General features: G+C 66.1%; 47 protein-coding genes and 2 pseudogenes (1 of these 49 running past the window's edge). 19 read left to right on the plus strand and 30 right to left on the minus strand.

Features of this window, described 5'->3' with window-relative positions:
* Positions 1-208: 208 nt before the first annotated feature.
* The 8 genes from Mspo_RS05655 to putA all read right to left on the minus strand — a co-directional run bounded on the left by Mspo_RS05655 (position 209) and on the right by putA (position 12,133).
* Positions 209-1,405 carry an acetyl-CoA C-acyltransferase gene (locus Mspo_RS05655; RefSeq protein WP_159727711.1) on the minus strand — a complete coding sequence of 399 codons (1,197 nt, stop codon included), beginning with the start codon at positions 1,403-1,405 and terminating at the stop codon, positions 209-211.
* A gap of 9 nt (positions 1,406-1,414) precedes the next feature.
* Positions 1,415-2,452: an enoyl-CoA hydratase/isomerase family protein gene (locus tag Mspo_RS05660; RefSeq protein ID WP_159727713.1), complete on the minus strand. Its 1,038-nt coding sequence runs from the start codon at positions 2,450-2,452 to the stop codon at positions 1,415-1,417.
* Complete coding sequence (locus tag Mspo_RS05665) at positions 2,449-3,369, minus strand: hydroxymethylglutaryl-CoA lyase (protein ID WP_159727715.1); 921 nt, start codon at positions 3,367-3,369, stop codon at positions 2,449-2,451. Before Mspo_RS05665 ends, Mspo_RS05660 begins: the two co-directional genes overlap by 4 nt.
* A 12-nt stretch (positions 3,370-3,381) precedes the next feature.
* Positions 3,382-5,355, minus strand: coding sequence for a biotin carboxylase N-terminal domain-containing protein (locus tag Mspo_RS05670; protein WP_159727717.1), 1,974 nt, complete (start codon positions 5,353-5,355; stop codon positions 3,382-3,384).
* The gene (locus tag Mspo_RS05675; protein ID WP_159727719.1) at positions 5,345-6,151 is read right to left on the minus strand and encodes an enoyl-CoA hydratase-related protein; all 807 of its coding nucleotides are present in this window, start codon (positions 6,149-6,151) and stop codon (positions 5,345-5,347) included. The genes Mspo_RS05670 and Mspo_RS05675 overlap by 11 nt, the downstream gene beginning before the upstream one ends.
* A gap of 7 nt (positions 6,152-6,158) precedes the next feature.
* Positions 6,159-7,766: a carboxyl transferase domain-containing protein gene (locus Mspo_RS05680; protein WP_159727721.1), complete on the minus strand. Its 1,608-nt coding sequence runs from the start codon at positions 7,764-7,766 to the stop codon at positions 6,159-6,161.
* 42 nt (positions 7,767-7,808) lie between these two features.
* The gene (locus tag Mspo_RS05685) at positions 7,809-8,978 is read right to left on the minus strand and encodes an isovaleryl-CoA dehydrogenase (RefSeq protein ID WP_159727723.1); all 1,170 of its coding nucleotides are present in this window, start codon (positions 8,976-8,978) and stop codon (positions 7,809-7,811) included.
* Between the two features lie 80 nt (positions 8,979-9,058).
* Positions 9,059-12,133 carry a bifunctional proline dehydrogenase/L-glutamate gamma-semialdehyde dehydrogenase PutA gene (gene putA, locus Mspo_RS05690; RefSeq protein WP_159727725.1) on the minus strand — a complete coding sequence of 1,025 codons (3,075 nt, stop codon included), beginning with the start codon at positions 12,131-12,133 and terminating at the stop codon, positions 9,059-9,061.
* A gap of 236 nt (positions 12,134-12,369) precedes the next feature.
* Here putA and otsB point away from each other — a divergent pair, with 236 nt between their 5' ends.
* Genes otsB through otsA form a run of 3 tightly spaced genes read left to right on the plus strand, consistent with a single transcriptional unit; the run spans position 12,370 to position 16,315 of the window.
* A complete protein-coding gene (gene otsB, locus Mspo_RS05695) occupies positions 12,370-13,119 on the plus strand; it encodes a trehalose-phosphatase (RefSeq protein ID WP_159727727.1) in 750 nt (249 codons plus the stop codon).
* Positions 13,116-14,930 carry a glycoside hydrolase family 15 protein gene (locus Mspo_RS05700; RefSeq protein ID WP_159727729.1) on the plus strand — a complete coding sequence of 605 codons (1,815 nt, stop codon included), beginning with the start codon at positions 13,116-13,118 and terminating at the stop codon, positions 14,928-14,930. Before otsB ends, Mspo_RS05700 begins: the two co-directional genes overlap by 4 nt.
* Positions 14,927-16,315, plus strand: coding sequence for an alpha,alpha-trehalose-phosphate synthase (UDP-forming) (otsA, locus tag Mspo_RS05705; RefSeq protein WP_159727731.1), 1,389 nt, complete (start codon positions 14,927-14,929; stop codon positions 16,313-16,315). The genes Mspo_RS05700 and otsA overlap by 4 nt, the downstream gene beginning before the upstream one ends.
* A gap of 84 nt (positions 16,316-16,399) precedes the next feature.
* Here the strand turns inward: otsA and lpdA are convergent, their stop codons facing one another.
* Positions 16,400-17,812: a dihydrolipoyl dehydrogenase gene (gene lpdA, locus Mspo_RS05710; protein WP_159727733.1), complete on the minus strand. Its 1,413-nt coding sequence runs from the start codon at positions 17,810-17,812 to the stop codon at positions 16,400-16,402.
* Positions 17,813-17,918: 106 nt separating this feature from the next.
* The gene (locus Mspo_RS05715; RefSeq protein ID WP_159727735.1) at positions 17,919-19,127 is read right to left on the minus strand and encodes a glycosyltransferase family 4 protein; all 1,209 of its coding nucleotides are present in this window, start codon (positions 19,125-19,127) and stop codon (positions 17,919-17,921) included.
* A 180-nt stretch (positions 19,128-19,307) separates the two neighbouring features.
* Between Mspo_RS05715 and Mspo_RS05720 the strand changes: the two genes are divergently transcribed.
* From Mspo_RS05720 to ppa, 5 genes are all read left to right on the plus strand, one after another.
* A complete protein-coding gene (locus tag Mspo_RS05720; RefSeq protein WP_159727737.1) occupies positions 19,308-20,105 on the plus strand; it encodes a carboxylesterase in 798 nt (265 codons plus the stop codon).
* A 397-nt stretch (positions 20,106-20,502) separates the two neighbouring features.
* A complete protein-coding gene (locus tag Mspo_RS05725; RefSeq protein WP_159727739.1) occupies positions 20,503-22,488 on the plus strand; it encodes a protein meaA in 1,986 nt (661 codons plus the stop codon).
* A gap of 315 nt (positions 22,489-22,803) precedes the next feature.
* The gene (locus Mspo_RS05730) at positions 22,804-23,676 is read left to right on the plus strand and encodes an undecaprenyl-diphosphate phosphatase (protein ID WP_159727741.1); all 873 of its coding nucleotides are present in this window, start codon (positions 22,804-22,806) and stop codon (positions 23,674-23,676) included.
* Between the two features lie 117 nt (positions 23,677-23,793).
* Complete coding sequence (locus tag Mspo_RS05735) at positions 23,794-24,315, plus strand: GNAT family N-acetyltransferase (RefSeq protein ID WP_159727743.1); 522 nt, start codon at positions 23,794-23,796, stop codon at positions 24,313-24,315.
* A gap of 26 nt (positions 24,316-24,341) precedes the next feature.
* Positions 24,342-24,875, plus strand: coding sequence for an inorganic diphosphatase (ppa, locus tag Mspo_RS05740; RefSeq protein ID WP_159727745.1), 534 nt, complete (start codon positions 24,342-24,344; stop codon positions 24,873-24,875).
* A 58-nt stretch (positions 24,876-24,933) separates the two neighbouring features.
* On the opposite strand, the gene Mspo_RS05745 is transcribed toward ppa, so the two are convergent.
* The 13 genes and pseudogenes from Mspo_RS05745 to Mspo_RS19825 all read right to left on the minus strand — a co-directional run.
* Positions 24,934-25,347 (minus strand): DUF1636 domain-containing protein, encoded by a 414-nt coding sequence (locus Mspo_RS05745; protein ID WP_159727747.1) that lies wholly within the window; start codon positions 25,345-25,347, stop codon positions 24,934-24,936.
* Entirely contained in the window at positions 25,323-25,808 is a 486-nt protein-coding gene (locus Mspo_RS05750) for a hypothetical protein (protein WP_244613169.1), read from the minus strand. Before Mspo_RS05750 ends, Mspo_RS05745 begins: the two co-directional genes overlap by 25 nt.
* 83 nt (positions 25,809-25,891) lie before the next feature.
* Positions 25,892-26,686, minus strand: coding sequence for a Crp/Fnr family transcriptional regulator (locus Mspo_RS05755; RefSeq protein WP_244613172.1), 795 nt, complete (start codon positions 26,684-26,686; stop codon positions 25,892-25,894).
* A gap of 207 nt (positions 26,687-26,893) precedes the next feature.
* The gene (metW, locus tag Mspo_RS05760; RefSeq protein ID WP_159727749.1) at positions 26,894-27,574 is read right to left on the minus strand and encodes a methionine biosynthesis protein MetW; all 681 of its coding nucleotides are present in this window, start codon (positions 27,572-27,574) and stop codon (positions 26,894-26,896) included.
* Positions 27,571-28,704: a homoserine O-acetyltransferase gene (locus tag Mspo_RS05765; protein WP_244613197.1), complete on the minus strand. Its 1,134-nt coding sequence runs from the start codon at positions 28,702-28,704 to the stop codon at positions 27,571-27,573. The genes metW and Mspo_RS05765 overlap by 4 nt, the downstream gene beginning before the upstream one ends.
* A 153-nt stretch (positions 28,705-28,857) precedes the next feature.
* Entirely contained in the window at positions 28,858-29,832 is a 975-nt protein-coding gene (bcsN, locus tag Mspo_RS05770) for a cellulose biosynthesis protein BcsN (RefSeq protein WP_159727753.1), read from the minus strand.
* A gap of 19 nt (positions 29,833-29,851) precedes the next feature.
* Positions 29,852-31,942: a hypothetical protein gene (locus Mspo_RS05775; RefSeq protein ID WP_159727755.1), complete on the minus strand. Its 2,091-nt coding sequence runs from the start codon at positions 31,940-31,942 to the stop codon at positions 29,852-29,854.
* A complete protein-coding gene (locus tag Mspo_RS05780) occupies positions 31,927-33,069 on the minus strand; it encodes a glycosyl hydrolase family 8 (protein WP_244613174.1) in 1,143 nt (380 codons plus the stop codon). Before Mspo_RS05780 ends, Mspo_RS05775 begins: the two co-directional genes overlap by 16 nt.
* Positions 33,066-35,687, minus strand: a complete 2,622-nt coding sequence (locus Mspo_RS05785; RefSeq protein WP_159727759.1) for a cellulose biosynthesis cyclic di-GMP-binding regulatory protein BcsB — start codon at positions 35,685-35,687, stop codon at positions 33,066-33,068. Before Mspo_RS05785 ends, Mspo_RS05780 begins: the two co-directional genes overlap by 4 nt.
* A gap of 42 nt (positions 35,688-35,729) precedes the next feature.
* The gene (bcsA, locus tag Mspo_RS05790; RefSeq protein WP_159727761.1) at positions 35,730-38,018 is read right to left on the minus strand and encodes a UDP-forming cellulose synthase catalytic subunit; all 2,289 of its coding nucleotides are present in this window, start codon (positions 38,016-38,018) and stop codon (positions 35,730-35,732) included.
* Positions 38,019-38,086: 68 nt separating this feature from the next.
* Complete coding sequence (bcsS, locus tag Mspo_RS05795; RefSeq protein WP_159727763.1) at positions 38,087-38,896, minus strand: cellulose biosynthesis protein BcsS; 810 nt, start codon at positions 38,894-38,896, stop codon at positions 38,087-38,089.
* Positions 38,897-39,161: 265 nt separating this feature from the next.
* Positions 39,162-39,266, minus strand: a pseudogene (locus tag Mspo_RS19820) (integrase); the annotation flags it as partial.
* A 22-nt stretch (positions 39,267-39,288) separates the two neighbouring features.
* A pseudogene (locus tag Mspo_RS19825) lies at positions 39,289-39,450 on the minus strand (type II toxin-antitoxin system Phd/YefM family antitoxin); the annotation flags it as partial.
* Between the two features lie 176 nt (positions 39,451-39,626).
* On the opposite strand from Mspo_RS19825, the gene ccrA reads away from it, so the two are divergent.
* The 3 genes from ccrA to cobU all read left to right on the plus strand — a co-directional run bounded on the left by ccrA (position 39,627) and on the right by cobU (position 42,983).
* The gene (ccrA, locus tag Mspo_RS05805; RefSeq protein ID WP_201281639.1) at positions 39,627-40,883 is read left to right on the plus strand and encodes a crotonyl-CoA carboxylase/reductase; all 1,257 of its coding nucleotides are present in this window, start codon (positions 39,627-39,629) and stop codon (positions 40,881-40,883) included.
* Between the two features lie 83 nt (positions 40,884-40,966).
* Positions 40,967-42,457 carry an ATP-binding protein gene (locus Mspo_RS05810; protein WP_368854805.1) on the plus strand — a complete coding sequence of 497 codons (1,491 nt, stop codon included), beginning with the start codon at positions 40,967-40,969 and terminating at the stop codon, positions 42,455-42,457.
* 10 nt (positions 42,458-42,467) lie between these two features.
* Positions 42,468-42,983: a bifunctional adenosylcobinamide kinase/adenosylcobinamide-phosphate guanylyltransferase gene (gene cobU / locus Mspo_RS05815; RefSeq protein WP_159727771.1), complete on the plus strand. Its 516-nt coding sequence runs from the start codon at positions 42,468-42,470 to the stop codon at positions 42,981-42,983.
* On the opposite strand, the gene Mspo_RS05820 is transcribed toward cobU, so the two are convergent.
* A complete protein-coding gene (locus tag Mspo_RS05820; protein WP_159727773.1) occupies positions 42,962-43,513 on the minus strand; it encodes a TetR/AcrR family transcriptional regulator in 552 nt (183 codons plus the stop codon). The two genes, cobU and Mspo_RS05820, sit on opposite strands and share 22 nt — an antisense overlap.
* 110 nt (positions 43,514-43,623) lie before the next feature.
* Here Mspo_RS05820 and Mspo_RS05825 point away from each other — a divergent pair, with 110 nt between their 5' ends.
* On the plus strand, positions 43,624-43,932 hold the full coding sequence (locus tag Mspo_RS05825) for a carboxymuconolactone decarboxylase family protein (protein ID WP_159727775.1): 309 nt from the start codon (positions 43,624-43,626) through the stop codon (positions 43,930-43,932).
* 6 nt (positions 43,933-43,938) lie between these two features.
* Here the strand turns inward: Mspo_RS05825 and Mspo_RS05830 are convergent, their stop codons facing one another.
* The 5 genes from Mspo_RS05830 to Mspo_RS05850 all read right to left on the minus strand — a co-directional run bounded on the left by Mspo_RS05830 (position 43,939) and on the right by Mspo_RS05850 (position 49,179).
* Positions 43,939-44,637, minus strand: a complete 699-nt coding sequence (locus Mspo_RS05830; protein ID WP_159727777.1) for a spore coat biosynthesis protein F — start codon at positions 44,635-44,637, stop codon at positions 43,939-43,941.
* 162 nt (positions 44,638-44,799) lie between these two features.
* Entirely contained in the window at positions 44,800-45,513 is a 714-nt protein-coding gene (locus Mspo_RS05835; RefSeq protein ID WP_159727779.1) for a hypothetical protein, read from the minus strand.
* 346 nt (positions 45,514-45,859) lie between these two features.
* Positions 45,860-46,267 carry a DUF5615 family PIN-like protein gene (locus tag Mspo_RS20260; protein ID WP_159727781.1) on the minus strand — a complete coding sequence of 136 codons (408 nt, stop codon included), beginning with the start codon at positions 46,265-46,267 and terminating at the stop codon, positions 45,860-45,862.
* Entirely contained in the window at positions 46,264-46,908 is a 645-nt protein-coding gene (locus Mspo_RS05845) for a DUF433 domain-containing protein (protein ID WP_159727783.1), read from the minus strand. Before Mspo_RS05845 ends, Mspo_RS20260 begins: the two co-directional genes overlap by 4 nt.
* A gap of 147 nt (positions 46,909-47,055) precedes the next feature.
* The gene (locus Mspo_RS05850) at positions 47,056-49,179 is read right to left on the minus strand and encodes a S9 family peptidase (protein ID WP_159727785.1); all 2,124 of its coding nucleotides are present in this window, start codon (positions 49,177-49,179) and stop codon (positions 47,056-47,058) included.
* Positions 49,180-49,440: 261 nt separating this feature from the next.
* On the opposite strand from Mspo_RS05850, the gene Mspo_RS19830 reads away from it, so the two are divergent.
* From Mspo_RS19830 to Mspo_RS05880, 7 genes are all read left to right on the plus strand, one after another.
* Positions 49,441-50,538, plus strand: a complete 1,098-nt coding sequence (locus Mspo_RS19830) for a formylmethanofuran dehydrogenase (RefSeq protein WP_244613176.1) — start codon at positions 49,441-49,443, stop codon at positions 50,536-50,538.
* Positions 50,532-52,166 carry a formylmethanofuran dehydrogenase subunit A gene (locus Mspo_RS05855; RefSeq protein ID WP_244613178.1) on the plus strand — a complete coding sequence of 545 codons (1,635 nt, stop codon included), beginning with the start codon at positions 50,532-50,534 and terminating at the stop codon, positions 52,164-52,166. Before Mspo_RS19830 ends, Mspo_RS05855 begins: the two co-directional genes overlap by 7 nt.
* Positions 52,167-52,188: 22 nt before the next feature.
* Positions 52,189-53,823: a formylmethanofuran dehydrogenase subunit A gene (locus Mspo_RS05860; RefSeq protein WP_159727789.1), complete on the plus strand. Its 1,635-nt coding sequence runs from the start codon at positions 52,189-52,191 to the stop codon at positions 53,821-53,823.
* Positions 53,811-54,716 carry a formylmethanofuran--tetrahydromethanopterin N-formyltransferase gene (fhcD, locus tag Mspo_RS05865; RefSeq protein ID WP_159727791.1) on the plus strand — a complete coding sequence of 302 codons (906 nt, stop codon included), beginning with the start codon at positions 53,811-53,813 and terminating at the stop codon, positions 54,714-54,716. The genes Mspo_RS05860 and fhcD overlap by 13 nt, the downstream gene beginning before the upstream one ends.
* Positions 54,717-55,529: a formylmethanofuran dehydrogenase subunit C gene (locus Mspo_RS05870; protein ID WP_159727793.1), complete on the plus strand. Its 813-nt coding sequence runs from the start codon at positions 54,717-54,719 to the stop codon at positions 55,527-55,529.
* Between the two features lie 354 nt (positions 55,530-55,883).
* The gene (pqqA, locus tag Mspo_RS19835; protein WP_244613179.1) at positions 55,884-56,012 is read left to right on the plus strand and encodes a pyrroloquinoline quinone precursor peptide PqqA; all 129 of its coding nucleotides are present in this window, start codon (positions 55,884-55,886) and stop codon (positions 56,010-56,012) included.
* Positions 56,013-56,356: 344 nt separating this feature from the next.
* Positions 56,357-57,394 (plus strand): cytochrome-c peroxidase, encoded by a 1,038-nt coding sequence (locus tag Mspo_RS05880; RefSeq protein WP_159727795.1) that lies wholly within the window; start codon positions 56,357-56,359, stop codon positions 57,392-57,394.
* A 60-nt stretch (positions 57,395-57,454) separates the two neighbouring features.
* Here the strand turns inward: Mspo_RS05880 and Mspo_RS05885 are convergent, their stop codons facing one another.
* Positions 57,455-57,671: the 3' portion of a TIGR02300 family protein gene (locus Mspo_RS05885; protein WP_159727797.1), read on the minus strand. Its footprint extends 146 nt past the window's final position; 217 of the gene's 363 nt are visible here — the last part of the coding sequence; its start codon lies beyond the right edge, outside the window — the gene reads right to left on this strand; the stop codon is at positions 57,455-57,457.

A 57,671-nucleotide genomic window follows, 5' to 3' on the forward strand; every position in this document is an offset into this window, starting at 1 on the left:
CAGAAAGTACCCCGAAACTCTCGGGAAAGCCGGGCATGCGCCCGCGACCTATCGACTCATTCCCCGGACAGCCGTGCGCTACGCGGGAGAGGGGCGGCAAACGCTACGCGAAGCTTCGATGAAGCGCCGAATCTGCTCCTTCTCCTGCATAGCGGGGGGAGGGCTGGGGAGGGGGCTCGCGCGCCTTCACTTTCGTTGACGCAGACTACTAATCCAGCCGCTCGATCGCCAGCGCGGTCGCCTCGCCGCCGCCGATGCAGAGCGCGGCGACGCCGCGGCGCAGCCCATATTTGCGCAAGGCCGAAAGCAGCGTGACGACGATGCGCGCGCCGGACGCGCCGATCGGATGGCCGAGCGCGCAGGCGCCGCCATGCACATTCACCTTGTCGCGCGGCAGATCGAGCTCGCGCATCGCCGCCATGACGACGACGGCGAAGGCCTCGTTGATCTCGAAGAGATCGACGCTCGAGAGCGGCCAGCCGAGGCGCTCCGAGAGCTTGCGAATGGCGCCGATGGGCGCGATCGGAAAAAGATTGGGCGGGCCGGCGTGCGTCGCATGGGCGTGAATGATCGCGAGCGGCGCTCTGCCTGCGCGCTCGGCGCGGCCGCGCCGCATCAGCGCCAGCGCCGCCGCGCCGTCGGAAATGGCGCTTGAATTGGCCGCCGTCACCGTGCCGCCTTCGCGAAACGCCGGCTTCAGCTTCGCGATTTGCTCCGCCATCGCTTTTGCCGGAAGCTCGTCGCGAGCGACGATCGTCTTCGCCTTGCGGTTCTGCGTCTCGACGGGCGCGATCTCCCAATCGAAAGCGCCCTCCTGCGCCGCGAGCTGCGCGCGAGAGAGCGAAGCGATCGCATAATCGTCCTGCATCTCGCGCGTGAATTGATGCGTCGTCGCGCAATCCTCCGCGAAGTCGCCCATCAGCCGGCCCTTGTCATAGGCGTCCTCGAGCCCGTCGAGAAACATATGATCGACGAGCTTCTCATGGCCCATGCGATAACCCTCGCGCGCGCGCGCGAGCAGATAGGGAGCCTTGCTCATGCTCTCCATGCCGCCGGCGACGACGGCGTGCGCGCTGCCGGCGAGCAGTTGATCATGCGCGAGCATGATCGCCTTCATGCCCGAACCGCACATTTTATTGATCGTCACGCAGCCGGCGGCCTCCGGCAGGCCCGCCGCGAGCGAGGCCTGACGCGCCGGCGCCTGGCCGAGGCCCGCGGAGAGCACGCAGCCCATGAGGACATCGTCGATCTGATCGGTCGGCGCATCGGCGCGCGCGACCGCGGCGCGTATCGCCGCCGCGCCGAGCTCTGGCGCCGAGACGTCCTTCAATTCGCCGAGCAGGCCGCCGATCGGCGTGCGCGCCGCGCCGACGATGACGACCGGATCTGAGCTTTCCGCATTCATGTCCAAGCTCTAAAAATCGAGCTTCGGCGCCGCGCCGCCATCGAGCAGCGCATTCACCAAAGCCTCGTCGACTTCCGCGAGCGTCGCCGGCGACCAGCGCGGAGCGCGGTCCTTGTCGATGACGGCGGCGCGTATTCCCTCGTAGAGATCATGCGTCGAAAGGAGATTGCAAGCCGTGCGAAGCTCCTGCAGCAGGCAGGCCTCGAGCGACGCCGCCCGGGCGGCGCGGCGCAGGAGCTGCAGCGTGACCTTCAGGCTCGTCGGCGAGCGCGAGGCGATCGTCGCCGCCGCCTCGCGCGCGAAATCCGAGCCCTCGGCCTCGAGCGCGGCGATGATGCGCTCGACGCTTCCATGCGCCATGACTCTGCGCAGCAAGGACTCGTGTCGCGACAAAGGGCCGAGGCCGGAGGATTTCGCGAAGCGCGCCAAGAGCGGCCTCGCCTCCGCCGCATCGCCGATGTCGCGCAGCAGGGAAAGCAGCTCCGGGAGCGCGGCCGAATCGACGAGAACGTCCGCAAGACCGGCGAAGATCGCGTCATGCGGCCCGACCGTCTCGCCGGAGAGCGCCATATAGCGCCCGACGCCGCCATTGCGCGTCAGCAACCAGGAGCCGCCGACATCGGGGATGAAGCCTATGCCCGTCTCCGGCATTGCGAGGCGCGTGCGCTCCGTGACGATGCGAAAATTGCCATGCGCGGAAAGTCCGACGCCGCCGCCCATGACGATTCCGTCCATCGCGACGACATAGGGCTTCGGAAAAGCGGCGATGCGCGCGTTCAGCCGATATTCCTCGCGCCAAAATGTCTCGTAGGGCTCTTTGTCGCCGTCGCGCAGCTCGTAGAGCGCGCGTATGTCGCCGCCCGCGCAAAAGCCGCGCGCGCCCTCTCCCGTCACGACGACTGCGGCGATCGCAGAGTCGGCGCCGAAGCAATCGAGCGCGCGCGCGAAATCGCGGATCATGTCCAGCGTAAGGCTGTTCAGCGCCTTGGGGCGGTTCAGCGAGATCGAGCCGACCGCGCGCGCGCGCGAAACGACGATTTCGCTCATGCGGGCCGCTCCCTCCGGCGTCTCGCGAGCAGCGCGCGCGCGGCGCGGCTCTGCGTTTCGCGTCCGAGCCGCTCGCAGATGAAAACGCCCGCGTCGATCAGCGCGGCGAGATCGACGCCAGTCTCGATTCCGGATCGCTCGAACATATAGACGACATCCTCCGTCGCGACATTGCCGCTCGCGCCCGGCGCGAAGGGACAGCCGCCGAGGCCCGCGACGGAACTGTCGACGCTCGCGACGCCCATCTCCACGCAGGCGAAAATATTGGCGAGCGCCTGGCCGAAAGTATCGTGGAAATGCACGGCGATCTGCGACAGCGGAATGTCGCGCCCGACCTGCTCGACGAGCCGGCGCGCCTCGAGCGGCGCGCCGACGCCGATCGTGTCGCCGAGCGAAATCTCGCGGCAGCCGAGCGCGGCGAGATCACGCGCGAGCGTCGCCACCGCGCGCGGCGCGACCTCGCCTTCATAAGGACAGCCGAGCGCGCAGGAAATATAGCCGCGCACATCGAGCCCCGCGGCGACCGCCGCCTCGACGACCGGAGCGTAGCGCGCGAGGCTCCCGGCGATCGAGCAGCCGATATTTTCTTTCGAGAATCGTTCCGTCGCCGCGGCGAAGACGGCGACGCCACGCAAACCGCAGGCGAGCGCCTCCTCGAGCCCGCGCATATTGGGGACGAGCGCCGAAAGGCGAACATGCTCCGGCGTTCGCAGGCGCGCGAGCACCGCTTTCGTATCGGCCATTTGCGGGACGCGCTTCGCCGAGACGAAGCTTCCCGCCTCTATGTCGCGGAGCCCCGCGGCGACGAGCCTTTCGATCAGCGCGACCTTGGTCTCCACACGAACCGTCGCGCTTTCGTTCTGCAATCCGTCACGCGGGCCGACCTCGACGATGCGGATGCGCTGCGGAATGCTCATGTAGATTCTCCGTTAAGCGAAGACGATCAGCCGCTCGCCCTGCTCGACCATATCGCCGACCGCCGCGCGTATCTCCGATATGAGTCCGTCGTGCGGCGCCGACAATGCGATCTCCATCTTCATCGCCTCGAGCATGAGCAGCGGCGCGCCTTTTTTCACGCTCTCGCCGACGCTGGCGAAGAGCTTGGTGACGCGCGCCGGCAGCGGCGCCGCGAGCGCCGAATCTCCTTCGCTTCGCGCGCGCGGCGGCGCGAGCGGATCGACGAAGGAGAGCTCATGATTGCGTCCGTCCAGGACGACGACGAAGCCTCCGGCGTGCGGGACCACAGTGAGCTTGCGTTCGACGCCGTCCATGCGCAGGCTCATGCGTCGCGAGACCATCTCGAACTCGACGAGAGCGGAGGCGGTCGGCGTTCGAAGACGAAATGAGCGCTCCGAGAGAGGCGCGATTTCCAGCGGAACATCTCGATCGCCGAGGCGCGAGCCGAGCTTTTGCCGCGCATCGCCATTGAGACGCCAGCCGTCGCCGGCGTCCCAAGGCGTCTCGTCGCTCGGCGCGGCGCGCAGCCTCGCGAGCCAGGCCGCGGCGCCCGCCGAAAGGACGATCGTCTCTTTCTCCTCGTCCAGAGCCTCATCGCCGCCGAGAATCAGCTCCAGATGGCGGGACAGAAATCGCGTGTCGATACGCGCCTCGCCATAGGCCTCGCTCGCGATAATGGCGCGCAGCAAGGCGAGATTGGTCTCGACGCCGACGATCTCGCACTCGCGCAGCGCCGCAGAAAGGCGCGCGCGGGCCACGTCTCGATCGTCGCCGCGCGCGACGATCTTGGCGAGCAGAGGGTCGTAATAGGGCGTGACGGCGTCGCCCTCGCGCACGCCCGTCTCGACACGAATGGCGAGGCTCTCACGCGGCGCGCGCCAATGGTCCAGCCGCCCGACAGAGGGAAGAAAATCCCGCGCCGGCGCCTCCGCATAGAGCCGCGCCTCGATCGCATGTCCATGCGGCGCGATCTCCTCCTGCGTCGCAGGCAGGGCTTCGCCGGCGGCGACGCGCAACTGCCATTCGACGAGATCGACTCCGGCGATCATTTCGGTGATCGGATGCTCGACCTGCAGCCGCGTGTTCATTTCGAGAAAATAAAAGGCTTCGCCCGCGACGAGAAATTCGATCGTTCCCGCGCCCATGTAAGAGACCGCGCGGCCGGCGGCGAGCGCCGCGTCGCGAAGCGCGCGCCGCATGTCGTCCGAGAGCCCCGGCGCCGGCGTCTCTTCCATGATCTTCTGATGGCGACGCTGGATAGAGCAATCGCGCTCGGGAAAAGCGACGAGGCCCCCATGCGCGTCGCCGAAGATCTGAACCTCGATATGACGCGGATCGTCGAGCGCCTTTTCGATCAGCAGCGAGTCGTCGCCGAAGGCGGAAGCGGCCTCGCGCCGCGCGCTCTCGATCGCGCCGCGCAATTCGCTCGCCGTCGCGACGAGCCGCATGCCCTTGCCGCCGCCGCCCGCCGACGCCTTGACGAGAACTGGAAAGCCGATGCGCATCGCCGCCGCGACGAGACTGTCCGTATCCTGCGCGGCGTGAAAGCCCGGAACGACCGGCACGCCGATTTGCTCGACAAAAGCGCGCGCCTGCGTTTTCGCGCCCATGAGACGCATGGCCTGCGGCGACGGCCCGATGAAAACGAGGTCCGCCTCGGCGCAGCGATCGGCAAAGAACGCATTCTCGGACAGAAAGCCATAGCCGGGATGCACGGCCTCGGCGCCGGCGCGGCGCGCGGCAGCGATGATTTTATCGATCGAGAGATAACTCTCGCGCGCCGGCGCCGCGCCGAGCGGATACGCTTCGTCGGCGAGCGCCACGTGACGCGCATGCGAATCGACGTCGGAATAAACGGCGACCGTGGCGACGCCCATGCGCTTGGCCGTCGCGATCACGCGGCAGGCGATCTCGCCGCGATTGGCGATGAGAAGCTTACGAAACATCGTCGACGTTCCGTTCTCGCCTCCAAGAGGGCGGGCGCTTCTCGAGGAAAGCGGCGAGACCTTCCTTTCCTTCCGCCGAGGCGCGGCGCGCCGCGATTCGCTTCGCCGTCTCGCGCATCAGCCCCTCGTCGATCGGACGATCGGCGAAGAGCGCGGCGGAGGCTTTGGCCTCCGCTTGCGCGCCGGGCGCGCCGGCGAGCAGCGCATCCACCAGACGCGCGACGCACGCGTCGAGCTCCTCTGCCGGCGCGATCTCGTGAACGAGGCCGAGCTCGCGCGCATGAGCCGCGGAAATGACCTCGGCGGTGAGGAAATAGCGCCGCGCCTGGCGCGCGCCGATCGCGCGCAGGACATAAGGACCGATGATCGAGGGCGTGAGGCCGATCTTCACCTCGCTCAGGCAAAAGCTCGCGCTATCCGCGGCGATGGCGATGTCGCAACAGGCGACGAGCCCGACGCCGCCGCCGAAGGCCGCGCCATGGATGCGCGCGATCGTCGGCTTGGGCAGAGCGTCGAGCGTCTGCATCAATTCGGCGAGCAGAGACGCGTCGCGCTCATTGGCGTCTAGCGTATCGGCAGCGACGCGCCTCATCCATTCTATGTCGCCGCCCGCGCAAAAGGCCGCCCCCGCTCCGGCGAGCGCGACGACGCGCGCGCGCGCGTCGCGCGCGACGCGACGCAGAGCCTGCGTCAGCTCCGTCACCATGCTCTGATCGAGCGCATTGCGGCGCTCCGGGCGCATGAGGGTGAGAGTGGCGACGCCGCTCGGGTCGAGCGAATAGGCGATGAGCGACATGAGAGCCTCACATGCGAAACAGGCCGAAGCGCGTCGCTTCGACAGGCGCATAGGACGCCGCCGCGAGAGAGAGCGCAAGCACGCGGCGCGTGTCGGCGGGATCGATGACGCCGTCGTCCCACAGACGCGCGCTCGCATAATAGGGATGGCCCTGGAACTCATATTGCTCGCGGATTTTAGCGTGATAGGCGTCATGCTCCGCCTGCGGCCAGCTCCGCCCTCTGGCGGCGTAGCTCTCGCCGCGCACGCGCGTCAGCACCTCGGCCGCCTGCTCGCCGCCCATCACCGAGATGCGCGCATTGGGCCAGCTCCACAGGAAACGCGGACCATAGGCGCGCCCGCACATCGCATAATTGCCGGCGCCGAAACTACCGCCGACGATGATTGTGAATTTCGGCACGGCGGCCGTCGCCACCGCCGTCACCATTTTGGCGCCGTCCTTGGCGACGCCGCGCGCCTCATAATCGCGGCCGACCATGAAGCCGGTGACATTCTGCAGGAACAGAAGCGGAATCTCGCGTTGCGCGCAGAGCTCGATGAAATGCGCGCCCTTGAGCGCGCTCTCGCCGAACAATACGCCATTATTGGCCAGCACGCCGACGCGATAGCCGCAGATATGGGCGAAACCCGTCACCAATGTCTCGCCGTAGAGCTTCTTGAACTCGTCGAATTCGCTCGCGTCGACGAGCCGCGCGAGGATCTCGCGCGCGTCATATTGTCGACGGCGATCGGCGGGAACGATTCCGTATATTTCCATCGGATCATAGAGCGGCTCGCGCGGCTCGCGTCGCGGGAGCGAGGGACGCGGCGGCGCTCCGAGATCGGCGACGATCGCACGCGCTATGCCGAGCGCATGAGCGTCATTCTCCGCATAATGATCGGCGACGCCGGAACGGCGCGTGTGCACCTCCGCGCCGCCGAGCTCTTGCGCCGTCACCACTTCGCCGGTCGCGGCGCGCACCAGCGGCGGACCGGCGAGGAAGATGGTCCCCGTGTCCCGCACGATGATCGCTTCGTCCGACATGGCCGGCACATAGGCGCCGCCCGCCGTGCAGGAGCCCATGACGACGGCGATCTGCGCGATTCCCTCGGCGGACATGCGCGCCTGATTGTAGAAGATGCGGCCGAAATGATCGCGATCGGGAAACACCTCGTCCTGGCGCGGCAGATTGGCGCCGCCAGAATCGACGAGATAGAGGCAGGGCAAGCGATTCTGCGCGGCGATCTCTTGCGCGCGCAAATGCTTCTTCACCGTCAGCGGAAAATAGGCGCCGCCCTTCACCGTCGCGTCATTGGCGACGATCATGCAGGCGCGGCCGTGGATACGGCCGACGCCGGCGACGACGCCGGCGCATGGCGCCTCGCCGTCATACATGTCGAAGGCCGCGAATTGGCCGATCTCCAGGAAGGGCGACAAAAGATCGACGAGCGCGTCTATGCGCTCGCGCGCCGTCATCTTGCCGCGCGCGAGATGTTTTTCGCGCGCGGCGGCGCCGCCGCCTTCGGCGATCCGCGCCGCCTTTTCGCGCAGATCGGCGACGAGACCGCGCATCGCCCCGGCATTGGCCGCGAATTCGGCGGAGCTCATGTCCGCGCTCGTCTCCAGAACAGGCATCGTCAAATCTCTCGTCGCGGCGCAGACCGCCGCGAAACATTTTCAAGCGGTCTCGCTATAGAGCTCGCGGCCGATCAACATGCGACGGATTTCGCTCGTGCCGGCGCCGATCTCATAGAGCTTGGCGTCGCGTAGCAGCCGGCCGGTCGGATAATCATTGATATAGCCATTGCCGCCAAGGCACTGGATGGCCTCCAGCGCCATGCGCGTCGCGCTTTCCGCGGCGAAGAGAATGGCGCCGGCGGCGTCCTTGCGCGTCGTGCGGCCGCGATCGCAGGCGCGCGCGACGGCGTAGACATAGGCGCGCGCGGCGTTGAGCGCCGTATACATGTCGGCGAGCTTGGCCTGCATGATCTGGAATTCGCCGATCGGCTGGCCGAACTGCTTGCGGTCATGCACATAAGGCACGACGATATCCAAGCAGGCGCGCATGATGCCGATGGGGCCGCCGGCGAGCACGGCGCGCTCGTAGTCGAGCCCGCTCATCAGCACATTCACGCCGCGCTCGGGCAGGCCCAGCACATTTTCTTCCGGCACTTCGCAATCGGCGAACAGCAATTCGCAGGTGTTGGAGCCGCGCATTCCGAGCTTGTCGAGCTTTTGCGCGCGCTCGAAGCCTTTGAAGGCCTTTTCGACGATGAAGGCCGTGATGCCATGCGAGCCGGCCGAAGGATCGGTCTTGGCGTAGACGATGACGACATCGGCGTTGGGGCCGTTCGTCACCCACATTTTGTCGCCGTTCAACAGATAACAGTCGCCGCGCTTCTCGGCGCGCATCGACATATTCACCACATCGGAGCCGGCGCCAGGCTCGGACATGGCCAGCGCGCCGATATGCGCGCCGGAGACGAGCTTCGGCAGATAGCGCCGCTTCTGCTCTGCGGTTCCGTTGCGGCGCAGCTGATTCACGCAGAGATTGGAATGGGCGCCATAGGAGAGGCCGACGGAAGCGGAGGCGCGACTGAGCTCCTCCATGATGACGACATGCTCGAGATAACCGAGCCCGACGCCGCCATAGTCTTCCTCCACCGTCACGCCGAGCAGGCCGAGGGCGCCGAGCTTGAGCCAGAGGTCTGAGGGAAAGTCGTTCTCGCGATCGATCGCCGCGGCGCGCGGCGCGATCTCACGCGCCGCGAAAGATTCGACCTGGTCGCGCAGCATGTCCGCGGTTTCGCCGAGCGCGAAATCGAGCGAGGGAATCCAGTGACGCATCGGCCCGAGCCTCCGGCCACGATAAGAGCCTATATTTGGCCGGCGCCGCTCTTTTCAAGACCGAGAGCGTGGGCGAAGCCTCACTCCTTCATCGCCAGAAGACGCGCGTCGCCGCCGAAGGAAGCGGTGTTGATCGTCACCGTCTCCTCGCGCAGGAAACGGCGCAGATAGTCCGGCCCGCCGGCCTTGGGCCCGGTGCCGCTCATGCGCAATCCGCCGAAAGGCTGCCCGCCCGCCACGGCGCCGATCATATTGCGATTGACATAGAGATTGCCGGCCGGCGTCGTCTCGGCGAGCGCGCGGACGCGCGCCTCTATCCGCGTATGCAGCCCCATTGTGAGGCCGAATCCATTCGCCGCTATTTCTTCGATGAGCCTTACCAAATCCTTTTCGTCCTGCGCGCGCCACGTCGCGACATGGAGCACGGGGCCGAAAATCTCCTCGCGCAGATCTCCGGCTCGATCGAGGCGCACAATATGCGGCGCGACGAAATTGCCGCGCTGCGGCGCCTCGCCGGCGTAGAGCACGCGCCCTTCCGCGCGGCGGCGCGCGAGATAGTCGTCCAGCCGCGCCTTCGCCTTCGCGTCGATAACGGGGCCGACATGAGTCGAAACCTCGCGCGGATCGCCGACGCGGAGCTCTTTCGCCGCGCCGATCAGCATGGCGAGCGTCGCCTGCGCTATGTCCTCCTGCAGGCAGAGGAGACGCAGCGCCGAGCAACGCTGGCCGGCGGAGCGGAAGGCGGAGACGATGACGTCGTCGACGACCTGCTCGAGCAGAGCCGTCGAATCGACGATCATCGCATTGACGCCTCCGGTCTCGGCGATGAGCGGGACGATGGGCCCGTTCGACGCCGCGAGCGCGCGGTGAATGGACCGCGCGGCCTCGGTCGAGCCGGTGAAGACGACGCCGGCGACTTCAGGCTGCGCGACGAGCTCCGCGCCGATCATGCCGTCGCCGGGGACATATTGCAGCGCATCGCGCGGCGCGCCGGCTTCATGCAGAAGCGCGACCGCCTCTCGCGCGACGAGCGGCGTCTGCTCGGCCGGCTTGGCGACGGCCGCATTGCCGGAAACGAGCGCCGCCGCGACCTGGCCGAGGAAAATCGCCAGCGGAAAATTCCAAGGCGAAATGCAGAGGAAGACGCCGCGGCCGCGCCGGCGAAAGCGGTTCTCCTCTCCCGTCGGTCCGGGCAGCGTCTCTTCTCCGCAGAGAAGCCGCGCCTGCCCCGCGTAATAGCGGCAGAGGTCGGCCGCCTCGCGCACTTCGGCGAGCGCGTCGTCGAGCGTCTTGCCTCCCTCCTCCTGCAACAGCGCGATGAGCCGCCCGCGTCGCGCCTCGAGGAGATCGGCCGCGCGCTCGATGATCGCAGCGCGCGCTTCGACCGGCGTCGCCTGCCATGCGGGAAAGGCGCGCGCGGCCGCCGCTATTGCGGCCCGCGTCGTTTCACTGTCGGCCTCGATGACGGAGCCGATGATCGAATCGTCGATCGGCGAGCGTATGTCGCGCGGCGCGACGCCGCTGCGCCCCGTGGAAGGCGCCGCGGTCACGGCGCAAGCGCGCGCGGCGTCTCTCTCGGCGAGCAGCGCCGCGAGCGCTTCGCGATCGCCGAACTCGACGCCTTTCGAATTGGCGCGCAAAGGACGGTAGAGATCGGCCGGCGGCGGCAGACGGGAATGCCGCGCGCGCGCGGCTGCGCCGATGATCGCGCGCGGCGGCGCCAGCAATTCGCTCTCGGGAGTCGAGACGTCGGCGGCGCGCGCGACGAAGGAGGAATTGGCGCCGTTCTCGATGAGCCGCCGCACGAGATAGGCGAGCAGATCGCGATGCGGGCCGACCGGCGCATAGACGCGACAGCTCGCGCCTTTCTCCTCGTCGAGCAGCGCCTCGAAGAGCTCCTCCCCCATTCCATGCAGACGTTGGAACTCATAGAGCGCTGGATCGCCCGCGCGCGCGACGATCGTCGCGATGGTCGCGGCGTTATGCGTCGCGAATTGCGGGAAGATGCGCGGCGCGCCGAGCAGGCGATCGGCGCAAGCCGCGTAATTCAGATCCGTCATCGCCTTGCGCGTGAACACGGGATAGTCGGCAAGGCCGCGCTCCTGCGCGCGCTTCACCTCCGTGTCCCAATAGGCGCCTTTGACGAGGCGCAGCATGAAGCGACGGCCATGCGCCTCGGCGAGCGCTTCGACATGATCGATCACCGCCGCGGCGCGCTTCTGATAGGCCTGAACGGCGAGGCCGAATCCCTCCCATCCGGCGAGCGACGGATCGGCGACGACGGCGCCGATGACGTCGAGGGAAAGCTCGAGGCGATCGGCCTCCTCGGCGTCGACGGTGAAGACGAGATCATATTGTCTGGCGAGACGGGCGAGCTCGAGCAGTCGCGGCGCGAGCTCGCGCAGCACGCGCTCGCGCGATAGAGGCTCGAAGCGCGGATGCAGGGCCGAGAGCTTGACAGAGACGCCGGGCCGCTCGGGAAGCGCGCGCGTTCCGGCCTTCGCGCCGATGGCCGCGATGGCCTCCGCGTAAGCGTGAAAATAGCGATCGGCGTCGGCCGCGCTGCGCGCGCCTTCGCCGAGCATATCGAAAGAATAGCGCCAGCGCCGCCCGTCCTCTGCGAAAGCGCGCGCGAGCGCTTCGTCGATCGTTTCGCCGAGCACGAAATGGCCGCCCATCAGCCTCATCGCCTGTCGCGCGGCGGCGCGCAACGCCGGCGCGCCGAGCCGCCGCGCCGCTTGCGCGACGAGCCCGCGCGGCGTCTCGCCGGCGGCGAATATCTTCGTCGACGCTCCGAGCGCGAAGGCCGCCGCCTGCACCAGCAGCGCGTCGGAGGCCGGCGCATGACGATCGAAGGCGCCGGCCGCCAGCTTGTCGGCGATGAGCCGATCGAGCGTGGCGTCGTCGGGGACGCGCAACAGCGATTCGGCGAGCGCCATCAGCGCGATGCCCTCGCGCGTCGACAGCGAATATTCCTGCAGCAGCCGCTCGACGTTTGCCAACCCCTTCGGCGAGCGCACGGCGGCGAGCAGGCGCCGCGCGAGCGGCTCGGCGCGCGCTTCGCATTCTTCGTCGAAAGGCGCGGAAAGGAGACGCGCGGCGATCTCCTCGTCGGCGGGAGAATAGGGCGCGTGAAACGGGCGCGGTCCCGGCATCGGAGCTCTTCCTCGCAGCGTCGGCCGAGCTCGAGAAAAAATCGACGCGAGCGTCGCCGTAACGCATGCGACATCGTCATTGAAAACACGCCGGCCGTCCATAGTTGTTCCACAAGCGAAGGCGGGAACACGGGATCGCGGCGCGCGCGAACCGGCGCGAACGTCGCCGTTCCTTCCAACAGATGAGCATGGACAGCCGCCGTGGCAAGACGCGGCCGAGGGGAGACGCTCCAAAAATGTTGCCAAATGTCGACGACATCGGCCGCTTCGCGCTGTTCCTCGACCTCGACGGCACTGTCGCGGAAATCGCGGAGCGGCCCGAGGCGGTGCGGGTCGATGCGGCGACGATCGAGCTCTTGGGCGCCCTGCGGCGCGCCGCGGGCGAGGCTCTCGCCGTCGTTTCGGGTCGCGACATCGCCGTCATCGATTCGCTGTTGAGCCCGCTCCGGCTGCCGGTCGCCGGCGTCCATGGATTGCAGCGCCGCGACGCCGCCGGCTGCATGCATCGCACGGCCGAGGCCTGCGCGGAGCTCGGTTCCGTCATTCGCGCGATCGAGGCGGATGTCGGCGGCGAAGCCGGCGTCATCGTCGAGCGCAAGACCGGCGCCGTCGCGCTTCACTATCGCCTTCGCCCGGAGCTGGAGGCCCGTTGCCGCGCCGTCGCCGAACGCGCGACGCGCGAGCGCCGCGACCTCGAGATTCTGCCAGGAAAGATGGTCTTCGAGATTCGCCTGCAAGGCGGCGACAAGGGCGACGTCATCGAGGCCTTTCTGAAGGAAGAGCCGTTTCGCGGCCGCACGCCGATCTTCGCCGGCGACGATGTGACGGACGAGGTCGCCTTCGCGGCCGTCAATGCGCTGGGCGGCTTTTCCATAAAAGTGGGCAGGAACGCCACTCTGGCGCGCTACAGAGCCGCGGATCTGCGCGAATTGCATCGATGGCTGGCCGAGCTCGCGCGCGCCTCTCGAGCGGAGCGGGCGCGATGACGGAGGCGCAGCGGCACGAACGCAAGACGAGCGACCTCGATCTCGGCGTCGTCGGCAATTGCTCCTTCGCCGCGCTGATCGATCGCGACGCGAGCGTCGTCTGGTGCTGCCTGCCGCGCTTCGACGGCGATCCCGTGTTTCACAGCCTGCTCGGCTCGCCGCCGGATATGGAGGACGGCGGCTTCTTCGCCATCGACCTCGAGGACCGCGTGCATAGCGAGCAGGATTATTGCGGCAACACCGCGGTCCTCGAGACGGTCCTGCACGGCAAGCAGGGATCGGTTCGCGTCACCGATTTCGCGCCGCGCTTCTTCTGGCGCGACCGGCTCTATCATCCGAACATGCTGATCAGGCGGTTGACGCCGGTCTCCGGCACGCCGCGCATCCGCATCCGTCTGCGGCCGCGCTACGACTATGGCGCCGCCGTTCCGAACCTCACCTTCGGCTCGCATCATATCCGCTATCTCGGGCCGCACACGATTCTGCGCCTCACGACCAATGCGCCGCTCGACTATGTGCGCGAGGAGACGCTGTTCAATCTGAGCAGCCCGGTCGATCTCGTTCTGGGTCCGGACGAGACGCTGCACGAGGGAATCTCGCATACGGCGCGCAATTTCGAGGAGCGCACGCGCGACTATTGGCGCCGCTGGGTGCACAGGCTCGCTATTCCTTTCGAATGGCAGAGCGCGGTGATCCGCGCGGCGATCACGCTGAAGCTCTGCACCTATGAGGGGACCGGCGCCATCGTCGCCGCGCTGACGACGAGCATTCCCGAGGCGCCGGACACACAGCGCAATTGGGACTATCGCTACTGCTGGGTGCGCGACGCCTATTTCGTCGTGCGCGCGCTCAATCGCATGGCGGCCATGCGCAAGATGGAGAATTATTTCGACTGGCTGATGAATGTCGTGGCCTCGGCCGCCGGCTCGCATATTCAGCCGGTCTATGGTCTCGGCCTCGAATCCGAGCTCACCGAGCGCGTCATTCTCAGCCTGCCGGGCTATCGCGGCATGGGGCCGGTGCGCGTCGGAAATCAGGCCTATCAGCACTTCCAGCACGATTCTTACGGCAATGTCATTCTGGGAGTCGCGCAGGCTTTTCTCGATCGCCGCCTGTTGTCGCCGCCGACGCGCATGGATTTCCTGCGGCTAGAGGACATGGGTCGGCAGGCGCTCGCCTGCTACGACAAGCCGGACGCCGGCATGTGGGAATTGCGCTCGCGCGCGCGCATTCATACGACGTCGAGCCTCATGTGCTGGGCGGCCGCCGATCGGCTGGCGCGCATCGCCGAATACATCGGCGAGCCCGAGCGCGCCCGCGACTGGCGCGCGGAGGCCGAGCGCATCAAGCAGGTGATTCTCGAAAGGGCCTGGTCGCAGAAGCGCCAGGCCTTCGTCGAATCGTTCGACGGGGAGCATCTCGACGCCGGCGTGCTGCTGATGATCGAGGTCGGCTTCATCGATCCCAATGATCCGCGCATGGTCGCGACGCTGGAGCGCATCGAATCCACGCTCGGCCGCGGCGCGCATATGATGCGCTACGAGGCGGCCGACGATTTCGGCGAGCCGACCACCGCCTTCACCACCTGCTCCTTCTGGCGCATCGACGCGCTCGCGCGCATGGGCCGACGGGAGGAGGCGCGCGAATATCTCGAGGCGCTGCTGTCCCAGCGCAACCGACTCGGCATGATGTCGGAGGACATAGACGTCAAGACCGGCGAAGCCTGGGGAAACTATCCGCAGACCTATTCCATGGTCGGCATCATCAACGGCGCCATGCGCCTGTCGCGCTCTTGGGAGAAAGCCATATGAAACGCCTCGTCGTCGTCTCCAATCGCGTCGCCGAGCCGGGTTGCAGCCAGGCCGCCGGCGGCCTCGCCGTTTGCATTCTCGACGCGCTGCGCAAGCGAGGGGGCGTCTGGTTCGGCTGGAACGGCGAGATCGTCGCCGATGACGCGGAGATCGGCGTGTCGCGCGTCAAATTCGATCAGCTGACGCTCGCGACGATGCCGCTCGCCGAGCGCGACTATCGCGACTATTATCTCGGCTTCGCCAACGCCGCTCTATGGCCCGTTCATCACTATCGGCTCGATCTCGCGCGCTTCACGCAAGAGGCGACCGACGGCTATCGCCGCGTCAACGATCGGTTCGCCGAAAAGCTCGCGCCCTTGCTGACGGCGGATGATCTCGTCTGGGTGCACGATTATCACTTCATTCCGCTCGGCGCGGCGCTGCGCGAGCGCGGCGTCGCCAATCGCATCGGCTTCTTCCTGCACATTCCCTTCCCGCCGCCGGATTTGCTCTGCGCCATGCCGGAGCATGAATGGCTGATGAAGGCGCTCGTCGAATATGACCTCGTCGGCTTCCAGACCAGGACCGATCAAGCGAATTTCCTCCGCTTCATGTGCGATTTCATGCAGGGCGAGATGCTGACGCCCGATCTCGTGCGCGTCGGCGGCAAGACGGTGACGGCCTCCGTCTTCCCGGTCGGCATAGACGTCGACGCCTTCGCCGCCATGGCCGAGAGCCCGAGCGCCGCCGAGCGCATCCAGCGCCTGCATCGGGCCGGCGAGCCGCGCATAAATGTCATCGGCGTCGATCGTCTCGACTACACCAAGGGCCTGCCGGATCGCTTGCGCTCCTTCAAGCGGCTGCTCGAAATCTATCCGCAGAACTGCAAGGCGGTGACGCTGATGCAGATCGCGCCGCCGACGCGCGAGGATGTGCAGGCCTATGCCGACATTCGTCATGAGTTGGAGGCGCTCTCGGGCGAGATCAACGGCCAGTTCGGCGATTTCGACTGGACGCCGGTGCGCTATCTGCATCGCCGCGTCGATCGCGACACGCTCGCCGCGCTCTATCGCGGCAGCCAGGTGGGGCTGGTGACGCCGCTGCGCGACGGGATGAATCTCGTCGCCAAGGAATATGTCGTCGCGCAGGACGCGGAGAATCCCGGCGTGCTGGTGCTGTCGCGCTTCGCCGGCGCGGCCGAGGAGCTGCAGGAGGCGCTGATCGTCAATCCTTACGACGCCGACGAGGTCGCCAATGCGATGCAGAAGGCGATCGTGATGCGGCTTCCCGAGCGCAAAGAGCGCCACAAGGCGCTGCTCGCCCGCGTGCGCAAGCACGATTCCTATAATTGGATGGACGGATTCCTGCGCGCGCTCAGCGCCTGCCGAATGCCGCTCGCGGCATAGGGCGCGCGCTTACTTCTCCCACAGGCGGGAGAAGGGACGCGAACCTCTTTGTTTCCGCGATCGCAACCGAAGCGGCCCGGTCGCTCACAAATGGATCGAGCGCTTGGCGACGCCGAGCGCCGCTTCCTTGATCGCCTCCGACAAGGTCGGATGCGCATGGCAGGTGCGGGCGAGGTCTTCGGCGGAGCCGGAGAATTCCATCAGCGCGCAGGCTTCGGCGATCAATTCGCCGGCGTCCGAGCCGAGAATATGCACGCCGAGCACCCGGTCGGTGGCCGCGTCCGCCAGCACTTTCACGAAGCCCTCCGTCTGCCGGTTGGCGCGCGCGCGGCCATTGGCCGAGAAGGGGAATTTCCCGACATTGTAGGAAAGGCCCGCCGATTTCGCCTCTTCCTCGTTGAGGCCGACCCAGGCGACCTCGGGCATCGTATAGACAACGGAAGGGATCACGCCGTAATTCACATGTCCCGCCTGGCCGGCGAGGATTTCCGCCACGGCGACGCCCTCCTCCTCGGCCTTATGCGCCAGCATCGCGCCGCGCACGACATCGCCGATCGCGTAAATTCCCGGCACATTGGAGCCGAAATGCTCGTCGATGACGACGCGCCCGCGTTCGGTGGCGACGCCGATCTCCTCGAGGCCGAGGCCCGTCGTATAGGGAACGCGCCCCGTCGCGATGAGCACGGCGTCGGCGGCGATGGGCGTTCCGCCGCCGCCCTTGGTCGAGGCGTAGGCGACGAGGACGCCCTCGGGGGTCTTGTCGATCTTGGTGACCTTGGCGGCGAGATGGAAGGCGAAGCCCTGCTTCTCCAAAATCTTCTGGAAGCGCGTCGCGATCTCCGCATCGGCGCCGGGCAATATGCGGTCGAGATATTCGATGACCGTGACCTGCGCGCCGAGCCGGCGCCAGACCGAGCCGAGCTCGAGGCCGATGACGCCGGCGCCGACGACGACGAGATGCTTGGGCGTCGCGTCGAGCTCCAGCGCGCCGGTCGAGGAGAGGATCGTCTTCTCGTCGAAGGCGATCTCCTTGCCGTCGACGTCGCGCAGCGGCGCGACGGCGGAGCCGGTCGCAATGACGATGTTCCGCGTCTCGACAATTTGCGCCGCGCCATTCTCGTCCGTCACCTCGACGCGCCCCGCGCCGAGAATGCGGCCGACGCCGTGATAGGAATCGATCTTGTTCTTCTTGAACAGAAAGGCGACGCCGCCGACATTGGCGGCGACCGTGTCGGCCTTGTGCTTCATCATTTTCGAAAGATCGAGGCGCGGCGGCTCGACGATCACGCCGAGATCGGCGAGGCCGTGGCCCGCCTCCTCGAACATATGCGAAGCGTGCAGCAGCGCCTTGGAGGGGATGCAGCCGACATTGCCGCAAGTGCCGCCATGAGTCGCGCGCTTCTCGACGACGGCGGTCTTGAGGCCGAGCTGCGCCGCGCGGATGGCGCAGACATAGCCGCCCGGCCCCGTGCCGATGACGATGAGATCATATGCCATCCGCCAACTCCTTTTGTCGCGCTGCCAAGGATCGCTAGATATCTTTTATCGAAAGAGAATATCCGTTTCGCGAGGCGAAGGTCGAACCATTTCTTCCGCATGCGCGTCACGCGCCCGCAAAAAGCAGGCGCTCATAGGCGTCGAGCGTCGCGCCGCACATTCGCTCGACGGAAAAATGCGTCTGCACATGGAGCCGCGCGCGCGCCGTCAGCCCTTCGCGGGCGGAGGGGCGCAGCTCCAGCGCCTCGCGAATCGCCCGCGCCAGCGCCGCCGCGTCTCCCGCCGGCGCGCGCCAGCCGGTCGCTTCCGCCGCGTCGACCTGCGGCGGCGCGAGCACGGTTTCGACCGCCGCGCCGAGATCGGAGACGACGACCGGCGCTCCCATCGCCTGCGCCTCTATGGCGACGCGGCCGAAGGCCTCCGGCGTCGTCGAGGGCGCGACAGTGACGGCGGCGGCGAGATAGGCGGCCGGCATGTCCGCGCAATAGCCGGGCGCGCGCACGATTCCTTCGAGCCCGGCGCGCGCGATATGGGCTTCCACATTGGCGCGAAAAGCGGCGTTGGGCGCGTCGCCCGCGAAGACGAAGCGCACGTCGCAGAGGCCCTCGGCGACGAGCAGCTTCGCCGCGTCGATGAGCACGAGATGGCCCTTTCGCGCCGAGAGCCGCGCCGGCAGCAGCACGACGCGCTCGTGCCGCGCCACGCCCCAGGCGGCGCGCATCCGCTCGACGCGGGCGGGCTCGACGGCGGAGGGCGAGAAGGCGCGCAGATCGAGCCCGCGCGCGACGACGACGATGCGCTGCGTCGCCTGCGGATAGAGCTCGGCGATATGGCAGGCGGTGAAGCGCGAATTGGCGATGACGAGATCGCCCGCCGCCATCACCGAATTATAGCGCTGCTTGATCGGCGAGGCGCCGCCATAGATGCTGTGGAAAGTGGTGACGAAGCGCGCGCCCGCGCGCCGCGCCGCATAATAGGCGACCCAGGCGCAGGCGCGCGAGCGCGCATGGACGATGTCCACCGCCTCCTCGCGCAAGATGCGGGCGAGGCGGAAAGAGTTGAGCGCCATGGCGAGCGGATTTTTCGTCGCGGCGGGAAAGGGCAGCCACACCCCGCCCTTGGCCTGCAGCTCGCTGACCATGCGGCCGCCCTCGGATGCGACGAGCGCCCGCGCGCCGGCCATATGCAGCGCCTCGGCGATGTCGATCGTCGCGCGTTCGGCGCCGCCCGATTGGAGATCGGGCACGATCTGCAAGATCGTCCGGCCGGCGAGGAGCCGGCTCGTCGAAGGGAAGGCGTGGAAATTCTCTAGCATGGAACGTTTCTGCCCAGTAAACGAGAACGCCGCCGCGGTCGAGAGAGACGGGAGCCTTCTTCGCCGCAGAAATGAGCCGGCAGTATGGCCGGTTCGCCGCGGCCGCCGAACCATGGCTTTGAAGAAAACGGAGTTTTTCGCTAATAGTGAGAACCGGCGCGCCGGCGCCGAGGGGAGACGATGGCTGTGGACGGCGTCGAGGAGGGGCTGAGCTTCATCGATCTTTCCCTCGACGGGCGCGAGCCCTGGCGCATTGCGCGCCGATGTCGCGCCACGCGCGGGACGGGGACTGAGCGCGCCGGCGTCATGCTGCTCGGCGGCTTCAAATCCGACATGCGGGGCGCCAAGGCCGCCCATCTCGACGCCTGGGCGGAGCGAACGGGACACGCCTTCGTCCGCTTCGATTATTCCGGCCATGGCGAATCGAGCGGGCGTTTCGAAGACGGGACGATCGGCGATTGGCTCGCGCAGAGCCTCGCCGTCTTCGACGCTTCGACGCGCGGCCCGCAAATTCTGGTCGGCAGCTCCATGGGCGGCTGGCTCGCTCTGCTGCTGGCGCGCCGCCTCGCGGAACAGGGCCGCCGATTGCGAGGCCTCGTGCTGATCGCGCCCGCGGTCGATTTCACCGAAGAGCTCATCTGGAAGAACGCCGATGACGACATTCGGCGCGCGATTCTCGAAGATGGCGCATGGCTGCGCCCCTCGCCCTATTCGCCGGAGCCGACGCCGATCACGCGCAAGCTCATCGAGGACGGACGCGCGCATCTCCTGCTCGGCGACGTCATCCGCACCTATGCGCCCGTGCATATTTTGCAGGGAATGTGCGACGAGGACGTGCCCTACGCCCATGCGCTCCGGCTCTTGGATTGTCTCGCGGCCGATCCCGTCGTGCTGACTCTGGTGACGGAAGGCGACCATCGCCTGTCTCGCGAAGCCGACCTCGCCCATCTCACGGCTACGGTCGAGGCGCTCGGCTAGAGCATGTTCCCGAAAAGTGCGAAGCGGTTTTCGGAAAAGAACATGCGAATCTAGAAAACTTTCGAGCGCATTCGGCCATGATTTGTCCGAATGCGCTCTAGTTGCCTGCGTCAATGAAAGCGAAGCTGTGCGAGCCCCATCGCGCGATCTCCCGCTTCGCGGGAGAAGGCGGGGTCTTCGGGTCTCCATTTCGAATGACGCAGACCACCGGCCGATCTCGAGGACCGCACCGCCTGTGACGCCGCCTGTCAGAGCTCGCTCGGCGGCGCCGCGCTGATCCGGGCCGCTCGGGCCGCCGGTGTCGAGATGCTGGGCCGATCCTCGTCCCGGCGGCCTCCCGCCCGCTTCCGTCCCGCCTGCGTCTTATGTTATCGCAAGTCCCGGAGGGACCGAACACATGACCGAATCCGCCACCCCGCGTCGCGACAAGCCCTGGCTGTTCCGCACCTACGCCGGCCATTCCACGGCGAAGGAGTCGAACCATCTCTACCGCTCCAATCTCGCCAAGGGCCAGACCGGTCTCTCCATCGCCTTCGACCTGCCGACCCAGACCGGCTATGACAGCGACCATATCCTCTCGCGCGGCGAGGTCGGCAAGGTCGGCGTGCCGGTGTCGCATCTCGGCGACATGCGCACGCTGTTCGACGGCATCCCGATCGCGGAAATGAACACGTCGATGACCATCAACGCCACCGCCGTCTGGCTGTTCGCGCTCTATATCGCCGCGGCCGACGAGCAGGGCGCGCCGCGCGCGAAGCTGCAAGGCACGACGCAGAACGACATCATCAAGGAATATCTCTCGCGCGGCTCCTATGTGTTTCCGCCGGCGCAGTCGCTGCGGCTGACGCAGGACCTCATTCTCTTCACGACGAAGGAATGCCCGAAATTCAATCCGATGAATGTCTGCTCCTACCATCTGCAGGAGGCCGGCGCGACACCGGCGCAGGAGCTGGCCTATGCGCTCGCGACGGCTTGCGCCATTCTCGACGGCGTGAAGACCGCGGGCCTCTCGGACAAGGATTTCGCCGAGGTGGTCGGTCGCATCTCCTTCTTCGTCAACGCCGGAATGCGCTTCGTCACCGAGCTGTGCAAGATGCGCGCTTTCGTCGAGCTGTGGGACGAGATCACGCGCGACCGCTATGGCGTGACGGACGAGAAGTCCCGCCGCTTCCGCTATGGCGTGCAGGTGAATTCGCTCGGCCTCACCGAGCAGCAGCCGGAGAACAACGTCTATCGCATTCTGATCGAATCTCTGGCCGTCGTGCTGTCCAAGAACGCCCGCGCCCGCGCCGTGCAGCTGCCGGCGTGGAACGAGGCGCTCGGCCTGCCGCGGCCCTTCGATCAGCAATGGTCGCTGCGCATGCAGCAGATCATGGCCTATGAGACGGACCTCCTCGAATATGGCGACATTTTCGACGGCAATCCAGCGATCGCCAAGAAGGTCGCGGCGCTGAAGGAAGAGGCCGTCGCCGAGCTGAGGAAGATCGACGAGCTGGGCGGCGCCGCGGCGGCGGTCGAGATCGGCTATATGAAGTCGAAGCTCGTCGAATCCAATACCGCTCGGCTCGAGTCGATCGAGGCCGGCGAGCAGATCGTCGTCGGCGTCAATAAATTCACCGAAGGCGAGCCTTCGCCGCTCACCGCGGGCGACAATCAGATCATGGTCGTGCCCGAGCATGTCGAGGCCGAGCAGATCGCCCGCCTGCAGGCTTGGCGCGCGCAGCGCGACGCGAAAGCCGCCCAGGCGGCGCTGGACGAGCTGGTCCGCGCCGCCAAAGAGGGCCGCAATATGGTCGAGCCCTCGATCGCCGCCGCCAAGGCCGGCGTCACGACAGGCGAATGGGGCTCGGTGCTGCGCGGCGTGTTCGGCGAATATCGCGCGCCGACCGGCGTCTCCTCCACGGCCCGCCAGGTCGGCGGCCAGTTGGACGCCGTGCGCGAGGAGGTGCAGCGCGTCTCCACCAAGATCGGGACGCGCGCCAAATTTTTGGTCGGCAAGCCCGGCCTCGACGGCCATTCCAACGGCGCCGAGCAGATCGCCGTGCGCGCCCGCGACGCCGGCTTCGAGGTGATCTACGCCGGCATTCGCTCGACGCCGGCCGAGCTGGTCGAAACGGCGCAGAAGGAAGGCGCGCATTGCGTCGGCCTCTCCATTCTGTCGGGCTCGCATGTGACGCTGGCGCATGAGGTGCTGCGGCTGATGAAAGAGCAGGGCCTCGGCAGCGTGCCGCTCGTCGTCGGCGGCATCATCCCGCCAGCGGACGAGAAGCTGCTGCGCGAGAATGGCGTGGCGGCGGTCTATACGCCGAAGAACTACGACCTCAACGCGATCATGACCGATCTCGCCCAGATCATCGAGAAGAGCGTGGAAGAGCGGGCTTGAGGACCCCCTCCCCGGGCCCCTCCGGCGCTCGGCGGATTCCTTCTCGCGGCGCTGAAATTCTTCGAGCGACAGCATTCGATCGGGCCCGGCGCGAACGACGACCGGCCCGGCCCCGCTGCGAGCCGGAAGGCCCAGCCGCCCCGCCCGCCTTGTCGCGCTGCGCGCCGATCCGCTCTTTGACGCCGATTTGACGCCGATCGTCGCCGGCTCGAGGTTGATCCTCGCCCATGGGTCTGAGACAAGACCGTCACCGCCGCGCGGGGGCGATTCGTATCCTCGAGGCGCGGCCCCGGAGCTCGTTTCGGAGAGCGCTTCATGGCCTTGGCTTGCACTTCAGGTCTCGACACCGGATTCGTCGAACTCGGCTATGCGAAAGTGGCGGCGCTCGGCGTCGTTCAAGGCATTACCGAGCTGCTGCCGATTTCCTCCACCGCCCATATGCGCATCGTGCCCGCCCTGCTCGGCTGGAAGGATCCAGGCTCGGCCTTCTCGGCCGCGATGCAGCTCGCCGCGCTCGCCGCCGTCGTCAGCTATTTCTGGAAGGACATTCGCGATCTCGCCTTCGGCTCCGTTCGAGCCCTTCGAAAACGCGACTTCGCCGACTGGTATTTCCGTTTCGTCGTCTGGATCGCTCTCGCCACCATTCCCATCGGCCTCGCCGGAATCGCGCTCTCGGGCGTGCTCAACGCCTGCGGCTCGCCGCTGCGCTCGCTGCCGGTCATCGGCATTTCCTGCATCGTGATGGCGGCGCTGCTCGCCATCGCCGAGCTCTATTGCAACCACTCCCGCACGCTGGACCATGTGAATCTGAAGGACGCGCTGGTCGTCGGCTTCGCGCAGGTCGGCGCGCTGGTGCCGGGCGTGTCGCGCTCCGGCTCCACCTTGACCGCGGCATTGTTCTTGGACCTCAAGCGCGAGCAGGCGGCGCAATTCTCCTTCCTGCTCGGTCTCCCCGCGATCACCCTCGCCGGCCTCAAAGAGCTCTACGAGCTGCACAAGGCCCATCTCGACGCCCATGGCTGGTCGGTGCTGGCCGTCGGCCTCGTCGTCGCCTCCATTTCGGCCTTCGCCGCCATTTGGGGATTGATGCGCTTTCTGGAGCGCTTCTCGACCTGGCCCTTCGTCGCTTATCGCGCCTTCATCGGCGTGGTTCTGCTCGCCTGCGCGACCACCGGCCTATTGTCCTGACGCCGAAGGGGACGGGCGCCGATCCCGCCGTTTCGACGTCGCGATCTTTTATTTTTGTTCGCTTTGTCGGCGCCCGGCTCTTGCCCAAACCGGCCCTCGGGACCTAACATCGGGGCCATGGTCGAGACCGCCACCCTCATTCGCCATGCCGGACCCGGCGACGCCGAGGCGATCACCCGCGTGCATGACGCCTCCTGGCGGGACGCCTATCGCGGCGTCATTCCCGGCGGCGAGCTCGAGCGGATGATCGCCCGTCGCGGGCCGCAATGGTGGGCGCGGGCGATCGTGCGCGGCAGCGGCATTCTCGTGCTGGAATTCGGCCGGGAAGTCGTCGGCTATGTCACCTATGGACGCAATCGCGTCCCCTCCATGCCCTATTCGGGCGAGATCTTCGAAATCTACCTCCTGCCCGAATATCAGGGCGTCGGTTTCGGACGGCGGCTGTTCAACGCGGCCCGTCAGGAGCTCGCCGAGCACGGCTATCTCTCCACCGTGGTCTGGGCGCTCGCCGACAATGACAAGGCGCTCGCCTTCTATCGCCGGCTCGGCGGCCTGACCATACGCCGCGCGGAGGAGCGCTTCGGCGACGACATGCTGACGCGCGTCGCCTTCGGATTCGTCTCCGCGCCCGTCCGCTGAATTTTCCCCACCCCAGGAGTTGCTAAATGCGTCTCGACGCCATTGAAATCGGCGCGAATCCTCCATTCGAAGTCAATGTCGTGATCGAAGTGCCGCTCGGCGGCGAGCCGATCAAATACGAATTGGACAAGGCCTCCGGAACGCTCGTCGTCGACCGCTTCCTCTACACGTCGATGCGCTATCCCGGCAATTACGGCTTCATTCCGCATACTCTGTCGGAGGACGGCGACCCTTGCGACGTGCTGGTCGCCAATACGCGGCCGATCGCTCCGGGCGCGCTCATCGCCGTGCGCCCGATCGGCGTGCTCTATATGCGCGACGAGGCCGGCGGCGACGAGAAGATCATCGCCGTGCCGGCCCCCAAGCTGACCAAGCGCTACGACAAGGTGCAGAACTACACCGATCTGCCGGACATCACGACACGGCAGATCGAGCATTTTTTCGCCCATTACAAGGATCTCGAGCCTGGCAAATGGGTCGAGGCGGCCGGCTGGGGCGACGCCGAAGCGGCGCGCAAGATCATTACCGAGTCGATCGCGCGGGCGAAAAGTGAAAAGTGAGATAGTCAGTGGTGAGATAGTGAGTCGGGTCGAGAACTACTCACTACTCACTACTCACTCACCCCTTCGGCGCCGGCGGCGTGCGCGACACGACGCCCTTGCGCATGGCTTCGGGCCGATCCTTCTTCGGCACGAGGCCGGTTTCCGAAGCCGTGTAGCGCCTGGCCGATTCGACGAGATCCTCCACGTCGGCGGCGTTGTCGAAATCGCCGAGCACATAGGTCCATTTGCCGCGCGCCGCCAAGGCCACGGTGCAGGGCCGTGAGCAGACGCCGAGACATTCCACCGATTCGGCCGAGACGATCGCGCGATCGTCCGGCGTCAGTCGCGCATCGAAAGCCTCGAGCAGCGCCTGCCCCGGACGGACCTCCGGATCGTCCTTGCTGCGGCACACGGTGCAGACATAGACCGTCGTTTCCGGCTGGCTCAACCGACCTCCTTCGCCGCTCACTTCGGCGGCTCGTATTTGCATTGCGCCCCGCCGCCGGCCTTTTGCGCGATCTCGCCCGGATCGACGACGCAGTCGAGAGCCGAGACTGCAGCATAAATCGTTCCGGCGGCGCCGTCCGGCGGCACGCCGACCTCGAGCAGCGTCGCATAGAGCTCGTGAGCGAGGCGGCCGGCGAGCTGGACCTTCTTCTCGCCGAAGGTCAATTCGCATGCGTGCTGCGTGATGTCCACATTGCTCGAGCGACAGCTGATCGCGTCGGCCGTCACGGTGATCGTCTTGCCCTTGGGAAAAGCGATTTTCGCATGGCCGTCGGCGAGCTTGGCGAGCGCCGCCTTCTCGGCCCGCGCGACCGTCGGCGAATTTTTGCCGACGAGCGCGGCGAGCGACAACGCCCCGCTTCCATCCGTCGTCGCGGCGGCGGCCTGCGCCACGCCATGGGCCACGAGAAAGAAAAATCCCGTCGAAAAAAATATCGGTCTCATGTGCAATTCCTCCAGCTCGCCGCGTTACGCGCGAGCGGCAAAGAATCGCGTCATGGGGGGCCGAAATTAAGGCGCTGAGCCTCTCAGGCGAGCGCGCCGCGGCTCTCGAGCAGGACGCGGCGCCCGGAAGGCAGAGTGGGCTCCCGCTCGCCGCCGCAGCATTCGTTGGAGAGCCGAGCGACATTCTCGATCGAGACGTCGCGCATCTCCGTGCGCACGCCGATCTCGCGCAGCTTGGCGAAAGCGCGCGACAATGTCTCCTGCTTCACGCCGAGCCGCGCAGCGATGAGCCGCTTGTCATAGGGCAGCCGAATGCAGCACGACTCGACATCGGGCGGGCACAGCGACAGCAGGAAACGCGCGAGCCGCTGCTCGGCCGTCTGCCCCTTGAGCGATTCGATCTCGCCGATGAGGCTGCTCACCTTGCGCGCCGCCTCTTCGATCACCGCCGCCGCGAAGGCGGGAGATTCGCGCAGCATGTAACGAAATCGCGGCGCGGACAGCTTCATCACCTGCGCAAGTCCGACCGCTTCCGCGCCGACGCGATAGGTCTCGCCGTCGGGCGTCAACGCTTCGTAGAGGCTCTCGCCGACATTGCAGATATTGATGAGAGTTTCGTCTCCGCAGGAGGCGGTGCGCGTCAGCTTCACGAATCCGTCGAGCACGATCGCCACATAGAGCGCGCGATCGCCTTGGCGAAAAATCGTCTGTCCATCTTCGAATTGTTCTAATTTCGCGTCGCGCGTGAGCCGCTGCAGCGACTGCGCATCGACAGTCGCGAACATCGGCACGTCCCGAAGAGACGGCGGCTCCGGCATCAGCGCGCTCCCGCGGTCGCCGACGATTTTTAGCGCAAATTCGGCCCGTTCGTCGGTCATTGCCGCCAGTCTATCGCGAAGGCCTGCGAGGGGAAAGCCGCCGCCTCTGGACAGGAGGTCGCACGACGCCGGCGCGGGAGCCGGCAAAAAACGGGTCATCCTTGAATTTCTGTCGTTTTCGCGATTTGCGCGGCTCTGCGGCGGAACATGCGCGTACTGTGTCTCGGCGATATTACGCAGACGCCGAGCGCCGCCGATTTCAAGCGCCTAAGTATTTTTCGCAGTCGACGGCGATATTTTTTTCGGCGCGTCGCGCTCGAGCAGGAAGATCGCCTGCGCGCCGAGCAAATTCCACACCCACCAGGGCGCGTTCACGCGGATCGGCGCGCCGGAATGATCGAGCGCGACGCCGCGCTCTATATGCGCCCCGAGCTCCTCGACGAGATCGACGAAATCCCTGATCGTGCAGAGATGTATGTTGGGCGTTTCGTACCAGGCATGGGCGAGCGTCGTCGTCTGCGGCATGCGTCCCTTCGCGAGCAGCGACAGGCGCACTTTCCAATGGCCGAAATTGGGGAAGGACACGATCGCCCGCCGGCCGATTCGCAGCATGTCGACGAGCACCTGCCGCGGATGATGCGTCGCCTGCAGCGTCTGCGAGAGAATGACATAATCGAAGCCGTCGGTCGGATAATCGGCGAGATCGGTGTCGGCGTCGCCCTGAATGACCGACAAGCCCTTGGCGACGCAGTCGTTGACGCCGCGCTGCGACAATTCCACGCCGCGCCCGTCGACGCTTTTCGTCTCGGCCAGCAATTGCAGCAGCGCGCCGTCGCCGCAGCCCACGTCGAGCACGCGGCTGCCCGGCGCGACCATGGCGGCGACGGCGGCGAGATCGAGGCGGACGGGGCGACTTTGGCCGCTCCGCGGAAAGGACGGGGCGTTCATTTCGCTCGAGTCTCCGAAGCCCGCGGCAGGCCGCGCGCCGTCGCGGCGGCCTCGAGAAAGCCGCGCGTCGTCGCGATGAAGTCCGGCTCATAGACGAGAAAAGCGTCATGGCCCTTGTCGCTGTCGATCTCGACGAAGGAGACCGAGGCGCCGCTGGCGTTGAGCGCATGCACGATGGCGCGCGAGGCCGAGGTCGGATAGAGCCAGTCGGAATTGAAGGAGACCACGCAATAGCGCGTCTTGGCGCCCTTGAACGCCTGCGCCAGCGAGCCGCCGTAATCGGCCGCGAGATCGAAATAATCGCAGGCGCGCGTGACATAGAGATAGGAATTGGCGTCGAAGCGATCGACGAAGGCCATGCCCTGATAGCGCAGATAATTCTCGATCTGGAAATCCGCGTCGAAGGAGAAGGTCGGCGCCGCGCGATCCTGCAGCTTGCGGCCGAATTTGCGTTGCAGCGCCGGCTCCGAGAGATAGGTGATATGCGCCGCCATGCGCGCGACGGCGAGGCCCTTTTCCGGCCGCACGCCGAATTCCAGATAACGCCCGCCGCGCCAGTCGGGGTCAGCCATCACCGCCTGCCGGCCGACCTCGTGAAAGGCGATGTTCTGCGAGGAATGTTTGGGCGCCGTCGCGATGGGCATGGCTGAAAAGACGCGCTCCGGATAGCTCGCCGCCCATTGCAGCACCTGCATTCCGCCCATGGAGCCGCCGGCGACGCAGAAGAGCTGGTCGACGCCCAAATGATCGATCAGCATCGCCTGGGCGCGCACCATGTCGCGAATGGTCACGACCGGAAAACCGAGCCCATAGGCCTGGCCGGTCGCCGGATTGATCGAGGACGGTCCGGAGGTGCCGAGGCAGCCGCCGACGACATTGGAGCAGACGATGAAAAAACGCTCCGTGTCGAAGGGCTTGCCGGGGCCGACCATCACATCCCACCAGCCGGGCTTGCCGGTCAGCGGATGCATATTGGCGGCGTGCTGATCGCCGGTCAGCGCATGGCACAGCAAAATGGCGTTGGAACGCTCGGCGTTCAATTCGCCATAGGTCTGATAGGCGATCGTCAGCGGCGTGACGCAGCCGCCGCCATCGGTGATGAGCGGCCGGTCCACGGGGAACTCGACGATGCGCCCATTGAGCGCGTCCGAAGAGGACAGCGTCTCTATGGCGGGAAGCGCATTGGCCAAATTCTTCTCTCCTGTTCGATATGCCGAACAATTTGTTCGGCAACATCGGCGGCTGAGAGGAGAGTGTCAAGGCCTTGGGCGTCCCGAGGCGGCTCACCGCGTCGTCGGCTTGGGCGGCCCGGCGAAGGCCTGAGGCGGCAGGGCCGGATCGAAGCGGGCCGAGGCCGCCCTGGTCTCGATGGTCTTCGCCGGCTCGCTGAAGCGGCGCGCTTGCGTCGTCGTCGCCTCGCGGCGGCGCGTGGGCCGCGCCTCGACCTTGCGGACGATCGGCCGTTTCGCCGGAGCGGCGATGCTGGCCACTGTCGCCGGCGCCGCGGGCCGCTCGCCAGCGGCCGGCGTCGGGATCGGAGCGTCCACGCCGTTGCGCGCGGCCTCGACGACGCGCTCGACATTGGCGGCCTCGGTGGCGCGCAGCCGCGAGAACCAATCGGCGAATTGCTGCTCGGTGACGCCCTTGCGGCAGACGCGCAGCCGGATCGAGGCCGGAATCTCGTCGCCGCGCACGATCGTCGTGGCGGCGGCGTCGGGGCGAGCGACGGCGCGCAGATCGTCGACCCATTGCCAGGCGAAGGCGCAGCGCACGCCTTCCGGCCCCGGCCCGACGGCGAGGCCGAAGGGGCCGAGCTGGTTGCGCAGCGGCTTCGTCACGATGCGCATTCGCGTCGTCGGAAAGCGCAGCGCGAGCTCCTGACGCACGCCCTCCTCCGTCGGCTTGCCCATCGGAATTTCGCCCGCGCGGCCGCTCCCGGCCGGCTGGACGCGAACATCGATCGTCAGCTCGTTCCAGCCCTTGCCCATTATGGCGCGGTCGAGCGCGACGCTCTGACGCCAGCCATTGGCGTAGCGGCGCTCCTCGAGGCCGCCGCGCACGCGCGCTTCGGCCGGCAACGTCAAAATGGACGCGGCGCCGCTGCGCGCCTCGACGCCCTGCGCCGACGGCGTTCCGGCGGTGGCGCCGACCGGCGTCGGATCGACGGCGAGAGGGCCCCGCGTCGGCATCGTCGAGCAGGCGGAGAGGCCGAGAGCGAGCATCGAGAGCGGCGGCGAATGTCGGAAAAAACAGCTCATGACGAAATCTCCAAAAGGATCAACGGGTCTGGCTCTGCTTGGACGTCGGCAGCGAGAGCACGGCGGCGATTTCCGGCGGCGGCGGAGCGGCGCCGTAGCGCGTGCGGGGCGCCATCGCCGTCGCGACATGTTCGGCCGCGGCCGCGGTGAGCTTTGTCGCGGCGTCGGCCTTCTGCTGACCGATCCAAGCCGGATCGGCCTCCTGATTGGCCCATTGCGTGCCGATGGGCGCGACCTGCTCCGAGGCCGGCGGCCAGGTCGCGAGATCGACGGCGTTCCAGCCGGGCGAGAGGAGAAAGCCGTAACGCTCCGAGGGCATGGGGCCGACGCCGGGCACGCGCCGCGCGACCAGCGGCGCCTTGCCGGGCGTCGGCTCCGGCCGCAGTCCGACGGGCGCGGCGACCGGAACGGGCGCCGGCGGGACGGAGGCCGAGCGCGATGTGACGACTGACGGCAGAGGCTGAAAGCGCAGCGGATTTTCCGCCGTCACAGCGATCGGGAATTTGCCGCGCACGGCTTTCAGCACGCGCTCGCGCCGCTGCGCCTGCGCCGCCATTTTCGCGGCGTCGGGCGTCGTCGCTTCTTTCTTGTCGGCCTCGATGCGCAGGCGGTCGCGCTCGGCGGCGAGCGCCGGGCCGGCCGGCCCCGGCACGACATAGCCGGCCATTCTCACCGCCGGCCCATGCGCCTTGGCGGCGACGCGCGAGTCGCAGGGGAAGGGCGGATGATAATAATCATCCGGGAACAAGAGCTCGACGAGCTTTGGGAACAGCCCGTCATAGCGGTTGATGAGCTCCAGCGCCGCTTTCTCCATGCGCAGGCGCTTGAGCGTCAGCACATAGCCATAGACGGTCGCCTCCTTCGGAAACCAGGCGACGGCGCGCTCGAACCAGAAACGCGCGACGTCGAACTGGCAGGAATTATAGGCGTACCAGCCGACGCCCTGCGCGCCTTCGCCCGAGGCCGTTTCGATCGTCACCGCCGCATAGCGGGCGAGCCGCGCCGGCTCGACATAGGGCGGCGTCTCCTGAGAGAGATCGCGCTCCAAGAGATCGAGAAACAAAATGGCGTTGTTCACGAGCGGCGCGCGCCAGGCGTAGGAGACCTCCTCCGCCTCGCGGCGCAGATCGAGCGCGCGCAGCGTATGGGCGAGGCCATGCGCGACCATCGCGTCGCCGCCATTCTCGATCGCGGCCTTGAAGGATTCGAGCGCCGCGTGGAAATCGCGGCGCTTATAGCGCAGCCAGGCGACGAGGCCGAGCTGCGGCGGCGCGCGCCTGAGGCTGGCGAAGCTCGCGAAGCGCTGCAGCTCTTGTTCCGAGATATCGTCCTTGCGCTCGTCGCGCAGCACCGCGACGATGCGCGCGCGGGTGATGTCCACCGCGACGGCCGCGAATTCGTCATCCGGCCCTTTCGAGCTCTTGCGCGCCTCGGCGAGCAGCGCCTCGACATCGCTCATATGCAGCGTGGCCATCGCCTTCTGCATCGTGGCGAGGCGAATATGCTCGTCCTCATTGGAGGCGAAGATCGATTTATAGACCTCGACCGCCTCGCTGAGCTGCCCCGTGCGCGCGAAGGCCTCGGCGATCGTCCATTGCGCCTCGACATCGGCGTTGGCGACGAAGAAGCGGCTGTCGCGCGCGAATGAGGCGATGTCGAGCCAGCGCCCCTCGCGCCAGAAGGCGAAGATCGTATTGCGCTGCTCCTTCTGCTCGAGCTTGCGCATCAGATCTTCCGATGGGCGCCAGCCGGGCATGTCCTTGCGGCGGGCGGCGATCGTCTCGCGCAATTCGTCGAGCTTGTCGGCGGCAAAGAGCTCCCACAGCCCGCCCTCGTCGACATCGCCGCGGCGCGGGCCGTAGAGATCGGCCGGCGGCTCGAAATTGGGATAGAGGCGCCGCAGCCGCGAGAATTCGGCGCGAACGCGCGCGCGCTGATCGAGCGCGGCGTAATAGCGCAAGGCGAGATCGTCCGGCTTGTCGCGATCGGCGGACGCCGGGGCGACGAGAACGGATTGCGGATCGGCGCCTTCGGCGCACAGCGCGGAAGAAGCCGACGAGAGGACGAGGGCCGAGGCCGCGGCGAGGAGGACTCTCAATTGGCGAGACACGACGAATACCTCATTTGCGCGGCGAGCAGCGCCAGCAGATGCAGAGTGGCGGGATAATAGTCTTCATTCGCCTTGGGCGCGGCGAAGTCGGCGGGGAGCTTGGCGCCGTCGACGACGCAGGCGACGAGAGCGGCGATGGAGGCGATGCCGCCGCCGCCGAACTGGCCGACATCCTTGCCCGAGGCGACGTCGACGATCGGCGGCGTCTCCTTGGCGCGCCGCGCCCAGGCGAGGAAGGGCGCGTAATGGGCGCGGTCGCCGACGCCGGCCCAGGCGAGATAGAGCGGAATGCGCACGGCGTTATAGGCGAACTCCGGCGCGAAACCTTCGGCCGGCCGCGCCCGCCAGCCTTCGAGCGCGATCCAATCGGCGGGCAGCGCCTGCGGCGTCGGCCGCGCCGCCTCGAGCAGATCGAGCCCTGTCTGGGCGAGGCCCGCCCAATCGACCTCCGGCGCGACGCTGTCGAGCCGCGCAAAGGCCGGGAAGACGTAATAGGAAAGATTCACGACGGGCCCGTCGGCGCGGTCCGAGGCGTTGAAGCCCGCGACCGCCGGCAGCAGCAGCGCGCCCATCTTCGTCTTGAACAGCACCGCCTTGCGCGAGAGCTCCACGGCGATGCGCCGCGCCGCCATGCGAAACGGCAGATCGTCCCAATAATCGGCGGCTTCCGCGAGCGCCCAGGCGATCAGGAGATCGCCGTCGGAGGCGTTGTTCATATCGCCGACGGCGGGACGACGCTGCGGATCGAAACGCCAGGCGACGAGCTCGTCGTTGCGCACCATGAGATTGGCGCGCGTCCAGCCCCACAGCCTCTCGAAGGTCGGCCGATCATTGGCGGCGACGGCGAGCAGCATGGCGTAGCCCTGCCCCTCGCTGTGGCTCACCTGATCATTGGCCGTGTCGATGACGCGGCCCTGCTCGGCGATGAAGCGTTTCTTATAGGCGGCCCATACGGCGGGCGATTTGAGCGCGCCGCCGAGCTTGATCTTATGAGCGTCGAGCGAGAGCGGAGCGCCGATCGCCGCGGCGATCTCGGCGAGGGGCTCGGCGCGCGCCGCAGCCGGCGCGAGGGCGACGGCGAGGACGAGCGCGGCGAGGGCGGCGGCGGCGAGACGCCGGAGCTTCATCTTGTTCTCCTTCCGACATTGCGCGTCAGCCATCGCGCCGAAGCGGCGAAGAGCGCGGCGACGAGAACGGCGAGACCGACATAGACGGTCGGGTGCAGCGACATCCAACCGGCGGCGATGAGCCTCAGATTGCCGAAGGAGAGCGGACGCGTGACGATGAAGCGCGGATTGTCGGCGGGCGTCGCCGCGACTGTGGCGCTCGTCATGTCGAGCATGGCGAGCGAGCCCTGCACGCGGCGCGACACGCGCGGATCGACGAGGCAGGCGGAGGCTTCCGCGAGCGTCGCGGCGTTGGGCGCGGTGACGATGGTCCAGACGTCCTTCGCCGTATCGCCGGCGATCGTCTGGCTCATCGCCAGCGAGGCCTGCGCGGAGGCGACGCGGTCCGCGGCCTCCGCCTCGAAGCCGGCGCGCACCCATTGCGCGGCGTCGGCGACGCGCGCCGCGCTCCAGGCGCCGGCCACGCGCAACCGCTCCACGACGCCATAGCCCCAGCGTCCCTCGCGGCGCAGATCGTCGCGCCATGCCTCGAGCAGATCCTGCTCGCCCTCGCCGCGCTCGACGCCTCTCCTCACCGAGCCGACCGGCGCGAAATCGACGCGCTCCGCCTCGCCCGCCGGGGCGGGCGCGCTCAAGGCGGTGATCGTGCGCTCGAGCAGATTGCGCGGCGCATAGCAGGCCATGGGAAAATTACGCTGCAGCACGAAGCGATTGCGCGCGGCGATCTCGAGCTGCGACAAGCGCTTCTCGGAGGCCTTGCGACGATCGGCGGTCAAATGCGGACCCCAGGCCTCGCGCAGCATGTCGGCCGGCATGTCGAGCCGCCGCAGCAGCGCGGCGTCGAAGGAATCGAGCGGCGCGACGGCGAGCGTCGGCCCCTGGCCTTCGGCGGGCGGCGCGTCGACGATCTCGAAATCGATCGGTCGGCCGGCGGCGATGGCGAAATGGGCGACGATCGTCGCCGCCGCGCCGACGGCGTCGGACTCGAGCGAGGGCAGATAGAGCTTCGGCCGTCCCTTGGCGCCGGCGTAGGGGAAACCGCCGCTCGCCGTCACCGCGAGATCGGGCATTCGCGCGATTCGGGCGATCGGCGGCAGCTCGATCTCCGTCTCGTCGAGGAAGAGAAAGCGCTTGGCCGCGCGCAGCGAAGCGAGCGGATCGCAATCGACGTCCTGGCGCGTCGGCGAATGCGCCTCGATCTCGATGCGATTGAGGCCGGCCTTCAGAAAGCCGAGCGGCAGCGGCAGCGGATTGTCGCGGAAGACGTCGCCCGAGCTTTTCAGCAGAATGAGGCTCACCGCCGTGCGCTCGTCGATCTTGACGACGATCTGCGCATCGGAGTCGAGCCCGGCCGCATAGCCGCCGGCGAGGCGCAGCAGCGCATTGCCGTAATCCGCCGCATAGAAATCCGGCGGCATGACGATGTTGAAGGCGGCGCGGTAGAGACGGCCGGTGAATTCCTCGCTGGCGACGCCGAGATCGCGCAGCTTCACCTTGCGTCCGCCGTCGAGCCGATAGCCGGGGAAGGCGGCGGCGGCGCGCAGCCCCTGCGGCGAGCCCTTGGGCGCCGGCGAGACGAGCAGGCGGCGGATCGCCTCGTCCACTTGCGCCGAAGTCGCGCCGGTCACGACGACGCCGGCGCGCCGGCCGGGCGCCGCCGGCAGCACGAAAGCGCGCGGCTCGTTCATAGGACCGACGCGCGAGAGATCGACTCGGCCGGCGAGCTCGGCGGCGGCGCCGACGAAGAGATTGACGCCATAGCGGCCGGGAGCGGCAGGGCCCGCGTCGACGACCGGCTGCTCGAAGCGTCCGGCGAGCGAGATCGCCTGCGCCGCGCGCAACATGCGCTCGATCTCGAAAGGCTTGGCGTTGGCGCCGAGCACGGCGCGGATCGGCAGCGCGCCCTGCTCGTCCGGCGGCAGCGCGCCGAGATCGGAAAGGCTCGTGACGCCGGGATCGTCCTCCGGCAGCACGAGGCCGGTCTCGGTCGGATCGATCTGCGTCCACAATTCGTATGTAGCCTCGAGCGAGCAATCGACGCGATGGCGCTGATTGGTGGAGATGCGCACCGAATTGAAGCCCGGCCGCATCACGCCCGGCGGAATGTCGAAGACGATGGTCTCGACCTCCTGCACGGCGCGGATCGGCGTGTCGCCGATCGTCTGATCATTGATCGTCAGGGTGAGCGCGGAAGCTTCCGGCATCACCGACACGGCGGCGAGATAGCCGATGCGAAATTGCAGGCGCCGCGAAGCCTGCGCCTCGGTGACATAGATCGGCCACTCGGAAGCGCCGACCTCGCCGGCGAGGCGATAGCCCTGAATATTATTGGTGAGATGGCGCAGCATCGCGCCGGCGATGGCGGGCCGCGGCGCGAGAGGCGCAACGGGCGGCGGCGAAGCGGCGGGGACGGCGGCGACCTCGACGCGCGACTGGCGCGCGGAAAAACGCGCGGGGATGATCGGCTGAAGACCGGAGGCCTCCGGCCTCGGTCTGTCGACTGCGAAATGGAACAGCTGCTCTTGCGGCGCTGTCGTGAAGATCGCCTGGGCGCCGACCGCGATCGGCGTCAGCGCCGTCGTGGCGGCGAGCATGGCGGCGAGGATTCGGAACTGCATTTTGGCGCCCATTTTTTGGAGTATGTCTTGCGGGAAAAGGAATCAGACTTTTTCGTTTCTGGAAGAGAGACCAGGCTTGATGGCGGGCGCCGCCTCGCGCTCCGCCGGCGCTCGCAGACGCGGCTGGCGGCGGCCGAAGATGGCGGAGAGATCGGCGAATGGCGGCGGCTCGCGCAGCGCGGCCTCTCCGGAGCGCGGGCGCAGATAGGCGAAGGCGCGCAGCGGCTCGATCACGCCCCACCAGAGAAACTGCGCCGTGCCGGCGATGACGCCCTTGTGATTGCGGCGCGCAGCGACGAAACGCTCGAGCGCCGTCGCGTCGCCATACATCAGATCGGCGAGCGCCAGATGATCCTGCGGCCGCGACAGCGCGAAGGCGACGTGGCGGCGCCCATCCGGCGCGACGCTCACGATGCGCGCGCAAAGACTTGGATGGCGCGCCGCGTCGACATAGGAGTCGATGAAGAGCCGTCCCTCGGACGTCGTCGCGGCGGCGAGCGCTCTGGCGTCGGCCTCGGTCGCGGCGCGCAGACGGCAGCCGGTCGCCGAGACCTCCTCTATGGCGACGCGTATATGCGCATCGCCCAGAACCAGCGCGCCGCGCCGCTCGATCGCAAGGCGCGGATGCGACTCACGGCGGCGCCGCTCCGTCACGGCGCCGAGCGCGACGCCGGCGGTGACGAGATTGAACATGTTCCACAGGCCGACGAAGACCATGAGCTGCCGCACGCCCGGCTCGGCGACGTAACGGTAGGCGGCGACGGCGGCGCCGATCGCGAGCAGGCCGTAGATCGCGAAAAAGGGCCAGGCCAATTCGGAGAGGCGGTCCTGCGTCTGCGTCGAGCCTTTCGCCGTCACGCGGAAGGAAGGGCTGCGCGGGCGCAGAAAGACGGAAAGTATCGCCTTGGACAGAAACACGCCCTGGCAATATTCATAGAGTTCCGACACCCAGGGCCAGCGCACCGAGCCGAACAGATAATTCTGCAGCATCGCATTCACGACGACATAGGTCGCGGTATAGGCGATCGCCTCTTCTATGTTGGAGACGAAGATCTTCACATCGAAGAGGATGAAGGCGAGCGGCGCCAGCATGAAGACGAGGCGCGGGAAGGGAAAGAACCAGAAGCTCATGCTCGATAGATAGCCGAGCCGCTGCAAGGGCTCGAGGCCGCGCTGCAGGAGCGGGTTGCGCAGCAGGAAAATCTGCAGCATTCCCTGGCACCAGCGCACGCGCTGGCCGATGAAGGAGGCGAAGCTCTCCGGCTGCAATCCGGCGACGAGCGGCTTGTCGACATAGACGCTGGTCCAGCCCTGCGCATGAAGCTCGAGCGCCGTCTCGCAATCCTCGGTGACGGAGACTCCGGAGAATCCGCCGGCCTCGTCGAGCGCGGCGCGGCGCAGCAGCGCGGCGGAGCCGCAGAAGAAGGCGGCGTTCCACTTGTCGAGGCCGCGCTGCATGACGCCGTAGAACATCTCGTTCTCCGACGGCATGCGGCGGAAGGTGCGCAGATTCTGCTCGATCGGATCTGGATTGAGGAAGACATGCGGCGTCTGCACGAGGAAGAGCCGGTCGTCCTCGAAGAAATAGCCGATCGTCTCGCGCAGGAAGGAGCGGAAAGGCGCGTGATCGGCGTCGAGCACGACGACGACCTCGCCGGAGACATGCTCTAGCGCATTGTTGAGATTGCCGGCCTTGGCGTGCTCGTTGCGCTCTCTGGCGAGATAATGGCAGCCGAGCGCGGCGCAGAGCTTCTGCAAGGCGGCGCGTCTCTCCTCGGCGCGCGCGGCGAGCCGCGGATCGGGGTCGGCGCATTTCTCATCCGTGCCGCCGTCGTCGAGCAGGAAGACGTTCAGACGATCGGCGGGATAATCCATGGATTTCGCCGCGGCGAGCGTCGTCGCCAGAATGGAGGCGTCCTCGTCATAGCTCGGCACGAGAACGTCGACGGCGGGCAGCGCCTCGTCCTCGATCAGCGGCGCCGGCTCGCGCGTCAGCGGCTCGGCGTTGACGACGAGGGTGAGGAACAGCATCGCCACGCAATAGAGCTCGGCGGCGAGCAATATCGCGCCGCAGCCGAAACCGACGGGATCGGCGAGCGGCGGCAGAGTGGAAGTGACGCGCCAATAGACATAGCGCAGCACCACGAAGAGCGCGAGCGCGATGAAGAGCTGGCGCGATTCCGCGCCGCGCGAGAACCGCCATAAGAAGGCGAGCAGGAAGATGACGGAAAGGCTCGTCGCCAGCTGCGCCTGCACGCTCACGGGCTGCGTGGCGAGAGCGACGGCGATAACGCCGAGAAAGAGAAAGCAGAGAAAACGCAAAGTCGACATGGCGACGCCTTCGAGCAAAGTCGGTTTGAAACTGTCGCGGCCGAAAAAGATGCGAGCGGTCGTGGAATCTAAAAAGAGATATGGGTGTCGAGAATTCCATAGGCGCCGCCGCCGCGCACGCGATCACGCAGATAGCCGCTGGAGACGCCGATCTGCACCGCGCCGAGCTTCAATCCGGTGACATGCGCGCCGGCGCGCCATTGCGAGAAATAATCGTCGCCGAGCGCCAGCGCCTCGGGGCCGACATAGACATAGTCGGCCAGCTCGACGCCGAATTTCAGCCGCGTGTAATAGGAGTTGTGAACGGTCGAGTAATAGGCGATGAGCGCCAGCATGGTGGAATCGGTCGGCCGCGCGAAGGCCTCGACGCCGATCTTCGCGCCGACGCTGACGCCGCGCACCTGATTGCCCGGATCGAAAGGCGACAGGCTGTGATTCATCACATCCGGGCCGACATAGAGCGCGACGCCGCCTTGATTGGACACCACTTCATAGCCGACCATGAAGGAGCCGTCCTCGAGCGTTCCATGCACGCGGCCATAGCCGGAGTTGCGCGGGATGAAGGCGGCGCCGACGGGGACATAGACGGGGAGATCGCTCGCGTCATAGGCGTATTTGCCGATGACGGTCGAGACGCGAATGCGCGGCCCGCTCTCCGCGATGGAGCCGAAAGGCGCGATCTTGCCGACGAAGGCGCCGGCGATGGAGCTGCGCGACGTGCCGTCGACGGAAAGATCGATGGAAACGGCCGGCTGAGGCTGAGCCGGAGAAGGCGGCGCTTCCGCTGCGGGGGCGCCCGTATACCAATCGGCGGCGCGCGCCGTCGACCACATCGCCGCGCAAAACACCAGCGGCAGAGCCGTTTTGGAGAGCATCATGACTCTTCATTCCCAGGCCCGATCGAGCGGCGCGCGCGGGAATGACCGCGTTTTCATTCGCGTTTCTCGACCAAGAGCGCCTGACATGGCGCCTTCCTTAAGAATGGAGGTTAATGGGACAATCTTTATTGAATCCTTCAGCGCTTCCTAAAGAAGCCATTATGCTTAAAACCTGGTACGGCAAAGCTTTCGTGCGTCGCAGCGCTTTCGGATTCGCATGTTCTCCACGCAGGAGCCGCTTCGCGCTGTTTCGCGATACGATGCGCGCCGTCCGCTCCGGGATCGTGTCACGGCCGAGCGTCACGCCGTAGAAAAAGCGCAGCGCGCAGACGATCTGATCGAGCGACGCCCAGGATATGTCTTTGGAAATTGCGCCTGATGATCGCGCGCAGCGCCGCTGCGTCGACGCGCTTCTTCGGCTCTTCGAGCGGCGCGACCTTGGCGACCGCCTTGCCGCGCCGCGTGACGCGAATGGTCTCGCCCCTCGCCGCGCGTTCGACGAGCTCGCTCAAATGGGCCTCGGCTTGCGCGACGGCGCTCATGTCTCGCCTCATGACCAATCAAATGACCAAATGTCGCGCCCGAGCGATCGAAGCCCAACTCCGCAGCGACGTTTCCGCAGCGACGTTTCCTGCCACAATATGGCACTGTTCAGCCGAAAGCCGGCCGTATATGTATGGCCCCTCGGCCCCGCCGCCGGCTTGATGAGAGTTCCCCGAGGAGCCAGACGTTGACCGAACTGAAAGACCTCTACGACATCGGCGAGATTCCGCCGCTCGGCCATGTTCCCGCAAAGATGCACGCCTGGGTCGTCCGCAAGGAGCGCCATGGGCCGCCCGAGGAGTCGATGCGGCTCGAGGTGGTGCCCACCTGGGAGCTCGACAGCCATGACGTGCTCGTTCTGGTGATGGCCGCGGGCGTCAATTACAATGGCGTCTGGGCCGCGCTCGGCCAGCCGATCTCGGTGCTCGACGTCCACAAGCTCCCCTATCACATCGCCGGCTCCGACGCCTCCGGCATCGTCTGGGCGGTCGGCTCCAAGGTGAAGCGCTGGAAGGTCGGCGACGAGGTCGTCGTCCATTGCAATCAGGACGATGGGGACGACGAGGAGTGCAACGGCGGCGACCCGATGTTCTCCGCCTCGCAGCGCATCTGGGGCTATGAGACGCCGGACGGCTCCTTCGCCCAGTTCTGCCGCGTGCAGGACCGCCAGCTGATGGAGCGCCCCAAGCACCTCACCTGGGAGGAGTCGGCCTGCTACACGCTGACGCTGGCCACCGCCTATCGCATGTTGTTCGGCCATGAGCCGCATCGTCTGAAGCCGAGCGACAATGTGCTCATCTGGGGCGCCTCGGGCGGCCTCGGCGTGTTCGGCGTGCAGCTCTGCGCGGCCGCCGGCGCCAACGCCATCGGCGTCATCTCCGACGAGACCAAGCGCGACTATGTGCTCTCGCTCGGCGCCAAGGGCGTCATCAACCGCAAGGATTTTTCCGGCTGCTGGGGCCAGCTGCCGACCGTCAACACGCCGGAATTCAACGACTGGTCCAAGGCCGCCCGCAATTTCGGCAAGGCGATCTGGGACTTGACCGGCAAGAAGGACGTCGACATCGTCTTCGAGCATCCGGGCGAGCAGACCTTCCCGCTCTCCTGCATGGTGGTGAAGCGCGGCGGCATGGTGGTGTTCTGCGCCGGCACGACCGGCTTCAACCTCACCTTCGACGCCCGCTATGTGTGGATGCGGCAGAAGCGCATCCAGGGTTCGCATTTCGCCCATCTGAAGCAGGCGGCCGCGGCCAATCGCTTCGTCGTGGACCGGCGCGTCGATCCCTGCATGTCGGAAGTCTTCCCCTGGGCGAAGATTCCGCTCGCCCACACCAAAATGTGGAAGAACCAGCACGCCCCGGGCAATATGGCGGTGCTGGTCAACGCGCCGACGACGGGCCTGCGCACGCTCGAGGATGTGATCGACGCCGCGGGGAAGAAGTGAGCGTCGCGCGATAACGCATTGTCAAAATGACGCTATCGGCCCTATATGAGCTAATATAATAGCTTTTATATTAGTGAGGGCCGATGGCGGAATGGGGGTTCTACGGAAGGCGCGCGGAGCTGGCCGAGATCGACAAGATCCTGGCGCGCGGCCGCTTTTTCTTCTGCGCGATCTCCGGCCGACGTCGGATCGGGAAGACGTCGCTGATACAGGAGGCGATCAGGCGGCGCGGGCTGACCGGTAAGGCTTTATACGTTCAAGTTCCCGACAGTGACGAGCGAGGCGTCGTTCAGGCTTTTGAAGACGCGATCGAAGACACTGGCAATCCATTCGCGCGGGAAGCAAGCGCGAATTTCTTGGTGATTGCGACATATCTGCGCGCATTTTGGTGGTTTGGCGGCATCGCGGTAATCGACGAGTTCCAATACTTTCACCGCGCGGCCCTTTCATCTTTTCAGTCCCTTCTGCAAGCTCGCATCGACGAAGCCCGAGCCGAAAATCCGGGTGGCGGCGTGTTCACATTGGGGTCGATCCACACGGAAATGACCGCGCTCTTGGAGGATCGGGCGTCCCCTCTGTTCAACCGCGTCACCGACAGACTGGAAATAGGCCATTGGGATTTCGAGACTCTGTTCGAAATGTTCCGGGCCCACGGGATCGTCGATCCTCATCATCGACTGTTTCTCTGGTCGATCTTCGAGGGAGTTCCCAAGTTCTACCGGGACTGTTTCGACCATGGCGTGCTCCGGCAGTCCGTGGACCATCGCACTGAAGCCCTTCGCAAGATGTTCTTCGAGGGCTCGAGCCCCCTCAAGGACGAAGCCGATAACTGGTTCCTGCGCGAGCTACGCGGGCGTTACGATACCGTCCTGACCCTTCTCGCCCGAGGCGGGCCGCTGTCGCACGGGCAATTGAAAGAGGAATACGATCGCACCGGCCCGACGCAGGAAAGCCAGTTGGCCGGCTACCTCAAAGTGCTCATCGAAAAATACGGCATGGTCGAAAAGCTTCGGCCGATCCTCTCGTCCGGCAAACAGCGAAACGCTCGCTATGCCATCACGGACAATTTCTTGAGCGCTTGGCTCGCGGCGATCCAGCGTAATGTGCGCTTGGCGCGCATTCGCCCGATCGAAGAGGCCGTGGCGAAAGCCGACAGGTCGCTGCAAACCCACGAGGGCTACGCCTTCGAGAAACTGGTGCGGCAGATCGCCGAGGAATGCTCCCGAAAGGGGGTCGGCGACTTTTCGCTTACTCAACTCGTCGCCGGCTATTGGAACAAGGCCGACGGCAGCGACATCGAGATCGACATGATCGCGCTCGACGAGACCGAGCGCCGAATCCGTTTCGGCTTCTGCAAGCGTTCGGCCGGCGCGCATAATTCGCAAGCGCTCGCGAGCTTCGAGGATCATGTCGCGCGATTTCTGGCGACGAAGACGGGAGCGCCATATCGCGACTGGAAAATCGAAAAGGCGCTATATGCCCCGATTTTCTCTTCGACTCAGCGCGAGGCGCTCGGTCGGGGCGGAATGGTCTGCGTCGACATGACCGATTTCGAGCGATGGCTCACCTTCTGATGAGATACCGATGACCGAAAACCCGCATCTCGCCTTCGTCCTCGGCGGCGCGCGCTCCGGCAAGAGCGCCTTCGCCGAGGGGCTGGCGACCGCAGCGCCCGGTCCCTGGACCTATATCGCGACGGCGCAGGCCTTCGACGAGGAGATGCGCCGGCGCATCGCCGCGCATAGAGAACGGCGCGGCGGCGATTGGCGCACGGCGGAGGCGCCGCACGCGCTCACCCGAGCGCTGCGCGAGGCGCCGTCCGAGCGGCCGCTGCTCGTCGATTGTCTTACCCTATGGCTGAGCAATCGGCTGCTCGCCGACGCCGACATGCGCGCCGATCGGGAGGAGTTGCTCGCGGCGCTCGCCGAGCGAGGCGCGCCGACGGTGCTGGTCTCTTCGGAGGTCGGCCTCTCCATCGTGCCGGAGAATGCGCTGGCGCGGCGCTTCCGCGACGCCGCCGGCGAATTGCATCAGGCCGTGGCGAAGCGCGCCTCCCGCGTCTATCTCGTCGTCGCCGGCTATCCGCTCACGGTGAAGTGACGCGCGGTCACACGCTCCGCCACCTTCTCCAGCATCGCCGGATCGTCCATCGCGCGGGCGAGCAGCACGCCGCCCTCGAGCGCCGCGAGGATCGCCTCCGCCGACGCATCTTCCGAGCGCAGCGCGGCGCGCAGCCAGCAAAGCGTCGCGGCGAAGAAGCGCCGCGCCTCGCCGCCGACCTCGGAGGGCAGGCCGCCCACTTCCGCGGCCAGCATTCCGAACAGGCACATGCGTTTTTTCTCGGCCACGGTGCGGCGGAACATTTCCGCGAGCAGGCCGACCGCCTCCGCCGGCGCGCGAGCGAGAGGATCGCCGAGCTCGGCGAGGCAGAGATCCGCGTAGCGCCGCGCGACCGCCGCGACCAGCGCCGGCTTGGTGGGAAAAAAATAATGGACGCTCGCGCTCTTCACCCCGACATCGGCGGCGATGTCGCGGAAGCTCACGCCATTATAGCCGTAGCGGCAGAGGCGCTCCTCCGCGCTGTCGAGAATCTTTTCCGCCGTGCCCTCGCCGCGTCGCGCCATCGCCATTCCGCCCGGTCCCTCCCTCCGCGAAGAAGCGCCATTGACAGGCCTTCGTCAATCGCGCAGGGTATGCCTATCATCTGATAGGTAGGTTGCGATCGCAAAGAGGAGAAGCCATGTACGATATGAAGAATGTGAAGCGCCTGAGCAAAATCGGCGAGACGGCGCCGGCGGCCTGGGAGGCGTTCAAGCAGTTCGACGCCGCGGCCATGGCCGACGGCGCGATCCCCAAAAAATACAAGGAGCTGATCGCGCTCGGCGTCGCACTGACGACCCAATGCGCCTATTGCCTCGAGATTCACCGCAAGCAGGCTGTCGCCGCCGGCGCGACGGAGGCGGAGCTCGCCGAGACCGTCTTCATCGCCGCCGCCCTGCGCGCCGGCGCCGTCGTCACCCATGGAACCCATGTGGCGGGCATAGAATAATCTTTCCTATTGCGCCGCGAGCCGATCCGCCGCGGCGATTATTTCCGCCAAGCCGACATCCGTCCGGCCCCCGAAACTGCCGAAGATCGCCTCGATCCGCGGCAGATCGGCGAGCGTCTCGACGTCGAGCCGCAGCTCCGGCCGGGCGACCTCCGCCGGAGCCGCGAGGCTCAGCGGGCGATAGATGCGGCTATTCTCGCGCAGAAAAGCGGGGCCGCGGCGGCGCTGCTCCGGCGCGCCGCAGCGCGTCTCCGCCTCGGTCAGCGCCGCGGCGGTAAAACCGTCGATCTCCATGCCGCGCGGATAGCTCGGCGCGAGCGTATTGCCGATCCAATCGAGCATTCCGTCGGTCATTTGCAAGAGATCGGCGACCTTGGTGACGAGCGCGGGATCGATGAGCGGATTGCGCGCGTCGAGCGCAATGCCGCCCTTGGCGCCCGCCGCCTGCATGGCGGCAAGCAGGCGGCCGATGAGATCGTCGCGCGCGCCGGTCTGGCAGGCGATTCCGCGCGCGGCGCAAAATTCGCGGATCGGCGCGTCGTCGGGCTCATCGCTCGTGGTGACGGCGATTCCGGCGAGCTTTTCCGCATGGGCGAGACGTTCGAGCAGCCGGGCGAGCAGGGGTTCGCCGGCGAGCGGCGCCAGCACGCCGGTCTCGCTTCCCTCGACATGGGTCGCGGCGAAAATAATGGCGAGGACGTTCATGGGACGCCGCCTTTCGTGATCGGCCGCCCGCGGCGGCCCTCTAGGCAAGGCAAAAGCAAGCGATACGCCAGCGATCCGCGGCAGGGCGAGCAGAACAAAGGAAAATTTTCGTAACGCCCAGGAACGCGCTTCGAAGGCGCGCCTTCGAGGCGCGAGCACAGGTCAATAGCCCCACGCGCCCTTGGACGAGTTGCAACGAAAGCACAAGGGCTCCAGATTGACGAGGTGGTGGATGCAGGCTGCAGCGAAGGCTTCGTATTTGTTGGCAATTTTTATGCAGGTAAAGAATATCACGCCGAGATATGACAAGCTGCCGCCGGGAAAACCCGCTCTCCGATCTTTGAAGGGGCTCCGCTCCTCTATGATGCGACCGGCCGGATGCCTCGCGTGCTGCTGAGTCAGTCCGACCGCTCGGAAAACTCTTCTCGCGGCTTGCCGTTCTCCGCCCGACTGGGGATGACGATGGTCGATCGTCGCCGCCTCCAAAGTCATCACGACATTGCATCGCTTGCACACCACCGTCGCCGGCTGAACCACAGGAAGGGCGCCGCCGTTTATCTCGTAGAAAATCGCGCGCTGCCCGACCGCATGCACGCCCTGCCAGTCCGCATTGGCCTTGATCGCCCGATACGTCGTCCTCGCCGTGCAAAGGCCCTCGGTCAATTGCCAAAATGCGGCGATGTCGGACTCGATGGCCGTCTCATAGATCTGGCCCCGATCGTCGTACAGCGTGAGCGAGGTGAGCATGCCGGAGGCGGCCGTGGTTTCGATGTTCATGCCGCTCCGCATCGTCGGAAAGAGGCCGTTGAGGTCATATACCGAAGACGTTTTTCTGGAGTTTCTGATGAAGCCATTCACCTCGAGCGCGAGACTCATATCATTTCCTCGGCGTAAGAATTTCAGATCGAAACATGTTCCATGGTAGCCGCGCGGCGTCGAAGTTCAATCGCGTCGGAACCTCTCGCCTTATGAATCGAAGGGACGAGGTCCTCGTCGAGAAACGGGCCGGCCGCCAAAAAAGGGCCTTGCCGCGCTTGTCGCGGCGGGTGGACAAGGATGTCCGGGACGCCGCGGCTTCCGTCGGCCACGGCCTTTGCAATCAAAGACGCATCGGAAGCGTGAACGTGTATCGGAATATTTTCCGCGGAATGTCAAGGTGGAGCAAAAACCAGCTCGGCGACCGGGACGAAGGTTGGATAACGGCCCGACCTGACCAGCTCACTCAGCGATAGCTTGTCAGGCGATGGAGCCCAATATCGAGCCATAGCCGACGTGAAACTTTCTTCTTCGTGAAATCCCATTCGCATTCGACAAACGACATTGCCTGCTGAAGCCGCTTTGCAGCAATTACTTCACCACATCTCAGTATAATTAAATTTAACTTGCAATATTTTGGGCTGTCGTTCGGAGACCCGAAGCGCTTAACTAAGCGTTTCATGTCTGCATCAACGGCGATTAATATAGAGTTATTCAAAATTGCAGTTGCTACGACGACTTCATCTTTTGTACCACTGTCCAATACGTCGCTGTGATATATTACACGGTAACCGCATTCTAAGAACGGGGTTGCTACCTGAACTGGCGTCCCCTCGTCAAGTAGGATGGCGATTGATCGACGACTATTGGTCACGCAACGTCTTTAAAATCAATAGCAGCGATGATGTCATCTTTGGTGAGCGTTGGATATTGCTTGTTTATTTCCTCGACCGTGTACCCAGCCTTTGCGAACGCTTGAATGCTCCGAACAGGAATCCTTGTACCAGCGATCACAGCTTGATTCTGAGCTATGCCGCGCTTTTGCTCAATTTTTCCAAATGAGCCGTCTTTGCGCTGTCTCATCGCGCGAACAGCGTCCGCCATCTGACCTGTGACGACTACGAGCGGAATTTGGAGCACGCCTTGCCCGCTAGACACCTCTTCCTTTTCGCCCGTTTCCGGATTTTCGAATACGACCTTTTTGCCGAGGACATAGAGGGTCGTTTTTGCCCACAGGTCATCTCCCAGATGGGCGAGACGTTCTTTGGTCGCGCGAAGCTCTTGAAGGGGTATCTTTACGTCGTTTCGAAGCGCATTGATTACCTTCAGGCACACGAGATCTCTAAAGCTGTACAGGCGCAGCCCATCAATATCGGTCGTATCGACTTTTATGCTCGGTTTGTAGAAAGAGTCCGACGCCCAATAGCGCAACTGCCGCTGACTGATACCAGTCAGACGCGTAACTTGGTCCTCCGTGAATGCGGATACGACCGTATTTGCTGACGCAGAAGACATGACTTATCCTACCCCCTCGGAACGGTTTCATAAAGATGGGGCTGGGCCGAAGGCATAATGTTTTTGCCATGGCCTCGGGCTCGCAGAAAAAACCCGCAATTACAGCTGATTGCTTCTCGTTCGAGAAGACGCGGAGTTGTCCGTCCCCTATACCTCCGCCTTCCCCGCACACCCCAGCGCGAACGCCCATTCCAGCGCCACTTCCTCCAGCCGCTCGAATCGCCCCGAGGCGCCAGCGTGGCCGGCCTCCATATTTGTGCGCAACAGAACAGGGCCGCCGCCCGCCATGCGCTCGCGCAGGCGCGCCACCCATTTCAGCGGCTCCCAATAGGTCACGCGCGGATCGGTGAGGCCGGCGAGGGCGAGGATCGCCGGATAGGTCTTCGCCGCCACATTGTCGTAAGGAGAGTAGGAGGCGAGCCGGTCATAGGCGGCCACATCGGCGATCGGATTGCCCCATTCCTCCCATTCGGGCGGCGTCAGCGGCAGATCGTCGCGCAGCATCGTATTCAGCACATCGACGAAGGGAACGCCGGCGATGACGCCGGAAAAAAGCTCCGGCGCCTGATTGGCGATCGCGCCCATCAACATGCCGCCGGCGCTCGCGCCTTGCGCGACGATTCCGCCCTCTTGCGCATAGCCCGTCGCGACGAGATGGCGCGCGACGGCGATGAAATCGGAGAATGTGTTGGGCTTCTTCTCGAGCTTGCCGTTCTCGTACCAGCTCCAGCCCTTGTCCGTGCCGCCGCGCGTATGGGCGAGCGCATAGACGAAGCCGCGATCGACGAGCGAGAGCGCATGGGGATCGAAGCTCGCGGACAATGGATGCCCATAGGCGCCATAGCCGTAGAGCAGCGTCGGCGCGCCGCCGTCCGGCGTGAAATCGGCGCGATGCAGCAGAGTGACGGGAACCTCCGCGCCATCCGCCGCTTTCGCGAAGAAGCGGCGCGTCACATAGTTTTTCGGGTCATGGCCCGAGGGGATTTCCTCGCGCTTCAACAGAGTGCGGGCGCGCGCGCGCATGTCATAGTCGTAGGTCTCCTCCGGCGTCGTCATGGAGGAGTAGGTGAAGCGCAGCGTGTCCGTGTCGAATTCGAGGCCGGGCAGCAGATAGAGCGCATAGGCCTCTTCGTCGAAGGCGATGGCGTGCTCCTCGCCGCCCTCTAACGCGCGAATGAGAATGCGCGGCAGGCCGTTCTCGCGCTCCACCCAGACGAGATGGCGCGCATAGACCGTGCCGATGACGATGAGCCGTCCCGTGACATGCGGAACCACCGGGCGCCAGTCGGCGCGCGACGCGGTGGCGAGGGGAGCGCGAAAAATCGCGAAGTCCTCGGCGCCGTCGGCGTTGGAGCGGATGTAGAGATCATCGCCGTGCGGCTCGACGTCATAGCGCAATTTGGGCTCGCGCTTCGCCACGAGGCGGGGCTTGGCGTTTTTGTCGCGCAGGTCGACGAGATGGCATTCGCTGGCGTCATGGCCGCGAATGGAGACGATGGCGAAGCGCCCGCAACGGCTGCGATCGAGCGAGACGAACCAGGCGGGATCGAGCTCCTCGACGACGAGCGCGTCGGTCGCGGGATCGGCGCCGATGTCGTGGCGGAAGACTTGCGCCGTGCGGTGATTGTCGTCGACGCGGACGTAATAGAAGCTCTTGGAATCCGCGCTCCAGACCAAGAAGCCGTCGGTGTGCGCAACGACGTCCTCGCGGTCCTTTCCATCGGAAAACGCGCGGGTGCGGATCGAATAATATTCCGAGCCCTTGTCGTCGACGCTCCAGGCGAGCTGCGCATGGTCGGGCGAATGGTCGATCTCGCCTATGTCGAAGAAATGCGCGTCGCCGGCTTCTTCATCGCCGTCGAAGAGGATTTGCTCCTCGCCGCCGGCGCGTTTCGTGCGGCAATAGAGCGCATGCTCGCCGCCCTCGCGATAGCGCTCGAAATAGGCGTATGGGCCATCCGGCCACGGCGGCTCGCTGTCGTCCTCCTTGATGCGCCCGCGCAGCTCCGCCTGGAGCGTCTCGCGCAACTTCGAAAGGGGAGCGAGGACCGTCTCGCAATAGGCGTTCTCGGCCCGCACCAGGGCGGCGATGTCGGCGGGCAGGGCGGCCGGATCGCTCAACACCTCGCGCCAATTCTCGGCGGCGAGCCAGGAATAGGGGTCGTCCTGGACGCGGCCATGGGCGACGCGCCGGCTCTCGCGCTTCTCGGCGACGGGCGGCGTCACGCCTTGCAGCGCGAAGGCGGTGTTTTTGTCGGCGGTCGCCGCCATTGGCGAGTCCTCGCTTTGGGCCGTCATTGCGAGCGGAGCGAAGCAATGACGGCGCCCGATTTTTCGGGCCTGCACTCGGAGAATAGAATTGAGGCGCGACGATGTCTCGACTTCCTGCGCCGCGGCTGATAGGCATAGCGCGCGACGCGGGCTCCGGCGAGGGGCCGCGCCGCTCTTGCCTTCGCCTTCGGCCGTCGCGCCGGGAGCGGACAAAAAAGCGCGGGCGCAAACCCGAGCATGGTGGAAACATCGGTTGAGGCGATGAGCAACGCGACGCTCGACGGTAAGTCCATTTCTTCCGAAGACGCCTACGAACAAGCCGCGAAAATTCTGCAGGCCGCGAATTTTCCCTTGGTGGCCGGGCTCGGGGCCGATGTGGCGGGCGCCCAGGCGGCGATCCTGCTGGCCGAGCGGCTGCGTGGCGCATTCGATCATCTCGCCTCGCGCGATTCGCTGACCGACCTCGAGGTCGTCCGCTCGGCGGGAATTTTCGTGACGACGCCCAATGAGGCGCGCGTGCGCGCCGATCTCGCGCTGCTGGTCGGATCGGGGCTCACGGGCTATTGGCCGGCGATCTTCGAGCGTCTGGCGCTCGACAAGGAGACCGTCCACGGCGGCAAGACCAAGCGCCGCGTGATCTGGGTGGGCCCCAAGCGGGGCGAGGCCAAGATCGAGGGCGTCGAGGTCGAGACCATCCCCGCGACAGAGGCGGAGCTTCCGGGCGTTCTGGCGGCGCTGCGGGCGCGCGTCGGCGGGCGTCCGACAGCGCTCTCGGCGGCCGCGACCAAGAAGCTCGACGCCGCGGCCGAGGCGCTGAAATCGGCGCGTTTCGGCGTCGCCGTCTGGGCGGCGGCCGGGCTCGATTCGCTGATGGTGGAAATGCTGCAGGGCATGATCACAGAGCTCAACGGGACGACGCGCTTCACCGGCGTGCCGATCGGCGGCCGTTCCGGCGCGACCGGCGTGCTGCAGACCTCCGCCTGGATGACCGGCTTTCCGCCGCGCACCGGCTTCGGCCGCGGCTATCCTGAACATGACGCCTGGCGCTTCGAGGCGCGCCGCCTCGTCGAGAGCGGGGAGGCCGACGCGGCGCTGTGGATCTCCGCCTATGACGGCGAGCCGCCGCCATGGGAGGACGCCGACATCCCCGTGGTGACGCTCGGGCCCCCGGGCGCCGCGACGAAGCGCGGCCTGTTCATCGCCGTCGGAAAACCCGGCGAGAATTACGACGCGGTGGAATTCGCGCAGGAGACGAGCTCTATGGTGTTGCGGCGTGCGAAAGCGCCGGCCGAGCTGCCGACCGTCGCCGAGGCGATCGCCGCCATCAGCGCCAGATTTTCGGAGGACTTGCCGTGCTGATCCGTCTGCGCGGCGGCCATGTCGTCGATCCCGTGAACGGCGTCGACGGGGTCGCCGACATCTATTTCGAGGATGGGCGCATCGTCGCCCCGCCCCCGGGCCGCGAGCCGGACGAGGACCATGACGTCTCCGGCCATATCGTCATGGCCGGCGCGATCGACATCCACTCCCATATCGCCGGCGGCAATGTGAACTCGGCGCGGCTGCTGCTGCCCGAGATGCACCGCTCGATCCGCGCGCGCCTTGCCGGAACGCCGCTTTCGACCGCCAAATGGTCGACCTTCGAGACCGGCCGCCTCTATGCGCAGATGGGCTTCACCACAGTGGTCGAGCCCGCCGTCGCGCCGCATCACGCGCTGCACGCGCATTTGGAGCTCGGCGACGTTCCGATCATCGACAAGGGCGCGCTGACCGTGCTCGGCAATGACGACTTCCTGCTCGGCGCGCTGCGCGAGGGGGAGAGCGAGACCGCCATCGCCGATTATGTCGCGCAGACCGTCGAGGCGACGGGCACGCTCGGCCTCAAATGCATAAATCCCGGCGGCGCCGACGCCTTCAAGCAGAATATGCGCGCCTTCGGCCTCGACGAGATCGTGCCCTTCTATGGCGTGACCTCGCGGCAGATCTTCAAATCGCTGCAGAAGGCGACGCAGACGGTCGGCATTCCGCATCCGCTGCATCTGCACATGAACAATCTCGGCATCGCCGGCAATATCGAGACCGCGCTCGCGACGATCGACGCCGCCGAGGGCCTGCCGATGCATCTCGCTCATGTGCAATTCTACGCCTATGGCGTCGACGGCAAGAACGCCTTCTCCTCGGCGGCCCCTGCTCTCGCGGCCAAAATCAACGCCAATAAGAACATCACTGTCGATGTCGGGGCGGTGATGTTCGGCGACACGGTGACCATCTCCTCCGACGTGCTGCGCCAGTTCAACAGCCTGTCGGGCGCGATCCCGAAGAAGGGCGTGATCTTCGACGGCGACGCCAATGGCGGCGGCGTCGTGCCCTACGCCTATCGCATCTCCAACTACTACAATGCGATCCAATGGGCGGCGGGGCTCGAATTGTTCCTGCTGATCGACGATCCGCTGCAGGTCTTCTTCACCACCGACCATCCCAATGGCGGCCCCTTCACCACCTATCCGGAGCTGTTCGCGCTGCTGATGAGCGCCGAGCTGCGCGCGCGATGGATGGAGCGCCTGCCGGCCGATGTTCTGGAGATGACGACTCTCCCATCGATCAATCGCGAATATTCGCTCTATGAGATCGCTCTCATGAGCCGGGCCGGACCGGCGCGGCTCTATGGCTTCGCCGATCGCGGCCGGCTCGACGCCGGCTCCATCGCCGATATCGCCGTCTATAAGCAGCAGACCGACAAGGCCGGCATGTTCCGCAACGCCGCCTATGTGTTCAAGGACGGCGAGCTCGTCGTGCGCGACGGCTCCGTGACGCGCTACACCAAGGGCAAGACTCTGCGCGTGCGTCCCGGCTACGACCGCGCGATCGAGAAGCGTCTCGACGCCTATTACGACCAGCTCTACGGCCTCTCGCGCTCGATCTTCGACGTGCCCGAGGCGGCGCTCGCCGGTAGAAGCCGCTATGCGGAGGTCGCATGTCGCAAATGATTCGCCATTGGGAGGACGCGCCATGCTGACGCGTCTCTACGGCGGTCATATCGTCGACCCCGTCAACGGCGTCGATGGCGTCGGCGACCTCTATTTCGAGGACGGCCGCATCATCGCGCCGCCCGTGGGTCGCACGCCGGACGTCGAGCACGACGTCTTTGGCCATGTCGTCATGGCCGGCGCAATCGACATCCACTCCCATATCGCCGGCGGCGGCGTGAACACGGCGCGCCTGCTGCTGCCGGAGGCGCATCGCGCCCATCGGCCGCGGCCCGCCAACACGCCGCTCTCGACGGCCGGCTGGTCCACCTTCGAGACCGGCCGACTCTATGCGCAAATGGGCTACACCACGGTCATCGAGCCGGCGGTGTCGCCCCATCACGCGCTGCACGCCCATCTCGAGCTCGCCGATATTCCGATCATCGACAAGGGTCTCCTGACGGTCCTCGGCAATGAGGACTTCCTGCTCTCCGCCTTCCGCGACGGGGAGAGCCAGGATTCGGTCGTCGACTATATCGGCGCGACGCTGGAGGCGACGCGAGCGATCGGCGTCAAATGCGTGAACGCCGGCGGCGTCGACGCTTTCAAGCAGAATATCCGCCATTTCTCGCTCGACGACGAGGCGCCGGGATACGGCCTCACCTCGCGTCAGATCTTCCAGAAGCTGCAGCAGGCGGTGGTGGCGACGAAGATCCGCCATCCGCTGCATCTGCACATGAACAATCTCGGCCTGCCCGGCAATGTCGAGACCGCGCTGGCGACGATCGACGCTTCGCAGGGCCTGCCGCTGCATCTCGCCCATGTGCAGTTCTACGCCTATGGAACCGAGGGCAAGAACGGCTTCTCCTCGGCGGCGGCGCAATTCGCCGAGAAGATCAACGCCAATAAGAATGTCACCGTCGACGTCGGCCAAGTGATGTTCGCCGACATTGTGACGATCTCCTCGGATGTGATGAAGCAGTTCAACAGCCTGCCCGGCGGGCGGCCGAAGAAGGGCGTCATCTTCGACGGCGATTCCAACGGGCTCGGCGTCGTGCCCTATTCGTACCGCGTGTCGGACTTCTTCAATGCGGTGCAATGGGCGGCGGGGCTCGAGCTGTTCCTTCTCGTCGACGATCCGATGCAGGTGTTCTTCACCACCGACCATCCGAACGGCGCGCCCTTCACCACCTATCCGGAAGTGCTCGCGCTGCTGATGAGCGCCGACAAGCGCGCGCAATATTGCGCGCGCCTGCCGGACGATGTGCTGGAGTTGACCAATCTGCCGGCATTGAAGCGCGAATATAGCTTCTATGAGATCGCGACGATGACTCGCGCGGCGCCGCGCAAGCTCTATGGCTTCGAGGATCGGGGCCAGCTCGGGGCTGGCGCGGTGGCCGATATCGCCGTCTATGAGCTGCAGACCGACAAAGCCGCCATGTTCCGCAATGCGGCCTATGTCTTCAAGGACGGCAATCTCGTCGTGCGCGACGGCAAGGTCACGCATTACACCAAGGGAAGGACGCTACGCGTGCGGCCGGAATACGACCGGGCGATCGACGACCGCCTCGACAAATATTACGACGAACTCTACGGCCTGCCGCGCGCCCTGTTCGAGGTTCAGGACGCGGCGCTTCCCGCGACGGCCGTCTTCGCGGAGGTCCCATGCCACAGCTGATTCGCAAGGGAATCCGCATCGACGAGAGTTTCGCCGAAGCCTTTCCGATGACCGGCTCCGGCGTCGTCATCACCGCGCCGACGCGCAAATGGGCCCTGCAGGCCGCCGCCACCATGACCGGCTACGCCACCTCGGTCATCGGCTGCGACTGCGAGGCCGGCATAGATCGCGAATTGTCGACGCGCGAGACGCCGGACGGACGGCCCGGCGTGCGCGTGCTGCTGTTCGGCTTCTCGCCCAAGAGCGTCGAGAAGGCGCTGGTCAATCGCATCGGCCAATGCGTGCTGACCTGTCCGGGCAGCGCGGTCTTCTCCGCCTTCGACGGCGAGGCGAAGATCAAGGTCGGCGACTCCATGCGCCAATTCGGCGACAAATGGCAGATTTCCAAGGTCATCGACGGGCGCCGCTATTGGCGCGTGCCGGTGATGGACGGCGAATTTCTGGTGGAGTCTTCCGTCGGTCTCACCAAGAAATCGGTCGGCGGCGGCAATCTGCTCATCATGGGCGAGGATTGGGCCAAGACGATGCGCGCCACCGAGGCCGCGGTCGAGGCCGTCCACGAGACGCCCGACGCCATCGCGCCCTTCCCCGGCGGCGTGGTGCGCTCCGGCTCCAAGGTCGGCTCGAAATATAAGGGCATGGGCGCCTCGACCAATGACGCCTATTGCCCCACGCTGCGCGGCGCGACCAATAGCGCGCTCGACGCCGATATCGGCTGCGTGCTGGAGATCGTCATCGACGGTCTGACCAGCGAGGCGGTCGCGGCCGCGATGCGCGCCGGCATCAAGGCGATCGTCGCGCTCGGCCCCAAGAATGGCGCGAAACGCGTCGGCGCCGGCAATTACGGCGGGAAACTCGGCCCCTTCCACTATCATCTGAAGGATCTCGTGTAAGTGAAGCCGCTTCTCTTCACGCTGAAAGCCGAGCCCGACCAGCGGCTCGACCTCTCGTCCCTGACGCCCGATCGGCTCGTCGGCCGCTCGGCCAAGGAGATCGAGGCGATTTCCATCGGCACCACGCGCGAGACCGTGACCGTCGGCGACATCTTCAAAGTCAAGCTCGGCGACGTGACCTCGGTGCGCTTCGACGGCGGCTCCGACCGTTTCGATCTTCTCGGCGCCAAGCTGCTGCCGGGCTTCGACATTCATGTCGAGGGCGATGTCGGCGCGCAGCTCGGCCGCGCCGCCAAGGGCGGGACGATCACAGTGGCCGGCGACGCCGGCCCCTATGTCGCCTCGCAATCGGCGGGCGCTCATATCGATATTTATGGCGACGCCGGCGATTTTCTGGGCGCCCCGCTCGCCGGCGAAATTCCCGGCATGTCCGGCGGCCGCGTGATCGTGCGCGGCAGCGTCGGCGCGCGCGCCGGCGATCGGCTGCGCCGCGGCATCATCATCGTCGAGGGCGACGCCGGCGAGGATTTGGGCTCGCGGGCCATCGCCGGCACGATCATCGTGCTCGGAACGGCGGCGGGCGAGCGCATCGGCTATCTCAACAAGCGCGCGTCGATCGTGCTCTCTGAGCCGCGCGAGCTCGGTCCGACTTATGTCGATTGCGGCGCCCATAGCCTCGGCTTCGCCAAGCTCTTCGCCAAATCGCTCGCCCCCGAGAGCCGCGGCGCGGCGCGCCTGCTCTCCGGCCGGCTGCAGCGCTTCGCCGGCGACACGGCTGTGTTCGGCAAGGGCGAGGTGCTGCTTCCGGCGTGAAGCTCTCCAACCGAACGCCTGGACCGTCATCGCGAGCGAAGCGAAGCGATCCATGGCCGTGGGGCGGCTCTGGATTGCTTCGTCGCTACGCTCCTCGCAATGACGGCCGCACGGCCGTATCCGCCGCCAGAACCCGATCGACTCATGGGAGAATTGCCCGACGCGGACGCGGCAAAGAGCCGGCGCTCGGGCGCGCTCCCCCGCACTTTCAAATCTTTGCAGTTACCGCGGGAGGATTTGAACGCGAGCTGTCTCAAAATGCCGAATTGCGCGGGAAATGCCTTCATGCTACTCAATCGCCCAGCTCAAACCTGCCGGCTCATGCGGCCAAGCAACAAAGCAGCGAGAAGCAGGATGAGACGCTCGCCCCGAACAGGGCGATATATTCGAACGGAGGAGATGAACATGGCTTGGACCGCCCCGGTGATCGTCGAAATCTGCGTCGGCATGGAAATCACCAGCTACGAATCCGCCGAGATCTGAATCCGGATTTCGCGCGATCCGCCGCTCAGCGTGCGGATGAATTCTGCGAGCCGGTAAGAAGCCCGCTCCCCACGGGGCGGCCTTCTTACCGGCTCGTTGCTTTTTGCGTTCTTCATCGCCGCCTCCGCCGCGTCAATTGCGAGCGGAGCGAAATCCTCCGGCCATGGGGGCGGCCCCCCGGATCGCTTCGTCGCTGCGCTCCACGCGATGACGCTTCTCCCGCGCGGAGAATCCTATTGGCCAGATGTGTTTTCGCGCGGCGCGGCCTTGCCGGGTCTTACAAATCGATACAGGATGCGCGCGCCGGAGCCCGAGCTCCCGCTTCGAGAAAACGGCGGACCATCATGACGTCTTTCAGAAAATCTGCATTGCTGACGGGCCTCGCGGCGGCGGGCCTCGTGGCCGCCGCGACCGCTTTCGCGGCCGGCCCCGATTCCTCGCTCCTCGCCGACGCCAAGCGCGTCTTCGCGCCTTTGCCGGCCACGCCCAGCGGCGCCACGCCGCAGGCCGAGCTCGGCCGGCGGCTGTTCTTCGAGACCAGAGTCTCCGCCGACGGCAATGTGAGCTGCTCGCATTGTCACCTGCCCGAGAAGCAGGGCGCGGACGGCCTGCCGAAATCCTTCGGCGTGTTCGGCAAGATCAATCCGCGCAATGCGCCGACGATCTTCGACGCCGCGCTGCAATTCAAGGCGCATTGGCGCGGCGATCGCGAGACGATCGAGGAGCAGGCGGAAAAATCGCCGACCGGCGCGGTGAGCTTCGGCAATCCGGATTTCGCCGCCGTCATCGCCAAGCTGAATTCCATCCCCGGCTATGGACAAGCCTTCGCCGAGGCTTTCCCGGGCGAGGCCGACCCGGTGACGCAGAAAAACTGGGGCAGCGCCATCGGCGCCTTCGAGCGCACGCTGCCGCAGCCGACGCGCTTCGACGCCTTTCTGAACGGCGACGCCAAGGCGCTGACGCCGGCCGAGCAGGCGGGCCTGCGCAAATTCATCGATATCGGCTGCGTCGGCTGCCATGACGGGGTCGGCGTCGGCGGAACGTCTTTCGCGAAATTCGGCGTCGTCTCGGATTATTGGAAAGAGACCGGCGTCGCCGAGCCCGACAAGGGCCGCGCCGATGTGACGAAGAAGGACGACGATCTCTATGTCTTCAAGGTTCCGAGCCTGCGCAATGTCGCCAAGACCGGCCCCTATTTCCATGACGGCTCGGTGGCCGAGCTGCCGCAGGCCGTGCGCGTGATGGGCAAGACGCAATTGGGCGTCGCTCTCTCCGCGAAGGATGTGGAGGCGATCACCGCCTTCCTCGGCGCGCTGACGCAGCCGACGCCGGCGAATTATTCCGCGCCGACGCCCTTCCCGGAAGCCGCTGCGAAACAATAAACGCTGCATGCGAAGCTGAAAAAAAGCGGCGGCCCCGAGACCGGGGCCGCCATTTTTGTCTCAGCCCTCTTCATCCGTGTCGATGTCGCCGTCGATGAGGCCGGAAACGTCGTCGTCTTCCTCCTCCTCATTCTCGAGGAAAGTGTCGTCCTCCTCGACCGCATCGTCGATCTCGACATCCTCGTCCACATCGATCGTCTCGGCCTTGTTCTCGCTGGCCTCGACATCCTCGAGGGAGACGACCTCGGCGTCGGTCTCGCTTTCCGTCTCGTCCGCA

This window comes from Methylosinus sp. Ce-a6, assembly GCF_009811655.1.
In the GTDB taxonomy this organism is placed as follows: Bacteria; Pseudomonadota; Alphaproteobacteria; order Rhizobiales; family Beijerinckiaceae; genus Methylosinus.

Bases quoted from the DNA above. Each gene is read 5' to 3' on its own strand.
- Mspo_RS05655 (WP_159727711.1), bottom strand. From the start codon at position 1,405: ATGAATGCGGAAAGCTCAGATCCGGTCGTCATCGTCGGCGCGGCGCGC.
- Mspo_RS05660 (WP_159727713.1), bottom strand. From the start codon at position 2,452: ATGAGCGAAATCGTCGTTTCGCGCGCGCGCGCGGTCGGCTCGATCTCG.
- Mspo_RS05665 (WP_159727715.1), bottom strand. From the start codon at position 3,369: ATGAGCATTCCGCAGCGCATCCGCATCGTCGAGGTCGGCCCGCGTGAC.
- Mspo_RS05670 (WP_159727717.1), bottom strand. From the start codon at position 5,355: ATGTTTCGTAAGCTTCTCATCGCCAATCGCGGCGAGATCGCCTGCCGC.
- Mspo_RS05675 (WP_159727719.1), bottom strand. From the start codon at position 6,151: ATGTCGCTCATCGCCTATTCGCTCGACCCGAGCGGCGTCGCCACTCTC.
- Mspo_RS05680 (WP_159727721.1), bottom strand. From the start codon at position 7,766: ATGCCTGTTCTGGAGACGAGCGCGGACATGAGCTCCGCCGAATTCGCG.
- Mspo_RS05685 (WP_159727723.1), bottom strand. From the start codon at position 8,978: ATGCGTCACTGGATTCCCTCGCTCGATTTCGCGCTCGGCGAAACCGCG.
- putA (WP_159727725.1), bottom strand. From the start codon at position 12,133: ATGCCGGGACCGCGCCCGTTTCACGCGCCCTATTCTCCCGCCGACGAG.
- otsB (WP_159727727.1), top strand. From the start codon at position 12,370: ATGTTGCCAAATGTCGACGACATCGGCCGCTTCGCGCTGTTCCTCGAC.
- Mspo_RS05700 (WP_159727729.1), top strand. From the start codon at position 13,116: ATGACGGAGGCGCAGCGGCACGAACGCAAGACGAGCGACCTCGATCTC.
- otsA (WP_159727731.1), top strand. From the start codon at position 14,927: ATGAAACGCCTCGTCGTCGTCTCCAATCGCGTCGCCGAGCCGGGTTGC.
- lpdA (WP_159727733.1), bottom strand. From the start codon at position 17,812: ATGGCATATGATCTCATCGTCATCGGCACGGGGCCGGGCGGCTATGTC.
- Mspo_RS05715 (WP_159727735.1), bottom strand. From the start codon at position 19,127: ATGCTAGAGAATTTCCACGCCTTCCCTTCGACGAGCCGGCTCCTCGCC.
- Mspo_RS05720 (WP_159727737.1), top strand. From the start codon at position 19,308: ATGGCTGTGGACGGCGTCGAGGAGGGGCTGAGCTTCATCGATCTTTCC.
- Mspo_RS05725 (WP_159727739.1), top strand. From the start codon at position 20,503: ATGACCGAATCCGCCACCCCGCGTCGCGACAAGCCCTGGCTGTTCCGC.
- Mspo_RS05730 (WP_159727741.1), top strand. From the start codon at position 22,804: ATGGCCTTGGCTTGCACTTCAGGTCTCGACACCGGATTCGTCGAACTC.
- Mspo_RS05735 (WP_159727743.1), top strand. From the start codon at position 23,794: ATGGTCGAGACCGCCACCCTCATTCGCCATGCCGGACCCGGCGACGCC.
- ppa (WP_159727745.1), top strand. From the start codon at position 24,342: ATGCGTCTCGACGCCATTGAAATCGGCGCGAATCCTCCATTCGAAGTC.
- Mspo_RS05745 (WP_159727747.1), bottom strand. From the start codon at position 25,347: ATGCAAATACGAGCCGCCGAAGTGAGCGGCGAAGGAGGTCGGTTGAGC.
- Mspo_RS05750 (WP_244613169.1), bottom strand. From the start codon at position 25,808: ATGAGACCGATATTTTTTTCGACGGGATTTTTCTTTCTCGTGGCCCAT.
- Mspo_RS05755 (WP_244613172.1), bottom strand. From the start codon at position 26,686: ATGACCGACGAACGGGCCGAATTTGCGCTAAAAATCGTCGGCGACCGC.
- metW (WP_159727749.1), bottom strand. From the start codon at position 27,574: ATGAACGCCCCGTCCTTTCCGCGGAGCGGCCAAAGTCGCCCCGTCCGC.
- bcsN (WP_159727753.1), bottom strand. From the start codon at position 29,832: ATGAGCTGTTTTTTCCGACATTCGCCGCCGCTCTCGATGCTCGCTCTC.
- Mspo_RS05780 (WP_244613174.1), bottom strand. From the start codon at position 33,069: ATGAAGCTCCGGCGTCTCGCCGCCGCCGCCCTCGCCGCGCTCGTCCTC.
- Mspo_RS05785 (WP_159727759.1), bottom strand. From the start codon at position 35,687: ATGCAGTTCCGAATCCTCGCCGCCATGCTCGCCGCCACGACGGCGCTG.
- bcsA (WP_159727761.1), bottom strand. From the start codon at position 38,018: ATGTCGACTTTGCGTTTTCTCTGCTTTCTCTTTCTCGGCGTTATCGCC.
- bcsS (WP_159727763.1), bottom strand. From the start codon at position 38,896: ATGATGCTCTCCAAAACGGCTCTGCCGCTGGTGTTTTGCGCGGCGATG.
- Mspo_RS05810 (WP_368854805.1), top strand. From the start codon at position 40,967: ATGGCGGAATGGGGGTTCTACGGAAGGCGCGCGGAGCTGGCCGAGATC.
- cobU (WP_159727771.1), top strand. From the start codon at position 42,468: ATGACCGAAAACCCGCATCTCGCCTTCGTCCTCGGCGGCGCGCGCTCC.
- Mspo_RS05820 (WP_159727773.1), bottom strand. From the start codon at position 43,513: ATGGCGATGGCGCGACGCGGCGAGGGCACGGCGGAAAAGATTCTCGAC.
- Mspo_RS05825 (WP_159727775.1), top strand. From the start codon at position 43,624: ATGTACGATATGAAGAATGTGAAGCGCCTGAGCAAAATCGGCGAGACG.
- Mspo_RS05830 (WP_159727777.1), bottom strand. From the start codon at position 44,637: ATGAACGTCCTCGCCATTATTTTCGCCGCGACCCATGTCGAGGGAAGC.
- Mspo_RS05835 (WP_159727779.1), bottom strand. From the start codon at position 45,513: ATGAGTCTCGCGCTCGAGGTGAATGGCTTCATCAGAAACTCCAGAAAA.
- Mspo_RS05845 (WP_159727783.1), bottom strand. From the start codon at position 46,908: ATGTCTTCTGCGTCAGCAAATACGGTCGTATCCGCATTCACGGAGGAC.
- Mspo_RS05850 (WP_159727785.1), bottom strand. From the start codon at position 49,179: ATGGCGGCGACCGCCGACAAAAACACCGCCTTCGCGCTGCAAGGCGTG.
- Mspo_RS19830 (WP_244613176.1), top strand. From the start codon at position 49,441: ATGAGCAACGCGACGCTCGACGGTAAGTCCATTTCTTCCGAAGACGCC.
- Mspo_RS05860 (WP_159727789.1), top strand. From the start codon at position 52,189: ATGCTGACGCGTCTCTACGGCGGTCATATCGTCGACCCCGTCAACGGC.
- fhcD (WP_159727791.1), top strand. From the start codon at position 53,811: ATGCCACAGCTGATTCGCAAGGGAATCCGCATCGACGAGAGTTTCGCC.
- pqqA (WP_244613179.1), top strand. From the start codon at position 55,884: ATGAGACGCTCGCCCCGAACAGGGCGATATATTCGAACGGAGGAGATG.
- Mspo_RS05880 (WP_159727795.1), top strand. From the start codon at position 56,357: ATGACGTCTTTCAGAAAATCTGCATTGCTGACGGGCCTCGCGGCGGCG.